This is a genomic window from Metabacillus litoralis, assembly GCF_007994985.1.
In the GTDB taxonomy this organism is placed as follows: Bacteria; Bacillota; Bacilli; order Bacillales; family Bacillaceae; genus Metabacillus; species Metabacillus litoralis.
The window spans coordinates 115,344-173,014 of record NZ_VOQF01000009.1 but is presented as its reverse complement, the minus strand read 5'-3'; the positions used below and the strand labels follow the sequence as shown (position 1 = coordinate 173,014).

General features: G+C 34.6%; 47 protein-coding genes and 1 riboswitch (2 of these 48 cut by a window edge). Of the genes, 26 read left to right on the top strand and 21 right to left on the bottom strand.

Annotation, left to right across the window (positions count from 1 at the left end):
- The 5 genes from FS935_RS17000 to solA form a co-directional block, all read right to left on the bottom strand.
- Positions 1-605 carry the 5' portion of an ABC transporter ATP-binding protein gene (locus FS935_RS17000; RefSeq protein WP_146949838.1) on the bottom strand. Its footprint begins 220 nt before the window's first position, so 605 of the gene's 825 nt are visible here — the first part of the coding sequence; its start codon is at positions 603-605; its stop codon lies off the left edge, out of view.
- Positions 605-1,636 carry a FecCD family ABC transporter permease gene (locus FS935_RS16995; protein WP_146949837.1) on the bottom strand — a complete coding sequence of 344 codons (1,032 nt, stop codon included), beginning with the start codon at positions 1,634-1,636 and terminating at the stop codon, positions 605-607. Before FS935_RS16995 ends, FS935_RS17000 begins: the two co-directional genes overlap by 1 nt.
- On the bottom strand, positions 1,633-2,667 hold the full coding sequence (locus FS935_RS16990; protein WP_193559375.1) for a FecCD family ABC transporter permease: 1,035 nt from the start codon (positions 2,665-2,667) through the stop codon (positions 1,633-1,635). Before FS935_RS16990 ends, FS935_RS16995 begins: the two co-directional genes overlap by 4 nt.
- A 1-nt stretch (position 2,668) precedes the next feature.
- Positions 2,669-3,730, bottom strand: coding sequence for an iron-siderophore ABC transporter substrate-binding protein (locus FS935_RS16985; RefSeq protein ID WP_146949836.1), 1,062 nt, complete (start codon positions 3,728-3,730; stop codon positions 2,669-2,671).
- A gap of 353 nt (positions 3,731-4,083) precedes the next feature.
- Positions 4,084-5,226, bottom strand: a complete 1,143-nt coding sequence (gene solA / locus FS935_RS16980) for an N-methyl-L-tryptophan oxidase (protein ID WP_146949835.1) — start codon at positions 5,224-5,226, stop codon at positions 4,084-4,086.
- 266 nt (positions 5,227-5,492) lie between these two features.
- A riboswitch (SAM riboswitch) is annotated at positions 5,493-5,596 on the top strand.
- Positions 5,597-5,819: 223 nt separating this feature from the next.
- Between solA and FS935_RS16975 the strand changes: the two genes are divergently transcribed.
- The 5 genes from FS935_RS16975 (at position 5,820) to purT (ending at position 10,952) form a co-directional block, all read left to right on the top strand.
- Positions 5,820-6,635 (top strand): transporter substrate-binding domain-containing protein, encoded by an 816-nt coding sequence (locus FS935_RS16975; protein ID WP_146949834.1) that lies wholly within the window; start codon positions 5,820-5,822, stop codon positions 6,633-6,635.
- A 21-nt stretch (positions 6,636-6,656) separates the two neighbouring features.
- Positions 6,657-7,379, top strand: a complete 723-nt coding sequence (locus FS935_RS16970) for an amino acid ABC transporter permease (protein ID WP_146949833.1) — start codon at positions 6,657-6,659, stop codon at positions 7,377-7,379.
- Complete coding sequence (locus FS935_RS16965; protein WP_146949832.1) at positions 7,376-8,113, top strand: amino acid ABC transporter ATP-binding protein; 738 nt, start codon at positions 7,376-7,378, stop codon at positions 8,111-8,113. Before FS935_RS16970 ends, FS935_RS16965 begins: the two co-directional genes overlap by 4 nt.
- Before the next feature lie 316 nt (positions 8,114-8,429).
- A complete protein-coding gene (gene mmuM, locus FS935_RS16960; protein WP_146949831.1) occupies positions 8,430-9,365 on the top strand; it encodes a homocysteine S-methyltransferase in 936 nt (311 codons plus the stop codon).
- Between the two features lie 405 nt (positions 9,366-9,770).
- Entirely contained in the window at positions 9,771-10,952 is a 1,182-nt protein-coding gene (purT, locus tag FS935_RS16955; RefSeq protein ID WP_146949830.1) for a formate-dependent phosphoribosylglycinamide formyltransferase, read from the top strand.
- A 450-nt stretch (positions 10,953-11,402) separates the two neighbouring features.
- Here purT and FS935_RS16950 read toward each other — a convergent pair whose 3' ends face one another.
- The 3 genes from FS935_RS16950 to ahpC all read right to left on the bottom strand — a co-directional run bounded on the left by FS935_RS16950 (position 11,403) and on the right by ahpC (position 13,948).
- Entirely contained in the window at positions 11,403-11,594 is a 192-nt protein-coding gene (locus FS935_RS16950; protein WP_146949829.1) for a hypothetical protein, read from the bottom strand.
- 249 nt (positions 11,595-11,843) lie between these two features.
- Positions 11,844-13,373, bottom strand: coding sequence for an alkyl hydroperoxide reductase subunit F (gene ahpF / locus FS935_RS16945; RefSeq protein ID WP_146949828.1), 1,530 nt, complete (start codon positions 13,371-13,373; stop codon positions 11,844-11,846).
- Positions 13,374-13,384: 11 nt separating this feature from the next.
- A complete protein-coding gene (gene ahpC / locus FS935_RS16940; RefSeq protein WP_146949827.1) occupies positions 13,385-13,948 on the bottom strand; it encodes an alkyl hydroperoxide reductase subunit C in 564 nt (187 codons plus the stop codon).
- Positions 13,949-15,318: 1,370 nt separating this feature from the next.
- Here ahpC and FS935_RS16935 point away from each other — a divergent pair.
- On the top strand, positions 15,319-16,821 hold the full coding sequence (locus FS935_RS16935) for a malate:quinone oxidoreductase (RefSeq protein ID WP_146949826.1): 1,503 nt from the start codon (positions 15,319-15,321) through the stop codon (positions 16,819-16,821).
- 293 nt (positions 16,822-17,114) lie between these two features.
- Here FS935_RS16935 and FS935_RS16930 read toward each other — a convergent pair whose 3' ends face one another.
- Positions 17,115-18,563, bottom strand: coding sequence for a L,D-transpeptidase family protein (locus FS935_RS16930; RefSeq protein ID WP_146949867.1), 1,449 nt, complete (start codon positions 18,561-18,563; stop codon positions 17,115-17,117).
- A gap of 407 nt (positions 18,564-18,970) precedes the next feature.
- Here FS935_RS16930 and FS935_RS16925 point away from each other — a divergent pair, with 407 nt between their 5' ends.
- A complete protein-coding gene (locus FS935_RS16925; RefSeq protein ID WP_146949825.1) occupies positions 18,971-19,903 on the top strand; it encodes an L-lactate dehydrogenase in 933 nt (310 codons plus the stop codon).
- Between the two features lie 292 nt (positions 19,904-20,195).
- Here FS935_RS16925 and FS935_RS16920 read toward each other — a convergent pair whose 3' ends face one another.
- Together FS935_RS16920 and FS935_RS16915 are read right to left on the bottom strand one after the other, a co-directional pair.
- Positions 20,196-21,494, bottom strand: coding sequence for a chloride channel protein (locus tag FS935_RS16920; RefSeq protein ID WP_240050938.1), 1,299 nt, complete (start codon positions 21,492-21,494; stop codon positions 20,196-20,198).
- Positions 21,495-21,505: 11 nt separating this feature from the next.
- Complete coding sequence (locus tag FS935_RS16915; protein WP_146949823.1) at positions 21,506-22,111, bottom strand: DUF421 domain-containing protein; 606 nt, start codon at positions 22,109-22,111, stop codon at positions 21,506-21,508.
- A 254-nt stretch (positions 22,112-22,365) separates the two neighbouring features.
- Between FS935_RS16915 and FS935_RS16910 the strand changes: the two genes are divergently transcribed.
- A complete protein-coding gene (locus tag FS935_RS16910; RefSeq protein ID WP_146949822.1) occupies positions 22,366-23,046 on the top strand; it encodes a phosphatase PAP2 family protein in 681 nt (226 codons plus the stop codon).
- Positions 23,047-23,420: 374 nt separating this feature from the next.
- Here FS935_RS16910 and rluF read toward each other — a convergent pair whose 3' ends face one another.
- The 3 genes from rluF to FS935_RS16895 form a co-directional block, all read right to left on the bottom strand.
- Positions 23,421-24,128 (bottom strand): 23S rRNA pseudouridine(2604) synthase RluF, encoded by a 708-nt coding sequence (gene rluF, locus FS935_RS16905; protein WP_146949821.1) that lies wholly within the window; start codon positions 24,126-24,128, stop codon positions 23,421-23,423.
- Between the two features lie 81 nt (positions 24,129-24,209).
- Positions 24,210-25,547: an MFS transporter gene (locus FS935_RS16900; RefSeq protein ID WP_146949820.1), complete on the bottom strand. Its 1,338-nt coding sequence runs from the start codon at positions 25,545-25,547 to the stop codon at positions 24,210-24,212.
- A gap of 167 nt (positions 25,548-25,714) precedes the next feature.
- The gene (locus FS935_RS16895) at positions 25,715-26,578 is read right to left on the bottom strand and encodes a dimethylarginine dimethylaminohydrolase family protein (RefSeq protein ID WP_146949819.1); all 864 of its coding nucleotides are present in this window, start codon (positions 26,576-26,578) and stop codon (positions 25,715-25,717) included.
- Between the two features lie 142 nt (positions 26,579-26,720).
- Between FS935_RS16895 and FS935_RS16890 the strand changes: the two genes are divergently transcribed.
- The 3 genes from FS935_RS16890 to FS935_RS16880 all read left to right on the top strand — a co-directional run bounded on the left by FS935_RS16890 (position 26,721) and on the right by FS935_RS16880 (position 29,592).
- Positions 26,721-27,599, top strand: a complete 879-nt coding sequence (locus tag FS935_RS16890) for a cation diffusion facilitator family transporter (RefSeq protein ID WP_146949818.1) — start codon at positions 26,721-26,723, stop codon at positions 27,597-27,599.
- An 81-nt stretch (positions 27,600-27,680) separates the two neighbouring features.
- On the top strand, positions 27,681-28,823 hold the full coding sequence (locus FS935_RS16885; protein WP_146949817.1) for an NADH-dependent flavin oxidoreductase: 1,143 nt from the start codon (positions 27,681-27,683) through the stop codon (positions 28,821-28,823).
- Positions 28,824-28,929: 106 nt separating this feature from the next.
- Entirely contained in the window at positions 28,930-29,592 is a 663-nt protein-coding gene (locus tag FS935_RS16880) for a YczE/YyaS/YitT family protein (RefSeq protein ID WP_146949816.1), read from the top strand.
- Between the two features lie 354 nt (positions 29,593-29,946).
- Here FS935_RS16880 and FS935_RS16875 read toward each other — a convergent pair whose 3' ends face one another.
- Together FS935_RS16875 and FS935_RS16870 are read right to left on the bottom strand one after the other, a co-directional pair.
- Positions 29,947-30,240 carry a Dabb family protein gene (locus FS935_RS16875; protein ID WP_146949815.1) on the bottom strand — a complete coding sequence of 98 codons (294 nt, stop codon included), beginning with the start codon at positions 30,238-30,240 and terminating at the stop codon, positions 29,947-29,949.
- Positions 30,241-30,432: 192 nt separating this feature from the next.
- Positions 30,433-31,263, bottom strand: coding sequence for a MurR/RpiR family transcriptional regulator (locus FS935_RS16870; protein WP_146949814.1), 831 nt, complete (start codon positions 31,261-31,263; stop codon positions 30,433-30,435).
- Positions 31,264-31,456: 193 nt separating this feature from the next.
- Between FS935_RS16870 and FS935_RS16865 the strand changes: the two genes are divergently transcribed.
- From FS935_RS16865 to FS935_RS16850, 4 genes are read left to right on the top strand one after another with little or no spacing between them, the layout of a single operon-like run.
- On the top strand, positions 31,457-32,344 hold the full coding sequence (locus FS935_RS16865; protein ID WP_146949813.1) for a DUF8171 family membrane protein: 888 nt from the start codon (positions 31,457-31,459) through the stop codon (positions 32,342-32,344).
- The gene (locus FS935_RS16860) at positions 32,344-34,068 is read left to right on the top strand and encodes an ABC transporter ATP-binding protein (RefSeq protein ID WP_146949812.1); all 1,725 of its coding nucleotides are present in this window, start codon (positions 32,344-32,346) and stop codon (positions 34,066-34,068) included. The genes FS935_RS16865 and FS935_RS16860 overlap by 1 nt, the downstream gene beginning before the upstream one ends.
- Positions 34,043-34,861, top strand: a complete 819-nt coding sequence (locus FS935_RS16855) for an energy-coupling factor transporter transmembrane component T family protein (protein ID WP_146949811.1) — start codon at positions 34,043-34,045, stop codon at positions 34,859-34,861. Before FS935_RS16860 ends, FS935_RS16855 begins: the two co-directional genes overlap by 26 nt.
- Before the next feature lie 18 nt (positions 34,862-34,879).
- Positions 34,880-35,647, top strand: coding sequence for a PHP domain-containing protein (locus FS935_RS16850; RefSeq protein WP_146949810.1), 768 nt, complete (start codon positions 34,880-34,882; stop codon positions 35,645-35,647).
- A 127-nt stretch (positions 35,648-35,774) separates the two neighbouring features.
- Here the strand turns inward: FS935_RS16850 and FS935_RS16845 are convergent, their stop codons facing one another.
- The gene (locus FS935_RS16845; RefSeq protein ID WP_146949809.1) at positions 35,775-36,605 is read right to left on the bottom strand and encodes an ABC transporter ATP-binding protein; all 831 of its coding nucleotides are present in this window, start codon (positions 36,603-36,605) and stop codon (positions 35,775-35,777) included.
- Between the two features lie 324 nt (positions 36,606-36,929).
- Here FS935_RS16845 and FS935_RS16840 point away from each other — a divergent pair, with 324 nt between their 5' ends.
- Positions 36,930-37,976 (top strand): NAD(P)/FAD-dependent oxidoreductase, encoded by a 1,047-nt coding sequence (locus FS935_RS16840; RefSeq protein WP_146949808.1) that lies wholly within the window; start codon positions 36,930-36,932, stop codon positions 37,974-37,976.
- Positions 37,977-38,099: 123 nt separating this feature from the next.
- Here the strand turns inward: FS935_RS16840 and FS935_RS16835 are convergent, their stop codons facing one another.
- Positions 38,100-38,696: a lytic transglycosylase gene (locus tag FS935_RS16835; RefSeq protein ID WP_146949807.1), complete on the bottom strand. Its 597-nt coding sequence runs from the start codon at positions 38,694-38,696 to the stop codon at positions 38,100-38,102.
- 393 nt (positions 38,697-39,089) lie between these two features.
- Between FS935_RS16835 and FS935_RS16830 the strand changes: the two genes are divergently transcribed.
- The 5 genes from FS935_RS16830 to yxzF all read left to right on the top strand — a co-directional run bounded on the left by FS935_RS16830 (position 39,090) and on the right by yxzF (position 45,741).
- Positions 39,090-40,301 carry a NupC/NupG family nucleoside CNT transporter gene (locus FS935_RS16830; protein ID WP_146949806.1) on the top strand — a complete coding sequence of 404 codons (1,212 nt, stop codon included), beginning with the start codon at positions 39,090-39,092 and terminating at the stop codon, positions 40,299-40,301.
- Between the two features lie 210 nt (positions 40,302-40,511).
- A complete protein-coding gene (locus tag FS935_RS16825; RefSeq protein WP_146949805.1) occupies positions 40,512-41,351 on the top strand; it encodes an oxidoreductase in 840 nt (279 codons plus the stop codon).
- Positions 41,352-41,805: 454 nt separating this feature from the next.
- Positions 41,806-43,554, top strand: coding sequence for an ABC transporter ATP-binding protein (locus tag FS935_RS16820; RefSeq protein WP_146949804.1), 1,749 nt, complete (start codon positions 41,806-41,808; stop codon positions 43,552-43,554).
- 1 nt (position 43,555) lies between these two features.
- Entirely contained in the window at positions 43,556-45,589 is a 2,034-nt protein-coding gene (locus tag FS935_RS16815; RefSeq protein ID WP_146949803.1) for an ABC transporter ATP-binding protein, read from the top strand.
- 59 nt (positions 45,590-45,648) lie between these two features.
- On the top strand, positions 45,649-45,741 hold the full coding sequence (gene yxzF, locus FS935_RS24560; RefSeq protein ID WP_240050937.1) for a small protein YxzF: 93 nt from the start codon (positions 45,649-45,651) through the stop codon (positions 45,739-45,741).
- A 313-nt stretch (positions 45,742-46,054) separates the two neighbouring features.
- Here the strand turns inward: yxzF and FS935_RS16810 are convergent, their stop codons facing one another.
- The 3 genes from FS935_RS16810 to FS935_RS16800 all read right to left on the bottom strand — a co-directional run bounded on the left by FS935_RS16810 (position 46,055) and on the right by FS935_RS16800 (position 48,728).
- Complete coding sequence (locus FS935_RS16810) at positions 46,055-46,780, bottom strand: DUF421 domain-containing protein (protein ID WP_146949802.1); 726 nt, start codon at positions 46,778-46,780, stop codon at positions 46,055-46,057.
- A gap of 146 nt (positions 46,781-46,926) precedes the next feature.
- Positions 46,927-48,177, bottom strand: coding sequence for an MFS transporter (locus tag FS935_RS16805; RefSeq protein WP_146949801.1), 1,251 nt, complete (start codon positions 48,175-48,177; stop codon positions 46,927-46,929).
- A gap of 116 nt (positions 48,178-48,293) precedes the next feature.
- Entirely contained in the window at positions 48,294-48,728 is a 435-nt protein-coding gene (locus tag FS935_RS16800; RefSeq protein ID WP_146949800.1) for a GNAT family N-acetyltransferase, read from the bottom strand.
- A gap of 448 nt (positions 48,729-49,176) precedes the next feature.
- Here FS935_RS16800 and FS935_RS16795 point away from each other — a divergent pair, with 448 nt between their 5' ends.
- The 5 genes from FS935_RS16795 to esaA form a co-directional block, all read left to right on the top strand.
- Positions 49,177-49,470 carry a WXG100 family type VII secretion target gene (locus FS935_RS16795; protein ID WP_146949799.1) on the top strand — a complete coding sequence of 98 codons (294 nt, stop codon included), beginning with the start codon at positions 49,177-49,179 and terminating at the stop codon, positions 49,468-49,470.
- Positions 49,471-49,544: 74 nt separating this feature from the next.
- On the top strand, positions 49,545-49,784 hold the full coding sequence (gene yukD / locus FS935_RS16790) for an ESX secretion system protein YukD (protein WP_146949798.1): 240 nt from the start codon (positions 49,545-49,547) through the stop codon (positions 49,782-49,784).
- A gap of 14 nt (positions 49,785-49,798) precedes the next feature.
- Positions 49,799-51,139, top strand: a complete 1,341-nt coding sequence (gene essB, locus FS935_RS16785) for a type VII secretion protein EssB (RefSeq protein ID WP_158638632.1) — start codon at positions 49,799-49,801, stop codon at positions 51,137-51,139.
- 39 nt (positions 51,140-51,178) lie between these two features.
- Complete coding sequence (essC, locus tag FS935_RS16780; protein ID WP_146949796.1) at positions 51,179-55,642, top strand: type VII secretion protein EssC; 4,464 nt, start codon at positions 51,179-51,181, stop codon at positions 55,640-55,642.
- A protein-coding gene (gene esaA / locus FS935_RS16775) for a type VII secretion protein EsaA (protein WP_146949795.1) crosses the window boundary here: on the top strand, positions 55,639-57,671 show its 5' portion. The gene runs 1,222 nt beyond the window's last position; 2,033 of the gene's 3,255 nt are visible here — the first part of the coding sequence; its start codon is at positions 55,639-55,641; its stop codon lies off the right edge, out of view. The genes essC and esaA overlap by 4 nt, the downstream gene beginning before the upstream one ends.

Below are 57,671 nucleotides of genomic sequence, written 5' to 3'. Positions count from 1 at the left end.
TCATGAAGTACCATAACAATGGTTGTTCCATATTTTCGGTTAAGATCTGTCAGCAGATCAAGAATTTCAATTTGATAAGTGATATCTAAATAGGTTGTTGGTTCATCAAGAAATAATATGTCTGTTTGTTGTGCAAGTGCCATTGCAATCCAGACACGCTGTCTTTGACCACCTGAAAGCTCATCAATGCTACGATCAGCAAATTCAGTGATGTTCATCATTTCCATAGCGTCACTAACTGCTTCATAATCCATTTTTGTCCAACCCTTTAGAAATGTTTGGTGTGGAAATCTGCCTCGTCCAACTAAATCTGCAACCGTTATTCCTTCAGGTACAATTGGTGATTGAGGTAGGAGACCCAATACACGAGCTAATTGCTTTGGAGGTATTTTATTAATTGGTTTTCCACCAAGAGTTACTTGCCCAGAGGTAGGTTTAATGAGTCTAGCCATTGTTTTAAGGAGTGTAGATTTACCACAACCGTTGGCCCCAATTATAATGCTTATTTTGTTGCTAGGAATCGTTATACTTACATCGTGTAAAATGGTTTTATTATCGTATCCAGCAGTGATTCCTTCCGTTTGAAAAGCTTGTGTCGGTTTCATTATAAATCTCCCTTTCGATTCATTCGAATTAGCAAGTAAATCAAATATGGAGCTCCAAGTATGCCTGTGATTACACCTACAGGATATCTAGCCACGAATGCGAATTGTCCGATTAGATCTGATGCTAAAACTAAAATGATGCCAATAAGACCTGCGGGAATAATGCTTGAAAATCCTACTCCAACTAATCTTTTTGCGATAGGTCCAGAAAGGAACGCGACAAAAGCGATAGGTCCTGTTGTAGCCGTTGCTAACGCAATAATAAGGACCGAACTGATAACAAGTATAAATCGTGTTTTGTCAGTATCGACTCCAAGTGAAGTTGCTGCTTGCTCTCCAAGCTCTAGCATATCTAAGTTCTTCCCAAGAACTACGATGATAGGTGTGAAGATAAGGACGGTAATTATTAAAGGATAAAGATTCTCCATTTTAGCACCATTTAGACTACCACTCAACCATCTCATTGCAGTAGGAACATCATTTTGCTGACCAATAAGTAATAGATACGAAATGACAGCGTTTAGCATTGCTTGAATGCCAATTCCTATTAAAATTAATCGACCAATTGAAAAAGAAGCACCTCTTGATAATAGAAAAATAATAATAACTGTTGCAAGTCCACCAATAATAGAAGCAATTGAAACAACGGTTGTGCTTGCTTGAAGAACGATGATACAAAACACAGCAGCTGCACTTGAACCAGCTGTGATACCGATAACATTTGGATTTGCTAAAGGATTACGAAGCATTGTTTGAAATACATGTCCAGCAACACCAAAAGCAAATCCAGCAAAAACACCTGCAACCATTCTTGGAAAACGAATTGTTTCGACGGCAAATGATGCACCTTTTATTTTCTCACCGAGTAAAACACTTATAACATCGGAAAAAGGATAAATTGTGTTTCCTAGCATTAGCATTGTGCAGCAAAGTGCTAGGGAAATGATTGCAAGTAAGAAAGTGACAAGGAAAAAACGACGTTGTCTTTTTATTCTACCTACCATAATAAAATTCATAGATTCATTCATCATAAGGCACGCATTTTCGCTTTCATAGTTATTAAGATTAAAATAGGAGCTCCAATAAATGCTGTTACTACACCAACTTCAAGCTCGCCAGGACTTCCAAGAATTCTTCCAAACACATCTGATATTGTTAAGATAATAGCACCTAATAGCGCTGACATTGGGATAATGTACCGAATATCAGGGCCAATAAGGAGTCGAATAACATGTGTTGCTAATAATCCGATAAATCCAATAGGACCTGCTAGTGCTGTTGCTACACCACATAATAGTACACCTGCAAATGCAGCTATAAGTCTAAGTGTTCCTGTACGTACTCCTAGTCCTGTTGCAACTTCATCACCTAATGCAATTGCATTTAGTGAGGGAGCGGAGAAAAGGGCTATTAGTATTCCAACAATAAGAAAAGGAATAAAGATTGAGACAGAGTTCCAATTACCTGATCCAACACTGCCTACCTGCCAATATCTAAATTGATCCATAACGTTTGAGCGAGGAATCATAATTGCCATCACGAGAGATGATAAAGCAGCGCTTGTAGCAGCACCCGCTAAAACGAGTTTAAGGGGCGTGGCACCGCCACTCCCCATCGAACCAATTCCGAATACAAAAATGGCAGTTATGATTGCTCCTGCTAATGCAAACCAAATGTATTGACTAGCGGAACCAATATTAAAGAAGGAAATTCCACAAACGACGAATAGTGCTGCCCCTGTGTTAACTCCGAGTATGCTAGGATCTGCAATAGGGTTGCGAGTGACTGACTGCATGAGAGCCCCAGAAACTCCTAATGCTGCACCACACATGATACTAAATACAGTTCTAGCCATTCTTTGGCGAACAACATTTGCTCCGTGGGTCTGTACCTCAGGATGGAATAAACCATCCATTAGTTCCTTCCATCCAACTATACGAGATCCAAAAGCAAGAGAAGCCAATACACATATACCAAGTATGACAATAGAAAGTATAAGTACTTTTATGAAATTTTTCGGTATATGCAACTGCTTATTTTCTGAAACGGAAGTATTACTCATTTTATTTAACTTTGCTTACAGCTTCTGAGAGTAAAGTTAAGTATTCATCAATTGAGTATTCAATTGAAAGTGGACTTGGAGTTCCTGATGCTGCAAGTGGTGTGTTATCTCCAATAATTACGACAGAACCTCTTTCAATTGCTGGGATTTTTCCAAGGATTGGATCAGCTTGTAAAGCTGCAAGTGTATTTTCATCACCATATGATACTAAAATTTCAGCATCATTAAGCATATCTGCATTTTCAGCACTTACTTCTATAAAGAAAGCATTAGGGTCTGTAATTTGACTTGTAACACTTTCAGGATATTCCATACCTAACTCACTAAGGAATGCACCACGTGGATCTCCAGGTGTGTAGACATAGAATTTAGATAAATCAGCAGCAGTAATACTTACGAAAGTAGCTTTTTTACCTTTAAGTTCAGGATATTCACTTGCTTTGTCAGCAATTAATTTCTCTGTATCAGCAATAAGTTGTTTCCCTTCTTCTTCAAGTCCCATACCCATTGAGTTGTATGTAACTTGTTCACGCCATGAAGCTACCCAAGGGCTAGTTTGATAAGCAACAACTGGAGCGATTTCACTTAATGTATCATATTCTTCTTGAGTAATACCAGAATATGCTGCAAGAATAACATCTGGATTAGAATCAGCAATTGCTTCAAAATCTAAACCGTCTGTATCTTGATAGATATTTGGGCTATCTTCACCAAGTTCTTTTAATTTCTCAGCAGTCCAAGGTAGCATGCCGCTATCATCTTGAACACCATAGTTTGCAGCAGAGAAACCTACAGGTACAACGCCAAGAGCAAGGGCAACGTCATGGTTTGACCATGCAATAGTAGCAACGTTTTCAGGTTTTTCTTCAATTGTTGTTTCACCAAATGCATGCTTAATCACAATCGGATATTCAGTTGTTGCTTCTTCGTTTTCAGCTTTTTCCGTTTCTTCAGTAGATGATGGCTCAGATTTTGCATTTGATTGTTGATCTGAATTTGAACAACCAACTAATGCAATCATGAGCATAGCCATTAGTAATGATGCTAATAATTTTGCGTTCATTTTATATATCATTCCTTTATATGAGTTTAGTTGATAATAATTATCACTATCAATACTGTATATGCTCTTTCATGAGTTGTCAATACAATAGTTAATACAATTAAGGAGGATAATTAGAAGAAAAGCCAATTAAGTTATTGATATATGGGAGGATTTTTACTATTAAGTTAGTATATGGAATAATATGTTTTTATATCAAACATAATATTGAACCTTACCATAATTAGAAGTAATCAGAGAGTATAAGAGTTAATTAGTAAAATAGAATAAAGGAGATTAGCAAAAAATGCTAGTCTCCTAAAATATGACAAAAAGCATATCCAAGATTATACAATAGAAAAATATTCATTTAATCAGAAACCAAATCTCTTGAGTGAGAATAAAGAAATATCAATATGACTTTCTCCTTTTATTGCGAGTTGACTCAAGACTTCGCCCATTACACTTCCAAATTTAAAGCCATGCCCAGAAAATCCACAAGCAATTATGACATGATTATTTTCTGGGTGATGATCAATGATAAAATCATTGTCCTTTGAAATTGTATATAAGCATGTTTTCCCTTTTGTTAGGGTTCCGTTAGCTTCTGGTAGGTAATTTTTAAGAAAGTAACGTAGCTCTTTTTCATCTGCATCATTTTGTCCAAAGTTCTGTGTATGTTGGTTTGGGTCAATTTCTTGTCCACCATCTGATCTTCCAATTTTAAGACCTGTACCATCTATATTAGGAAATCCATAGCACGTATGCTCTTTATCCTCCAAATAAAAGGATGGAAAATGACCAGCATCATATAGGTCTGCAGGTGTTTCAAACCAACCGAAGGCTTTTCGGGTTGGCTTAATGGGAAGGTTAAGATCTGGTAACAGTTTAGCTGCCCATGCACCTACAGTGACAATTACCTTTCTAGCCCAAAACACATTGTTTTTAGTGATGATTTTTACAGCATCTGTATTTGCCATGTTAATTTGCTGAACAGGTGTATTCATAACAAGTTCTGCTCCATTCTTTATGGCAATTTCTTTATATGCCTTAATCGCATTCTCGCTATAAATGAAACCAGATTCTGATTCAAAGCATCCGATAAAATGCTCTGGTACAGAGAAACCAGGCCATCTTGCATGGATCTCATCACTATTTAGCAGCTGTAAGGGCAAGTGATATTTCTTGGCAGCATTCATTGTTTCCTTAAGAAAGGCTGAGTCTCTTGGTCCCAGTCCAAGTACACCAGTTTTTTTGAAGATTTTGTAGCCTGTTTGCTTTTCTAATTCCTCCCATAATTGTTGTGCACGTTTTACTAATGTTACATACTGTCGGCCTTCTCCATAAGCATGTCGAATCATCCGGGTATCTCCATGATGACTTCCCTTATGATGTGGAGGATCAAAAGAATCAATTAAAAGGGTCTTTACTTGTTTCTCTGCTAAAAAGGCACCAGCTGACATCCCCATAGTACCGGCACCAATGATTGCTACGTCAAAAAAGGATTCTTTATTCAATGTGTCTTACTCCAATCTGTTTATAAAATTAAAGGCTAAGTAATATTCGCTTCTAGTGAACTGAAGTTAAGTAGTAATTTTTATAGATGAAACGCTGTTTTTCACTGAAAATTAGTTCGATTAGGAGCAAACTTTCAGAAGAGATTTCTATAAAACATAATTCGGCTGTTTGAAATGAAAAAACGAGGGGACGAATGGGATTTGAGAAAACAATTGACAATATTCATAATTTTAAATAATATCATACTATACTAAAAAAATTAAATATCTTATCACGAGAGACTGAGGGACAGGCCCGATGACGTCCAGCAACCATCATTTTATGAAAGGTGCTAATTCCTGCAGAGTGTTTCATTCTGAGAGATAAGGTTTAGATAAAAACCTCTTACTCATTGGAAGAGGTTTTTTTGTATACTTTTACAAATAACTTCAAATTTTAGGTAAAAATTTAAGTTGTTATTATAGTAAAGGTCATTCGTTATAGTTATGCACAGTAATCCTATAGTTAGTAAGAATTAATCATAGTTATCAATGTGATTTTAAATCTCTTATTAATTGATAAATACAATTTTATTAAACGAAGGAGTAAAAAAATGAAAAGAAAATCTCATTTACTTGTATCAATGATTGCATTATTAGGCTTGGCTGGAATTGTGAATGGTTGTTCTTCCAAAGAAGCAGCAAATGGAACAGAGGAAAAAGTCATTTTAGTAGGAACACAAAATGATTATCCTCCGTTTGCTTTTGCAGATGAGAAAAATGAACTCACAGGATATGATATTGAAGTTGTGAAAGAAATTGATAAAAAATTAGATGGATACACATTTGAGTTTGTTGCAACTCCTTGGGATAGTATGTTTCTAGCACTAGAATCAAATAAAATTCATGCGATTGCAGATCAGGTAGCAAAAACACCAGAACGTCAAAAGAAGTACTTATTCACTGATGAGTCATACTTTGCTGCAGAAACAGTGATTGTAGTCAAAGAGGGTCGAACAGATATTGCTACTTTAGAAGATTTAGAGGGCAAGAAAGTTGGAGCTTTAGCTGGTGATTCATATACATTATTGCTAGAAGAACATAATAAGAAAGCTGATAAAGATATCATTTTAAAATATAGTGAAAGTGGTAATCCTTCTGAAATATTACAAGATGTACAAAATGGTCGTGTTGATGCTTACGTAAATGATCCTATTATGATTTCTTCAGTTATGGAAAAGTTTGATTTAGATCTAGAGGTTGTAGGACAGCCACTAGTTAACGATGACATGGGAATAGTATTTAAAAACGAGAAACAGGGTGAGGAATTAAAGGCAATCATTGATCCAATTCTGAATCAACTTAAAGAAGACGGTACATTAGCAAAGCTTTCAAAAAAATGGACGGGTGGAGAATATATCCCTGACTAAGATGAAAGAAGGGAATATGATATGGAGAATTTATTAGATATTGGGTTTTTAATCGAAAGCTTTCCTGTGATAGTTGCAAGATTACCTATTACTATTGGTATTGCCGTAGGGTCATTGATTATCAGTTTATTTATTGGTCTAACTACAGCACTCATAAAAATATATCGAGTACCAGTATTAAAGACAATATCTTCTTGCTATGTATCTTTTATTAGGGGGACACCCTTGTTAGTACAGATATATCTGGTATTCTATGGAATACCAAAGGTTATTTACTATTTTCAAACAGAGTACGGATGGCTTCAAAATGTAGATGTAAACATTATTCCTCCGGAAATATACGCACTATTAGCCTTCTCTATTAATTTAGGTGCCTATTTATCTGAAACCATTAGATCGGCAATTGAATCTGTTGATCGAGGCCAATTTGAAGCAGCTAAAGCTATAGGGATGAGTCCAACCCAAATGATGCTCAAAATCATTTTTCCACAGGCATTAGCAGTAGCGATACCAAATCTAGGAAACATGTTTATTAGTACGATTAAGGACACGTCACTTGTATTTATCATAGGAGTTATTGATATTATGGGACAAGCAAAAATTCTCGGTTCACGTGGTTTAGCTTTTTTTGAAGTCTATATAGCTGTTTCTATTGTTTATTGGATTGTCTGCATTGTTGTCGAGCGATTACTTGTTATAGTTGAGAAGCGTGCCCGGAGATATGAAAGAGGGTTTGTTTCATGATTAAAGTTGAGAATATCCATAAATATTTTGATCAACAGCATGTATTAAAAGGGATTAATCTTTCTGTCAAAAAAGGTGAGGTTGTTTCTATATTAGGACCAAGTGGTTCAGGAAAATCAACTTTACTACGCTGTATAAATTTTTTGGAAAGTCCTACTAGTGGAATCGTAGAGATTAACGGAAAAAAAGTAAATAGTGAATCAGCAAGTAAGAAAGATATTCTTGATGTAAGAACACTAACAGGGATGGTCTTTCAGCAATATAATTTATTTAAAAACTTAACTGTGCTTCAAAATGTCATGATTGGATTAACAAGTGTTAAGCGTATAAATCCAGTTGAAGCAAAAAAGAAAAGTATAGAAATTCTTGAGAAGGTTGGCTTGCAAAATAGATTGAATCATTATCCAGTTCAGCTTTCTGGAGGTCAACAACAAAGGGTTGGAATTGCTCGAGCACTGGCACTAAACCCAGAAGTACTATTATTTGACGAACCAACTTCCTCTCTTGATCCAGAGTTAGTGGATGAAGTCTTAACAGTTATCAAAGATGTAGCAAATGAAGGAAACACAATGTTGATTGTTACACATGAACTTAATTTTGCACGTGAGATTTCTGACCGCATTATTTTTATGGAAGATGGACTTATCCTTGAAGAAGGATCTGCTGAGCAAATTTTTAGCAATCCGAGCGTTGAAAGAACAAAGAAATTTTTAAGTAAAGTATTAAGGAAGTAGAGAATTTCCCTTAATACTTTACTATAGGATGATTTCATCAAGTGTAACAACACGAAGAAACAGCTCTCTATAAAGTTGAGTGAAATCTTTTCTGCAATTAGCAACAATCCTCCAGAAAAGAATCTTACTAAAAGGCTCTTTTCTTAAAGATTGTTGCTAATAGCCCTAACTATCTGTTAAAAACTGTGTGTTTAACGCTAAAAGGTATTTAAAGGAGAAAAGATGCCACTAGACTGCATAAAGTGAGGTTTCCTTTAGGTTATTAAAAGCAACGAAGTTTACGAAAACAGCCTATTAAAAAGAGGGAGTGAGATAAATGAATCCGATAGACCAGATTTTAAACAACTTCCAGATTATGATTCTTGATGGAGCTATGGCTACAGAGCTTGAGAATCATGGATGTAATTTAAATGATCGTTTATGGTCAGCAAAAGTATTAATGGAAAATCCAGAATTAATAAAGCAGGTTCACACAGATTATTTCAGAGCAGGTGCAGATTGCGCCATAACAGCTAGTTATCAGGCCTCTCTTGAAGGCTATAAGGAAAGAGGTTTAACTGAGAAAGAAGCAATCGAGTTAATTAAGAAATCTGTTGAAATAGCAACTAGGGCACGTGATGAATTTTGGAGTGATAGTAATAATCAGTTTAATCGACCAAAGCCATTAGTGGCTGCTTCTATCGGACCATATGGAGCCTTTCTTGCAGATGGCTCTGAATATAAAGGCGATTATTTATTAAATGAAGATGAATTAGTAGTTTTTCATAGAGAACGAATAAGATTATTAATAGAAGCTGGTGCCGATATCTTAGCCTGTGAAACAATACCGTGTCTTTTAGAAGCTAAAGCAATCACAAAAGTATTAAAGGAATTTCACGGGGTTTATGCTTGGATAAGTTTTAGTGCAAAAGATGAACGTCACATTAGCAATGGAGAAACAATTGCAAGCTGTGCAAAATGGTTAGATGGTGAAGAACAAATCGCTGCAATTGGCATAAATTGTTCATCTCCAAAATTTATTACTTCTTTGATAAATGAAATAAAGGTTCAAACAACAAAACCGATTATTGTGTATCCTAATTCTGGTGAAGAATATGATGCAGGAAGTAAGACGTGGAATGCCATGTCTTCTTCAGAACATTTTACAACAAGTACTAAAGATTGGTTTAAAGCAGGTGCAAAGATTATCGGAGGTTGTTGTAGGACGACACCTAATGACATTGAGGCTCTTACCGCCTGGGCACGTAAATGATTAAAATTAGGTATAATTGGTAATTGGTTATAAAAGTAGGTTTATCCTACATTTATTTTATAGCTGTCAACATACATAATGTTACTAAAAACAGCTTGGGTCCCTACTTTAACCCAAGCTGTTTTCTTTTTATCAACTACGACAGCTTAAATTAACTTTCATGTTTAAATCTTCTGCTAAGTTAGCCATATCTTGAATTTGATGAGAGATGGTTACCCATAGCTTAAAAGTATCTTAAAAATCTGTAAGGATTGAAAAATGGTCAGTTAAGTGAAAAAAGGCTATTTATTGAACAATTAATATATTTTTTGTGATTTTGTTCGGGAAAATAACAAAAATATATTGAAATAACCCCTTTATTAACGATATTATAAGCGTAAATACAAACATTCGGGAGGTCTTGAAATGTACGGAGCACCAAATTATACACACGCTAAAAAGCTATTATTATTAGGATCAGGAGAATTAGGTAAAGAGGTGATTATTGAAGCGCAGAGGCTGGGAGTAGAAACGATAGCAGTCGACCGTTATGAAGGTGCACCTGCTATGCAGGTTGCACATCGTTTTCATGTTGTTGATATGTTGGACGGTCAACAGCTTCGTGCAGTAATTGAACAGGAGAAACCAGATTATATTGTTCCAGAAATTGAGGCAATAGCAACAGCAACGCTTGTAGAATTGGAAAAAGAGGGCTATAACGTCATCCCAACAGCATATGCTGCACAACTAACAATGGATCGTGAAGGTATTCGCCGTTTAGCAAGTGAAAAATTGGGACTACCAACAGCTAAATACGAATTTGCTAACTCTTTAGATGAATTAAAGAAAGCTGTAAGTATAATTGGCACACCTTGTGTGATTAAACCACTTATGAGCTCTTCTGGAAAAGGTCAAACAGTATGCCGTACAGAAGATGATATAGAAAACTCTTGGCAGGAAGCACTAAACAGTGGAAGAGGTAAAAGTACAAGAGTCATAGTTGAAGAATTTATTAAATTCGATTCAGAAATCACCTTACTAACAGTACGCTCTGTATCAGGAACGGTTTTTTGTCCACCAATAGGTCATGTGCAACAAGATGGAGATTATATTGAATCATGGCAGCCACATGTAATGAGTGAGGATCTAATTAAAGAAGCAGAAGAAATTTCAAGAAAAGTTACTGACGAGCTTGGAGGGTACGGTCTATTCGGTGTAGAACTATTCATCACTTCTAACGGTATTTATTTTAGTGAAGTATCACCAAGACCACATGATACAGGTATGGTGACTTTAGCTACTCAGGATCTATCAGAATTTGCTCTTCATGTACGAGCAATATTAGGACTACCTGTTTCAGAAGTTCACATCACATCTCCAGGTGCAAGTCGCGCTATTAAGGCAACAAAGGAAAGTAAAACATATCAAATTTCTGGCATGGACCAAGCATTAGCTGTAGAAGATACCCAAATAAGAATATTCGGAAAGCCAGATACTAAAATTGGCCGCCGCATGGCAGTTATTCTTAGCAAAGGAAAAGACGTAGAAATTGCCCGTCAACGTGCTGAAGAAGCAGCAGGAAAGATTGTTATTTCTACTGAGGAATAAAACAAAATATTTTCTTTAACATCAGAATTTGCTGTATGTTTGTTAAATTAGATCTATTAAATAAGTATTTAGCTAATGATAAGGCAATAATATTAGATGATGGTTCAATTATTCTTTTGTCTAATTGTTCGGGTTTTATTTGTCTTCAAACGATTCTTTGTTTTTTGCATACTAAATCTAAGCACTAGTGGAATGGAGCGGAAGACAATCGACTCCTACGGGAATAGAGGAAAGGCTGAGACCCCACAGGCGCTTGTGCCGAGGAGGCTCAGCTTCCTCCCCGTGGAAAGCGAGTGTCTGCAGCGAAATGGAACGGAACTTATTTATTTCAACTTAACTGAAGTTAAATTTATTCGTCTTTTTGTATAACATCTTTAATTATGTCCCAGCCTCATCATCTTGATTGAAGTTTTTTTATAGATTGAGTAGGATTTTCCATAATTAAAATATTTAATCTCCAGCGATATGAACTGATGATACTTTTGAGCTCGAGATTTTAGAGATAAATTTTTGGTAGTCATTTTGGTTATGATTTGGTATGTTGCTTTGATATTGTTTTAAGTCCAAAATTAACTGACTTAACTTGTTGCCTGAAAAAGTTTCATTTGTTAAATAATAATCACTTAATTTTCTAAGCTCCAAGTAACTTCTCCATAGCATACTTTGAGAAAAAATTACATTATGCAGACTCTCGGAGAGCTCAAAAATCTCAACTCTCTGTCCACTATGGTTATATATAACAACATCAAAACCCATAAATTCACACCTTCTCAGTCTTCACTTACTCAATCTTATTACACTGTTTAAAATCTAAAGGCTGAAGCTATTAGCAATATTAACAAAAAAGTCGCTACACTATCATTTCGATAGCATAGCGACTTTTTTAGATCATCAATTTCGAATAAGATAATCAAACGCACCTAATGCTGCATTTGCTCCAGATCCCATTGAAATAATAATTTGGTTATATGGATTATCTGTACAGTCACCTGCTGCAAATAGTCCAGGAATTGTTGTTCCATTGTGTTTGTCTACAATGATTTCACCAATACGGTTACGTTCTACGATTCCTTCTAACCAATCTGTGTTAGGTACAAGACCAATTTGCACAAACACACCTTGTAATTCGATATGTTTTACTTCTTCTGTATCACGATCAATGTAAGAGATTCCGTTTACAGTATCTGTACCGGTGATTTCTTTTGTTTGAACATTCTTTAAGACTGTGACGTTTGGAAGGCTATATAGACGTTTTTGCAAGACATCATCAGCTTTTAACTCAGGATTAAATTCAAGTACTGTTACATGTTTGACAATACCTGCAAGGTCAATAGCTGCCTCGATACCTGAATTACCTCCACCAATAACAGCTACATCTTTACCTTCGAACAATGGTCCATCACAATGTGGGCAGTATGCAACACCTTTGTTTTTGAATTCTTGTTCACCAGGAACGCCAACATTTCTCCAACGAGCACCTGTTGAAACAATAACAGACTTACTCTTTAAAATAGCGCCATTTTCAAGCTCAAGCTCAAAAAGATCTTTCTTTTCGATTCCTTTTGCTCGCTGTAAATTCATCACATCGATATTGTATTCTTTCACATGTTCTTCAAGACTTGCAACAAGCTTAGGTCCTTCAGTTTGCTTTATGCTAATGAAGTTCTCAATGCTCATTGTGTCTAGAACTTGACCACCAAAGCGTTCTGCAACAATTCCAGTACGAATACCTTTACGAGCTGCATAGATTGCTGCACTTGATCCAGCAGGACCGCCTCCAACTACAAGAACATCATATGGATCTTTATCAGATAGCTCAGATGCATCTACACCACTGCCTACTTTTGCTAAGATTTCATCTAATGTCATACGGCCACTACCAAACGGTTCTGCATTTAAGTAAACAGTCGGAACAGCCATAATATTCTTGCTTTCTACTTCATCCTTGAATGCTGCTCCATCAATCATTGTGTGTGTAATGTTCGGGTTTAGTACGCTCATTACATTTAATGCTTGTACAACATCAGGACAGTTATGACAAGTTAAGCTAACATATGATTCAAAGTGATATTCACCTTTTATCTTTTTAATTTGCTCGATAACCTTTTGATCAACCTTTGGAGCTCTTCCACTTACCTGTAGTAATGCTAATACTAATGAAGTGAATTCATGACCTAAAGGAATACCTGCGAATGTAACACCAGTGTCTTCACCAATACGATTCACGCTGAAGCTAGGAGTTCTCGTTAATTCAGCTTTTTCGAATGTGATTTTAGAAGACATAGAAGCTAGCTCTTCAACAAGAGCAAGCATGTCCTTTGATGTTTCATCTGAACCAACACTAACTTTAAGAACAATATCGCTTTCTAATAAATCAAGATATTGATTAAGCTGTGCTTTAATATCTGCTTCAAGTACCATTATTTCACTCCTTAAATCTTCCCTACAAGATCAAGGCTTGGTTTTAAAGTTTCTGAACCTTCTTGCCATTTAGCTGGGCAAACTTCACCTGGGTTGTTACGAACATATTGTGCAGCTTTAATTTTGTTTACAAGAACACTTGCATCACGGCCAATTCCACCTGCATTAATTTCAACAGTTTGAATGATTCCGTCTGGATCGATAATAAATGTTCCGCGATCAGCAAGACCTTCTTCTTCGTTTAAAACTTCGAAGTTACGAGAAATCGTTTGTGATGGATCACCAATCATAGCATATGTAATTTTTCCAATTGTTGCTGAGCTATCATGCCAGCCTTTATGTGTGAAATGAGTATCAGTTGAAACAGAATACACTTCAACTCCTAATTCTTTTAAAGAAGCATATTCGTTTTGAAGATCTTCAAGTTCAGTTGGGCATACGAATGTGAAATCTGCAGGGTAGAAACAGAATACACTCCATTGTCCTTTTAGGCTTTCATTTGTAACATCGATAAACTCACCATTTTTATAAGCTTTTGCGTTAAAAGGTTTTACTTCAGATCCGATTAAAGACATAATTTATTTCCTCCTAGTATGTTTTTGGAATGCAAATAGTTAGCTTATGCCATATAAGCTAATCTAAAAAACAAATAATGAAAATTAACCTTAATTTTTATTATTTGATGATAATAACTTTAATTACATATTAATTATTGTATAAATTCCATTCTATGTCAAGGATAACAGCTAGTTTATATAGTATGGTTCTCTGGTGAGAAAGTTATCCTTTTGAAGAAGTAAAAAGTACGTCTTTTTAACGGTTCTTGTTAATAAAATTATCAATTACTATCAATAATCTCAATTACCAGCTGATATTAGTTTGCCCTTGAAATACTTAAATGAAACATAGATTATGAATAAAGTATTAACTAATATGTAAACGTTTATTTTTTTTACTTAAAAAGATTTAACAGCTCCTGATTACTTAGAATAAATAGAGTCTGGGATATATATACCCTGTACATTTTGGAATATGTAGCGATGCCTCACTTTTCTTCAGCTTATATCAAACCTTTAGGATTTGTAGAGTAAGGATAAATCGGCATGTGAAACCATTTCTTAATCTGAAATTCAAAATTGATTTCATTTCCAGTTTCAACAGAAAAAGCAGTAACATATGATGGTTGATTTAATTGGCTACCTGCCTTGGGTAATTTGATATCGCATTTTACTACAGGTGAAATGTAAAAGCGTGATGGAATGATTTATTGATCGAAAATGGTTCAATGAAGCGATATAAGAAGAATTCATTCCACCGGTAAAAAAAGGTTTGTTTTTTATATAAAGGTCCAAGAAGTTAACTAAATTCTTCTATATAATAAGAAGTGTTCTTGGACAGTAACATTCTATATAAAATAATTGATGCTTATTGAATTTAATACATGAGAAATTCAGTGAACGAATTGAAAAGTAATGGTAAAATTAAAAATGTAACTGTTTTCTTATAAACCAAAAGCTTGAATTTGACTCTCCACATTAAGTGAACAATTGAACTTAGTTAACTGTGTCCTAAAGCTATGTGGAAGGACTTCACACTTTTTTAAACACTCTAAATAGTTTATAATAATCAGATAATACTAGAAACTAATTCAGGCTTATGTCTGAAAGATTGCTACTATTAAACCTAATAATCTAGTTGAAACTGTATATTTAGCGCTGAAAAGTACTATTTAATGAAGAAAAGATGCAATAAGACTTTAACTAGTGTGATTTGCATAAAGTATCTTAAAGCGATAATTTTATGAAAATAGTCTTAATTTATGTATAACTATGATAAGGCCTTTGGGTTAATTTTTAGACAGAAAAGGTGTTTTCTTAGGTCGCTTCTTACATCTATGAAACCTAAGCAGGAGCACCTGCAAATATAGGGGATAAGGAAGGTTATAATGGGGAACGTACAGAATAGAACAGACGTTATCTTAATTGGTGCTGGGGTCATGAGTGCGACCTTGGGAACACTTTTGAAGGAATTAGTACCAGAATGGAAAATTACAGTTTTTGAAAAACTCTCCAAAGCTGGAGATGAAAGCTCTAATGAATGGAATAATGCAGGAACAGGTCACGCAGCACTATGTGAACTTAATTATACAAGTGAGCGCCCAGATGGGTCTGTAGATATTAGCAAAGCGATAAAAGTTAATGAGCAGTTTCAGGTTTCAATGCAATTCTGGTCTCATCTTGTGAACAGCAATTTAATAAAAAATCCTCAGGACTTTATTATGCCGCTACCACACATGAGTATGGTTCAAGGAGCAGAAAATGTAGAATTTTTAAGAAACCGTTTTGAAGCAATGACAAATAACCCGTTGTTCCACGGAATGGAATTTTCAGATGATTCGAAGAAATTAATGGAGTGGATTCCACTTATTATGCAAAATCGATCATCTAATGAAGCAATAGCAGCAACAAAAATTGACTCTGGAACTGATGTTAATTTTGGTGCGTTAACTCGCATGCTGTTTGATCATTTAAAGAGCAAGGATGTAAATATAAAATACAATCGAAGTGTTGAAAATATGAACCGCACTAGTGATGGTTCATGGGAATTAAAAGTTAAGAACGTTGAGAGCGGTAACATCGAAAATCATACTGCTAAATTTGTATTTATTGGAGGTGGGGGCGGAAGTCTTCATCTATTGCAAAAGTCTGGTATTCCTGAAGGAAGACAAATTGGCGGTTTCCCGGTAAGTGGGATCTTTATGGTGTGTAATAATCCAGAAATAGTAGCTCAGCATCATGCGAAAGTATACGGAAAAGCTAAAGTTGGTGCTCCGCCAATGTCTGTCCCACATCTTGATACACGATTTATTGATAATAAAAAATCGTTATTATTTGGACCTTTTGCTGGATTTTCACCAAAGTTCTTAAAAACAGGTTCAATATTTGATTTAATCACTTCGGTAAAACCAGATAATCTAATTACTATGTTAGCAGCAGGTGCGAAAAACATGTCGTTGACAAAGTATCTGATTCAGCAGGTTATGTTATCAAAAGAAAAGCGTATGGATGAGCTACGTGAGTTTATACCTAATGCAGTAAGTGAGGATTGGGATTTTGTCGTGGCAGGACAGCGTGTACAGGTTATTAAGGATACTGAAGATGGAGGGAGAGGAACTCTTCAATTTGGTACAGAGGTAATCAGTAGTTCTGATGGATCAATAGCTGCATTATTGGGCGCTTCGCCTGGTGCGTCAACAGCAGTTCACGTTATGCTTGATGTGCTTACTAAATGCTTCCCAGAGCATATCGATGAGTGGGAACCGAAAATTAAACAAATGATTCCTTCTTATGGTCTTTCATTAATGGAGAACCCAGAGCTTCTTGAAGAAATTCATGCTTCAACCGCAGAGACACTTGGCTTAATTGAAAAAAAAACAGTATTTAGTTGATTTTTTAACAATATAAGTAATTAATCTTTATAAAATGTTTGCCTTTGATCTGCTTTAGATTGAAGGTTTTTTTTCTATAGTTTTTTAAGAATTTAAGATAAAAATAAATGAAAATGGTTGGAACACCGAGTATTTGAGCTAAAGATAAACCCGAATTATTAGGAGAAATTTCAATTAATCTCTTTCTTAATAATTCGGGTCTTTGTTTGCTATTTTCAATAGGAATTTTTGTTATTGCATACTATTTTTAAGAACTAGTGGAAAGTGAGTATACCTACACCACAACAGATCACCTAATAAACAACAACAGGATCATAAATACTAAGAGCATCATACACAGATTTCATCACACTTGGTGATACATTGACACAACCACCAGATCCTGCCGTAAGATAAGCGTTACTTGACCAGTTTGATCGCCAGCTGGCATCATGAAATCCTTGTCCACTGTTTGTAAATGGTGCCCAATAATCTACCTTTATTGAATAATTCGGATTGCCTGCTGAACTACCTGACAGAGTATAAGGCGAGCGTTTGTAAAGGATATACCAAACTCCTGGCGATGTATCTTCTTGTGTACTATGTTTGCCAGTGACAACATTTGTTGTTACTGCTAATTTACCATCTTTATAAATCCAAATACGTTGCTCCTTAATGGACACCTCCGCATAAGTATCTCCAATGCCATTGTTTGTTAGCGTGTCATAACCATAGCCCTCATTGCTCCAACCATTTCCATGTATATTAGATGCAGAAACTGATTTTTCTCCTTTTTCGAAAGCACTTTGAATAAGTGCTGTTTCTTTTTCTACATCAAGTGCCCAGCCATACCCTTGACCTTTTACAGATATAACTGAACCTGAATGAGTCTTAAACGTGAAATTCTTCCCAAGAGTTGATTGAGATTCATTTATTTGACTAATTTTCTTTTTTATTTCCTCAGAGTTTATAGTAAGCTTCAAATCTTGTGATACAGTAGCATGTTTAATAAGCTCGCTTGCTTTCAAAGAATGAACTTTATCCTGTACCTTGTAATCAACTATTTGTTGAAGTAGTTCTTTTAGCCTTTTTTCTTCATTTAGCACAGTTTGACTATCTTCCTTAATTGGTTGTAGAAAAGCAGGATTAAGATGAATATTACTTGTATATTCATGTTTTTCGTACTCTTTTAGTAAATTAGCTACATTATATTGAGTTCCATCAATACTTTTAGATATTGATATTTTTCCTTGCTCAAGAATGGCTTTGGCATCTTTAGGAGCTTTAAGGTTCTTATTCCTTGAAAGTAGTGCTTCTTCAAGCTCTTTCTTGAGTACTTCTTCTCGATATTGATCTTTGTTAATCGGTATCAACAAATAATCATGTTCATTGGACGAAGGAAAAAATGTCCATTGTTTCTTTAACACATTCTTCACTTCTGGTAGATCTTCATCTGTAAAATTCATCTGAGTATCTTTGCCATCAATAATTTTTTGTTGATCAATATAAACTTCATTTTCTAAAACAGTTGCTTGTAATTTTATTATTGCTTCGTCCGCAGTTAACCCACCAACTTTTACGCCATTCATCATTATATTTCTATTAAAATAGTTTGCTTGATAATAGCTAATGACTCCAAGTATGAGTGCAAGGATAATAACAACTATCGTGGAAATGTATTTCCAATTTTTATACCACTTAACTGATTTATATCGTAATTGATAGGATTCTTCAACTGAAGCTTCTACAGCATTTCCCACAATGTTCCCTCCAAATAACTTCGACAATTAAGTTTGCGCTCATGACCGAGGTTGTTTACCAAAATAATACTTTCATTATCATTCTACTAGATAGTATAGCGTAAACTTTGTCGTTATTTGTATATTAACAGAATTTATTCTTGAAAATAATTATTTAAAATTGTTTGGGGTTTTAAAAACTTCTACCATTAGAATCATGATGAAATCTTAAAGGTTATTATATTGTCTGCAGATATAGATAATTATGTGACATTTATTACATACCATTATTTTTGCCGATGTTAAGATTTGTTTAATACTTACAATTAGTTCACAAAAGCAGCTGAGAAATCTTTTACCACTAAAAAGAAATGAATGAATGGATAAATTATATTTATTAAAGTTTTTATAATAATTGGAGGAAATATACGATGAATTTTACTCATGGAAATAAAGTTGTGCTAGTTGGAACTGGTGCAGTTGGATCAAGCTATGCCTATGCTTTGATGAATCAAGGAATATGTGATGAATTAGTGCTTATTGATTTAAATGAGGAAAAAGCAAAAGGCGATGTAATGGATTTAGATCACGGAATTGTCTATGCTCCTAGTGCGATGAATATAACGTTTGGAACTTATGCAGATTGTCAGGACGCTGCAATTGTTGTTATTTGCGCTGGTGCGGCACAAAAGCCTGGAGAAACTAGATTAGATCTTGTTAGTAAAAATGTAAAGATTTTTGAATCCATCGTGGGAAGTATTATGGAATCTGGTTTTAATGGTATTTTCCTAGTGGCAACTAACCCTGTTGATATTTTAGCGTACGCTACGTGGAAAATATCTGGTCTGCCAAAGGAACGAGTCATTGGTTCTGGAACGGTTTTAGATTCTGCAAGATTTCGTTATTTACTAGGAGTCGAATTCGATACTGCACCTACAAGTGTGCATGGATATATTATTGGGGAACATGGTGATTCACAGCTTCCTGTATGGAGTTTAGCGAATATTTCTGGCACTCCAATTGCAAAGAAGTTATCAGAAAAACGTAAGGAAGAGATTTCAATACAGGTTCGTGATGCAGCTTACAAAATTATTGAATCTAAAGGTGCAACATATTACGGAATTGCGATGGGATTAGCAAGAATAACAAGAGCTATTTTAAGAAATGAAAATGTTGTTTTACCAGTAGGTGCACTATTAGAAGGCGAAAACGGACATAGTGATGTTTATATTGGTATCCCATCCGTTATTAACCGTACAGGAATTAAAAAGGTTGTTGAGCTTACATTGAATGAAAATGAACAAGAAAAGCTAGCAAATTCTGTTAGAACACTTAAGGGTATCCAAGCGCAAATTTGGAAGTGAGATTAATATTTTGGTATCGTGTTAATTAAATTTAAGTTTCTCAGAAAAATTACTGATAAATTAATAATTAAAAACCCTAGACTGAACCGGGTTTGTTTAGACGAAAAAACAAAGGCAAAAGTACAAACAATAATGGAGCAGCAAAGAACAGGCACGATTACACGGGAAGAAGCGTAAGTTCAATTAGCGGAATTATTAGGTGTTGAGTTATTTAGAGATAAAGGAGTAAGCCCATAAAATATACTAAAAAGCCATTTGAGGTAAAACTCAAACGGCTTTTATTTGTTTCATATCACTTTTGCTTTTCCGCACTTTTTATCTTTTCTCCGTTATTAACATTATATAATCTACTTTTTGGTTCATAGATCTTTTGAGAAGGCCATAAACCATGGTGACCAGAAAATATGTAACTAACAAAGCAAGCAATAAAAAAGTACTCTAATCCTTTTCCATTAAACATTTCCATAGCTAATAAAAATGCTGCTATTGGTGTATTTGTACCACCACTAAAAACCGCTATTAAGCCTAAAGCAGCAAGAAATGATAAAGGTAAATCAATGAATGTATGTAGAGTATTACCAAATGTTGCTCCTATGAAAAACAAGGGGATTGCTTCTCCACCAACAAATCCTGTACCTAGGGTGACTGCTGTGAAGATAAGCTTAGCTACAAAGGCAAAAGGAGGAACTTCTTCTTGAAAAGATTGCTCCAGCATTTCTAAGCCCCGACCATTGTAATCTTGTGAACCTATCATTAAAGTGAAAATCACAATAAGAATACCACCAAAAAAAGCTCTTTTCATATGATTCTTCTTAAATAATTTCTCAGAATACTGTTGGATTCCATGTCTTAATTGACAATATAAAACACTCAATAAGCCAAATATAACAGATACAACAATAACTTTTATAAATATCATCATTGATTGCTCTGGCACACTTTGAAGGATTAATTTCTCATGTTTATGCCCTAGTACTGCTGTTGTCATAAAGTGACCAGCAAAGCTTGCGGTAATACAAGGTATTAACGCTTCAAACTTTAATTTTCCTAAGGCAGCCATTTCCATTCCAAAAACTGCTCCAGTAATAGGTGTACCAAAAGCTGCACCAAATCCGGCACTAATTCCACTCATTATTAAAACTTTAGTGTCTAGTACATTTACTTTAAATAATTTATTAACCGCTTCAGCAACACTGCCACCCATTTGAACAGCTGCTCCTTCTCTTCCTGTTGATCCACCCAAAATAACAGTTATAAAAGTTCCTAAGTAAACGATGGGACCCATTCTTTTAAGAACCTTTTTGTTTCCATGAACAGCTTCTATCACTAAATTATTAAGATCTGCCGCATTATGTAGGGTGTTATTTAAATAAACCTTCCCATAGTTGGTATAGATGTACCCAATAAGAATTCCTCCTATTGGCAGAAGGAATATCAGCCAATCTCTTTTCTCTCTCACTTCTCCAATATAATCATTTGTTTCTAAAAGGAAGGTTGTTAATGTACCAACAACAGTACCAATAATACCTCCAAAAAATATCCATTGTATAAGTAGAAAAAAGAAGTTTTTGTATTTTAACTTTATGTTCAAATTGGCTTGCCTCATTTCAAATGCTTGGGAATTTCTTTTAGATGTTTGTTCTTTTTAACTTCAGTAAAAATAGTATCTGAATTGCTTGAATCTGTTACGGTTTTACTAAATTTCGTTTGATTTTGCTCTATTAAGTCTTTCAACATTAGAATATCCTCTTTTGTTGCATATTGTTTATCAGGTTTTACCATATATCCAAGTTGACCGTTTGTTTCTATTGTGGCCCATTTTAAATCACTAAAATTATGGATACTTTGTTGTCTCAATCTTACTTCTAGCATGTCTACTGTTAAGCGCAATTTCTTGAGGTTTCTTTCATTAATTCTCCCATCTTCTACTACTAATAGGGATTTTCCATAAATAAAAGATTCTAAGGAGTCGAATTTCATTACAATATACTCAATCAAAAGCAGAGTAGATACCATTAAAAATGTCACAACCATCGTAATCCAAATATTGCGGTCATTAACAGGTTGAATGATTAACGAACCCACTGCGATCATCATGACAGTTTGAGCTACTGTTAGTTGAGAAATTGACTTTCTTCCTGCTAAACGTAAAATTAATACGCCTCCAATAACAATGACGACAGCTTTCCATATAAAATTAAAATCCACTTTTATTCCTCCGTAAACAACACCATGATATGTATAGAATGGCAAAGAATGCTTGGGATTATTCGTGTTTTGGAAGGTGTACATGGATATAAATTGATGTTTATTAGAATCGAATCGTTCTATTGATCGTTTAAGATTTATCTAAAAAAAGAAAATTATTTCCCAGTAAATGATCTTATTAATATGTTTTAAGGAGAAATTTTAAGGTTAAGGGTAAAGATAGGCATGTAAAAAGAAAGGGTGACAGTTATGCAATGAAAGATACTGGTTTTTCCATTTGGCTTCTACTAGTAGGAGTTATATTGGTTACTGTATTCACCTATTCTTTCTTTGAGATTACAGAGGGGTTTTTAGAGAGTGAGATAAACAGCTTCGATACAATTATATTAGAAGTTCTAGATCCAATCGGAGGCTATATAAGAATTAAGTGGATGATGTTCATTACAGAATTAGGCTCAGTCTGGTTTTTAACTACAATGTCGGTAATATGTATCTTAATCATTTGGTTAGGAAAAAGAGATATATGGGCAATTTCTTTTTTCATTATTGCAGTAGGTGGTGGAGGACTTCTCATAAGGATGTTAAAGTATATCTATCAAAGAGAAAGACCTTCTATTAATTCAGAAATCGATGCAATAGGTTATAGCTTTCCAAGTGGTCATGGAATGGGCTCGCTAATTTTTTATGGATTTCTTACATATATCATCTTAGGAAATATAAAATCAAAAGCTATTAAATGGAGTACAGTTATCCTGGTAAGTATTTTATTGTTATTAATAGGACTTAGTCGTGTTTACTTAGGAGCACATTACCCAAGTGATGTGGTTGCAGGATATTTAGCTGGGGCGGTTTGTTTGATGATTAATATTATCGCACTTGAATGGCTCAAAATTCAAAGTCAAAATAAAAACAGCACAAAATCAATGAACATTTAGTCAAAGAGTAGTTTGCAAAAAAAGAGGATGTGACATAAGTATTTAAGCTAATGAAAAAACCGAATTATAAGGTGATATTTCAATTATTCATTCTCCTAATAGTTTGGGTTTTTATTTGCTGTCATCAATAGATTATTTGAGTTTGCATACTAATTCTAAGAACTAGTGGAATGGAGCGGAAGACACTCGACTCCTACGGGAATTGAGGAAAGGCTGAGACCCCGCAGGCATGCCGAGGAGGCTCAGCTTCCTCCCCGTGGAAAGCGAGTGTCTGCAGCGCAATGGAACGAACTTGTTTTTTCAGCTTAACTGAATTTAGATTTATATATCTTTTTGTATGACTTCTTTAATTATGTCCCAGCATCTATTCTATTTTACCATTGCTTTGGTTCATAATTTAATTCACTAAACAAACGAGTGCGTTCTTTTTTTGATAAATCTCGCCATTGTCCAGGCGGAAGATTACCTAGATGAATATTCATAATTCTTGTTCTTTGTAATCTGAATACCTCATAACCTAATTCTGCACACATTCGTCGAATTTGTCTGTTTAATCCTTGGGTAAGGATAATTTGAAAATCAAATTTTGATAGCTGTCTTACTTCACAAGGAAGTGTAACAGTATCCAATATCTTAACTCCCTCTGACATTTTTTTCAGGAACTCAGGTGTAATAGGTTTATCTACTGAAACTATATATTCCTTTTCGTGTTTGTTTTCAGCTCGTAAAATTTCATTAACAATATCCCCATCATTTGTGAGCAGAATTAAACCATCAGAATCTTTATCAAGTCTTCCTATATTAAAAATTCGTAACGGGTGATTAACCAAATCAACAATATTTCCTTTAACACCTTTTTCTGTCGTACTTGTAATACCAACTGGTTTATTTAAGGCAATATAAACATAGTTCGGAGCTAGTCTAACAGGAGCACCATTAACTAGAACATCATCACCAGGCTCAACTTGGCTTCCTATTTTAGCTGGTTTCCCATTAATCGTGACTCTTCCTTCACTAATTAATTTATCTGCACCTCGTCTAGAAGTTTTTCCAGACTCACTTATATATTTATTAATTCGCATGTTCACACATCCTAAGCAAAAGGGTTGTTCTTATGATAGACAACTATACTTTATTTTTGGAAAATAATCAAAATGGTGGGGTCAGACCCCAGCTTTAGTTGGAACCTTTTTACTATCATTAGATTTTCTATAGTAAATAATAATGAAGATAAGCACTAATGAAAGTGCACCACCTGCAAGGGAGAGAGCTGGATAACTTGTATAGGCAACAATAACACCAGATAAGATTCCGCCAGCTGCACCAGCTAAAGCAATGAATACATCAACAGCTCCTTGTATTTTTGCACGGTTAGTAGAATTTGTTGCATCTACAAGAAGTGCAGTACCACTAATTAGGCCAAAGTTCCATCCTAGTCCTAATAATGCAAGAGAGATTGTGAGGATTAACATAGAATCAGTCGGTGCTGTTGCTGCTAAAATACCAGCAGTAAGTAATGTGATTCCTGCTACAATGCTCATTGGAATCCGTCCAATCTTGTCAACAAGTATTCCCGTAAATAAAGAAGGGAGGTACATTGCACCAATATGAATACCAATGATCATGCCAACCTCATCCAAACCATGTCCATGATGTCCCATATGGACAGGTGTCATCGTCATAATAGCAACCATTACAACCTGCGTTAAAATCATCACGGAAGCACCAACAAGAATGCCGTTTTTATTTATCGATTCTTCCTCAATACTAACATCTGAATGATTCCTTGTATTTTCTTTCTCTGTAGCTGCAACAGCAATAGCTTTAGCCACAACTATCGGATCGGGTCTTAACAAAATGAGAAGCACAAAACCTGCAAGAAAATATGCAGCAGCAGCCAATATAAAGGGTCCTGCTAATGAAGGGATTCCAATAGTTGAAGCAAATTCCCCCATAATACCTACTAGATTTGGACCTGCAACAGCACCAAATGTAGTTGAAACCATTGCAATACTAATTGCGGTAGCCCGCTGAGTTGAATGGGCCAAGTCAGTACCTGCATAGCGTGCTTGTAAGTTTGTAGCAGTACCAGCTCCGTAGATTAATAGTGATATAAAAAGGAAAATAATATTATTGGTTATAGCAGAGATTACTACACCAATTGCTCCTATTCCACCAGCAAAAAAACCAAATGTTAAGCCAGGACGTCGCCCATAACGCTGTGATAATTTCCCTACAAGCAAAGCTGCCCCTGCTGAGCCTAAAGTGAACAATGCAATAGGTACCCCTGAAAAGCTATCAGTACCAAGCATTTCCTTAGCTAAAAGTGCTCCTACAGTAATTCCTGCAGCAAGTCCTGCACCTCCAAATATTTGTGCAATTACAATAATGATTAACGTTTTTCGATATAGCTTGCGTTGCCTTTGCGGGCTGTTAACATAGCTTTGTATATCCGTTTCGTTACTAGTTAACACTTCAGCATCATTGGTACTATTGGTCATAATGTATCCACCTTCATAAATTAATAGATATAATTTAATTGTATGTTAATAAGGTACCATAATGGTAGGAAATGTATAAAAAAATCTACATATTAAAGAAGAAATACACTCGTACTGATTATTGAGTTAACAATAGTACGAGTGTATCGGATGTCAGTTTCAAATAATTAATTTCCTGCCTTTTCACGAACAATTGGTAGAGTACAGCAACGGAAAGAACCACCGGATTTAATGATTTCAGTAATATCGACCTCAATAACCTCAAAACCTTTATTACGCAGCTTTTTGTTGATTTCTTGATTTACTGGAAGACTTAAGATTTTATTATTTCCAATTGACAGGACATTGGTACCGAGTGTAAATTGCTCTTCCTCTGAAACCTCTAATAATTCATATCGAGAAGATAAAAAATCAATTTGTTCTTGTTCAAAAGCATCTTTAAAAATAATTGCGACATTAGGAGAAACGATATTAAATACACAATCTAAATGTAGAAAATTCTCTTGAAATGGTAGAATTTCTACCTCATATTGTGTTAAGAGGCTTTTAAGATGATCAGCGGCGAACTGGGTAGTACGATTACTTAATCCAATAAATATAACATGACCATCAATCATCACATCTCCGCCTTCTATACGATCTTCAGCTAAGTTAAAATATGAAAGACCCTCATCATCAAGCCATTGCTTTAAAACATCTTCTTCACCAATTCTTACATCACTTGCCATTTGTGCGACGAATATTGTTTGACCGAGTGTTACGCCAATATCACGAGTAAAAACCTGTTCAGGGAATTTCTGGTGATATGGTAGTAAAATAACTTCAATGTCTTGCTCTCTTAATGTTTTAACAAATTCTCCATGCTGTTTGACAGCACGATCAATATGAATACCTTCATCTTTAAATTCCTTTTGTGTTTCATTTATCACATCTCGAATTGTCATATAATGTGGCTCACAAAGAATAACTCTTTTTAATACATCGTATTCATTATGACAAACGGTTATCTTTTTATCGTGATCAAGCTCCATTTTGCTCCTCCTAAAAATCACATAATTTATTAATAGGATTTACCCTGTTTGAGAATAATATTTATCTGGTATCAATTTAAATATATTTATTGATCAATCGATATAAATTTAATGTGTAAAACAGTTTCGTGGAGGTGAGTTTATGGATGATAAAAAGTACTCTGATTTGAAATTAGGTGAAAGAGGAGCAATTGTTAGCATTATCGCATACATATGTCTTTCAGCTTTAAAGTTATTTGTAGGAACTATTAGTAATTCAGAAGCATTACGTGCAGATGGACTAAATAATGCAACTGATATTTTAGCTTCTGTAGCAGTATTAATAGGGTTGAGGTTATCACAAAAACCAGCAGATAAGGATCACCCTTATGGACACTGGAAAGCAGAAATGGTGGCATCATTAATTGCCTCATTTATTATGATGGTTGTAGGAATTCAAGTTTTAGTCGGGGCAGCAACATCAATTTTTAAAGGTGTTAGTCAAACTCCTGATTTGATTGCAGCATGGACTGGGATTTTTTCTGCATTTGTTATGTATTTTGTTTATCGTTTTAATAAAAAGCTTTCTTTAAAAATAAAAAGTCAAAGTGTTATGGCAGCTGCGAAAGATAATTTATCAGATGCACTTGTTAGTATAGGAACAGCGGTGGGAATTATAGGTTCCCAATTTAACTTACCTTGGATGGATCCATTAACAGCAACAGTTGTAGGACTTATCATTTGTAAAACAGCGTGGGAGGTTTTTAGAGGTGCTTCTCATCAGCTTACTGATGGATTTGATGAAGAGCTACTTAATCAATATAAAGAAACAATTTCACAAGTAGAAGAAGTAAAGGAAATAAAGGACATAAAGGCAAGAAGCTATGGAAACAATGTTGTGGTAGATATCGTGATCGCGGTAGATTCATCTTTAGACTTTAATTCTGCTCATGATATTTCGTCAACGGTTGAGAATAAGCTTATGGATAACCATGAAATATATACAGTACATGCTCACGTTGAGCCTTATGTAAAATCATGAGCACATCCTAGTAAGCATTAAAATGTACATCAGAAGATTATTTTATTAAGATAACACTATCTTAAAGGAGGAGGTAACAAAATGAATAAAAATAATGAAGGTTTATTATCATCATTTACATTTTCAAATGGAATTGAACTAAAAAATCGACTTGTTATGGCACCTATGACTAACTTTTCTTCTAATCAAGATGGTACTGTAACAGAAGAAGAAGTGAAATATTATGCACGCCGTTCAAATGGTGTAAGCATGGTCATTACTGCATGTACATATGTAACAGCAAATGGTAAAGGATTTCATGGAGAGTTTGGAGCAGACAGTGATGAAATGATTCCAAGCTTAAAGAAGTTAGCACAAGGTATAAAAGATCAAGGTGCTAAGGCTGTTTTGCAAATTTTTCATGGAGGAAGAATGTGTCCACCAGAATTAGTCCCTAATGGAGAAATTGTTAGTGCTAGTGATATCCCTGCAGAACAAGGTGGCGTTTCGACTGAAGAGCCAGATGTGAAACCAAGAGCTTTAACAGAAGAAGAAGTGGAAGGAATCATAGACGCATTTGGTGAAACAACACGTCGTGCAATTGAAGCCGGTTTTGATGGGGTAGAAATTCACGGAGCTAATGGTTATTTAATTCAACAATTCTTTTCTCCTCATTCAAATCGACGTGAAGATCGTTTTGGAGGAAGCTTAGAAAAAAGAATGACATTCCCTCTAGCTGTAGTCGATAAAGTGAAAAGTGTTGTAAAAGAGCATGCTACATCACCTTTTATCGTGGGCTATCGCTTTTCACCAGAAGAGCCTGAAACACCAGGAATTACAATGGATGAAACATTGAGCTTAGTGGATGCATTAGCTGATAAAAACTTAGATTATTTACATGTATCACTTTTTGAATTCTTCTCAAAACCTAAAAGAGGTGTAGAAGATTTAGAGAAGTCACGAATCGCTTATTTACAAGAAACAATCAATAATCGTGTCCCTCTTATTGGTGTAGGATCTATTTATTCTGCGCAAGATGCTCGTGAAGCATTTGAATCAGGTGTTCCTTTATTAGCCCTAGGTCGAGAATTAATTATAGATCCTGATTGGGTTCAAAAGCTTGAAGAAGATAAAGAGGATGAAATTGTTACTAAGCTTGATAAAGATAAGCAGGAGCAATTAGTGATCCCAGATCCATTATGGAACGCAATTGTGAACACACCAGGTTGGTTCCCAGGAGTATAATATTTCAGAAAACATAGATTACAGCTACTGCCCTAATCTCATGTTATATTGAAATAGAGTTATTTTGTATATTAGCTCAAATATAACATGAGATAAAGGAGCAGTTATGAGAAAGAAATGGTTTCTTCGCTGGTCTTTTTTTATTTTTGGAATACTAGTTTTAGCATTAGGCATTTCATTAACAATAAAAGGTGAGCAATTAGGGATAGGACCGTGGGATGTTTTCCATTATGGTTTGTTTATTCAAATGGGATTAACAATTGGTTCATGGTCAATTATCATCGGGTTTTTACTGTTATTTATAAGTTCAATTGTCAATAAAGCCTGGCCGAAAGTCGGGGCTTTTATTAATATGTTATTTCTAGGTATATTCATTGACTTCTTTAACTGGATTTTACCTACTATAGAAAGCCTCACAGGTGCAATTTTAGCATTTATTATCGGTGTTCTTTTTGTAGGGTTAGGAATAGGACTCTATGTTTCAGCTGATTTTGGAGCTGGTCCAAGGGACAGTATTATGCTTGTGATTGTTGATAAAACTGGATGGAGTATTCAATGGGTAAGAAACGGGATTGAAGTACTGGTATTTGTACTAGGCTGGATGTTAGGTGGTCCTGTGGGAATCGGTACCCTTATTATTGCATTTGGTTTAGGACCAATAGTAGGATTTTCAATTCCACAGTGTAAAAGGTTGATCAACTTTTATATGGAGAAAATGGATTCGGATTCAAAGGATATTCTGATCGAACAAAATAGGGCTGGGATATAATTGAAGAAGCCTTACAAAAAGACGAATAAATCTAAATTAAGTTAAGTTGAAAGAAACAAGTTCGTTCCATTGCGCTGCAGACATTTGCTTTCCGCGGGGAGGAAGCTAAGCCTCCTCGGCGCAAGCGCCTGTGGGGTCTCAGCCTTTCCTCTGCACCCGCAGGAGTCAAATGTCTTCCGCTCCATTCCACTAGTTCTTAAAAATATTATGCAAAATCAAAAATCTATTGAAGACAGCAAATAAAAACCCGAAATATTAGGCGATTAATCAATTGAAAAATCTCCTAATATTTCGGGTTTATCATTAGCTTAAATACTTATGTCCCAGCCTCTTCTTTATTTATAGATACGGTTATTATAATTCGATATCTACACCAATACTATCAACTCTACCTACTTCGCGAATGAAAGCAGCAACAGCTTGGTGATCTTCATTTGCTGTATATGCATCTAAAGCAGCTTGATTTTCAAAACGAACCATAAGGATAACTTGAAATTCCTTACTTTTTTCAGCTAGGTTAAAACCAGCATGAATTTCATTGATTCCTGTTAGCACATTTTTTAATGCTGTAAAACTGCTCACAACTTCCTGTAGTTGTTCCTGAGTAGTTGTTTCAGCAAATTTTAGAAGTACTGTACGTTGGATCATATTAATTCCCTCACTTTTTTATCTTCTTTATCTTCTTCATTTTACAGACTGGCTTCACTGATAGCAATTTTTTCATTCTCAGAAATATCAGGTTGATTAATAAAAAATAGTAGTATCTATTGGATAGTACAGAGTGATTTAGATTTCTTTGTCTTTATAGACGATTTCTTTAATTATGTCCAAAATCGATCTTTATCTTGGTAAATCAGTCGAATACCTTTTTCTTAACATACCTAATGTGTTAAGGCGCTTTACGTTGTCTTCCTTAGCCTTCATTCCTAATGCAATAATCAAATTTTCAATAAGATAAGTTGGAGCAATCATCGAATGAAAATCTCTCATTTCCCCTCTACTTGCAAACAATACCACATCAGCTTCTCTTGTGAAATCAGAAACTAGTTGATCTGTAATCAATATCGTTTTAGTTCCTATTTCCTTTGAATAATCTAATAGGACCTTTGCTTCTGGCAGTAATCGAATAAATCCAAATAAAACGAAAACATCATCATCTCTTAAATGCATAATACTTTCAAATAACTCACTGCCTCCTTTATTTATTAACCTAATATCTATACCGAATCTCGCCATTCGATAGGTCATCAATTCCCCTAAACCAATTGACGGACCAGGGCAATGTATATAAACCTTGTTTGCATTTGATAACAATTCTATTGTTTGCTGAAAGGAGTTTTCGGATAGCTCTTCAATTGTTTTATATAAATGATTAATCGAGAGAGAAAGTGTGTGATGCTGTAATTCCTGATCTTCAACTTTTCTCATCACATTTTTAAATTTACCTGCGGGTGATACCTCTAGCTGTGAACTTAGATGAACTTTAAAATCCTTTAAGTTTTTAAAACCTACTATTCTCCAAAAACGCGAAACAGAAGCAATACTAACCTTCACTGCTTCAGCAATCTCTTGTTCTGTTGAAAGTAATACACGATGTGTATTTTTCTGGATATAATCGGCAATTTTATATTGTTTTGGTGACATGGTTTCTATATTCCAATTAAACTCCATTTATATAAAAGCTCCTTTTTTGGTATTTCCCACGTATCATAGCACAACATATAGTAGATATTTTGGTAATGATAGTTTTTTTACATAATGTTAAAAAAAGATAATAAATTTACAAGTATTTTACAACAGAATTATATTGTATTAATATCCAAGATTTAGAATAAAGGTAATCGAATTAAAGGAGGTAATAAAAATGAATCAAATCAGTGAAAGATATGTTCTTACCCAGTCACAGAAAATGATGGTGTTTATTTTATCAATGTCTTTATACGGTTTATCTAATATGATTACTGAGTTAGTACCCTCTGTGAATTTAGGTCCTATTGAATTTTCTATTGAGTATTTTGCATTTATTCCTTTAACTCTATGTATCTTATTTCATCCCTTATATGCAGCAATAGGGGCAGCTCTCGGGGAAGTTATTTTTGGTGAAATTATGCTAGGGCAGTTTGGAGGATTTGGTGAATTAGAAAAATTCATTAGCTTTTCTCTGGCGATGTTCATTGCAGGCTCACTTGTGAATGATCCGAAAAATAGAATACAGGTGGGAATTGCAGCCATAACAGGTGTGATCATTCATCAAGCAATCAGTTCTATGGTCGACATTGGAAAAGTGTGGATTGGTGTAGAAGAGCTAGAAGCAGTACCAGGATTAGCAGAAAGTGTAATTGTCATTGAAGGTTTTGCCTTTTTAAATGATGTTCTATTTTCAGGTATTTTATTTGCCTTATTACCAACTTTGTATTTAGTACCACGATTATATGGAAAAATTGAACCTTTATTAGGAATGAAGCCAAGAGATATAACGGTTAAGTATTCGATGAAACAAGTACTTGCTCCAAGATTAATTGTTGTAGGTGTCATGTTAGCTTGCTCAGCATTTTTATTCGAATATCTATCAGAAGCAGGATTTAATGTAGAGTGGGAAGCTGATTTTGTTGAAACATATGGAGATTGGTTTATTTGGTTAAGCTTAGGTGTTGCTGGAATTATTGCTTTTATCACTGTGCTTATTCTCCTTAAAAATAAAAATAGAAATCAATCAAACATGGATGATCCATTAAAAAAGAGGATTTCTTGATGACACCACAAATTATGATCGATTCTGTATCGTTTCAATATCCTGGTGGAGATGAACCAGTTCTGAAAAATATATCATTAACAATAAATAAAGGAGAGTTCGTAGCCATTATGGGGAGTAATGGTAGTGGAAAGTCAACTCTCTGTAAACTAATCAATGGACTAATTCCTCATTATTATGTTGGAGACTATTCTGGAGAGGTCATGGTAAATGGAAAGCTTACAACTGATCATAAAGTGACCGAATTATCTAAGCATGTAGGGTATGTTTATCAAGATTTTGAAAACCAGCTTGTCTGCCCACGGGTACTTGAGGATGCTAGCTTTGCTCCATTAAACTATGGTGATCCAAACTTCAAAGAAAAAGGAAAGAGAGCCTTAGATCTTGTCGGCTTGCAGAATCATGATGATGAATTTATATGGCAGCTTAGTGGTGGTCAAAAGCATCTTCTTGCTTTAGCAGGAGCGCTATCTCTTGATCCAGAGATCTTAATTATTGATGAACCAGTTGCACAGCTAGATCCTTTTCATGCTGAAGAGGTTTACAGAATTTTAGAAAAGCTTAATAAGGAATATGGGAAAACAATCATCGTGATTGAGCATCATACTGAATTTATTGCTGAATATTGTAAGCAAGCTATTTTAATGGATAAAGGACAAGTGATTTGGAAAAAAGCGACAAAAGCTGCTTTGCGAGAAGTTGATCAGCTGATGAAAAGCAATATCTTTCCTCCTCAAGTGACACAAGCTGCCTATCGAATTGGAGAGCTACAAGATAGAGAGATACCTGTAACACTTGAAGAAGCAGTTACTTTCTTCTCAAACAAGGCATTGTCTTCTAATGAAAATTTTTTAAAAACCAATCATAAATCTGAAATAAAAAAAACGACTGTTTCATTGGAAAATGTCTATTTTTCATATAAGACAATTAATCGTTCTAGAAAACAAGTGTTAAACAATATTAATTTGGAGCTTCATAGTGGAGATTTAGTGGCTCTTGTTGGTACAAATGGTGCAGGTAAATCCTCTCTAATGAGATTGTTAACAGGACTTGTGAAGCCCGAAAAAGGTGATGTTTTTGTCAAAGATATGAATACTCATAAACACTCACCGGAAAAAATGGCTGATATTGTGACATATATCTATCAAAACCCTGAAGAGATGTTTATAGAAGATTCTGTTAGAAAAGATGTAGAGTTTTTCTTGAAATCACGAAAAGTTGCAGAGTATAAAGCACTGGTCGATACGATACTTAATCAATTCGAATTAAGTGAGCTACAAGATAAAGATAGCCGTTTAATGAGTGGGGGGCAGCAGCGAAGAGCATCATTGGCAATTGGAGTTGCAATGAATCCTTCTATTATTTTATTGGATGAACCAACAGCAAATCTTGATATTGCCACCCGGAAACATATTACGAAATTAATCGCTGCATTACAGGATAAAGTTGATACTGTCTTAATTGCTACGCATGATATGCAGCTTGTGGCAGAATGGGCGAATCGAATTATTGTTTTACATGACGGGAGAGTTATTCATGATGGAGATCGAGAATCGGTTTTTACTAATGAGGAGCTGCTTACTTTAGCAGGACTAAACCCGCCACAAATTTTAGAGTTAAGTAGGAAACTAAACATATCTCCACTTGCCTATACCGTAGAAGAATTTGTTTTAGCTATGGAGAGAAAGGAGAATGTAAGTGGAATTTACACGACAGCTTTCTGATAAACTCTCAGTTGAACAAGTGAAGATTGAGCTTTTAAATACAGCATATGGAAATAACAGTACATTTCTTGCAAAATTAGATCCTCGTACACTTTTTATCTGGTATCTATATTTTGGTATTTTTCCATGGTTTATTCATAATCAAGCCGTTTTAGTAGGCATGTTTGTCTTTATGATTATCACGACCTTTATGGCAAAAGTGAGTCCTTTAATTATCTTAATCTTAGTATTAGGGTTATTGGGTCAGGGAGGTTATTTATTAATCGCTTCATGGTTTTTTGGTGGTGATTTCACTGTTATATTGCCACTAATTATTCTTACGTTAAAGCTTTCAATTATTTCACTAGCAAGTATCACTGTCTTTTGTTCGATGGATCCTGAAAAGTTGAGTAATGGATTGCTTTCAATTGGAGTGCCAGGTCAGGTTTCATTTTGTATTGCCTATGGCTATCGTATGCTACCTAGCCTTTTAGAAGAATATCATCATATTTTTCTATCATTTCGGTTGAGAGGAAAAGCTCCTGATAAGAAAGGTATTTTTTATTGGCGATTGATTATTTATTTTTCGAAGATTGCTGTTTTATCTTTCTATCCATTACTTTTGAGTACATCAAAAAGAGCTAGAACAACAGTGGAGGCTTTGGAGACAAAAGGAAGCTTTTATGCCTTTAACCATCCTGAAGTAAAAAGAATCAAGCTTGCACACATGTCTTTTCGTACTCAAGATTATATGTTTTTACTATTTTCAACCCTGTATGTTGCTAGCTTGTTTATAGTGGGCTACTACAATTAAAATGTCGAGGAGGATATGATGATAATCGATTTTCATACCCATGTAAAAATTTCAAAAAAATCAATGTTTATGCCAGATTATTTTAAAGAAATGATGAAAGAAGCAAAAGCTAGTGGATTAACGGCATTAGCGATGACTGAACATTTTAACACATCGCGATTTAATGATATTTATGAGTATCTTGATCAGCATTACGAATATAAGCAGGATTATTATGATATAGAGGGTTTAAAACTATTTCCCGGAATTGAAGTAGATATCAAAGAGGTTGGTCATATACTGTTAGTGGGTAATAGACATGATATAGTATCAATACGTGGAGAATTAGAGGATCATACAAAGGAAGATTGCTTTATGCCGTTTAATCAATTGATAGACTTGGCTGAACAATTTAATGTATTAAAAATTGGTGCGCACCCATTTAGAGAAAGCACACCTCTATATCATCTTGATAAAAAGCAAATCCAACGCTTAGATGCTCTAGATCTAAATGGTAAAGATCTTTATGCCCAGGGAGTTGGTGCTTATCGAAATAAGTTAAGCCAATTTGCAGAACAGATAGATCTTCCTATTGTTGGTGGTAGTGATACTCATCAGTTTTTTCAATATGGAAGTGTGTATAATCGATTTGAGAGAGAATGTAGTACAGTTGATGAGCTTAAGCGTAGTATTGATTTAGGAAGTTATGAAGTTGAAATATCTGAAAATCTTCAACTGAAAATAAAAGCAGCAATACTTGTAAAAAAGCTTTTGAAGAAAGTGTTAGAGAAAAAAGAGCTTGTTTGATATAGGTTGTTCTTAGAATTCACAAAACCATCAGGGCTGTTTTTCGTAAATATAGTTGCTATTAGTAACTTAAAGGAAACAGCCCTGTATCAAGTCTAGTGACATTATTTCAATCAGAAAAACAGCTCTAAATACCAACAGTAGAATAGATCGTTTCTTTATTTTGTGTTTCTCCCTGTAGTAAATTATAAGTAATGCACATCGGTTTTGTCGTCCGAGGATCTCTTCCTATTTTAGCATCAATATGAAAAACCTCTTTAAGTACTTCGTGAGTAATAACCTCTTCACAATCACCAGCTTTTACAATATGACCATCCTTTAGAGCGATAATGTAATCAGCAAAGCGTGCAGCTTGGTTTAAATCGTGAAGGACCATTACAATTGTTCGTTCTTGTTCAACATTTAACTTTTGTAATAGCTCGAGAACCTCTAGTTGATGGGCCATATCTAAGTATGTTGTTGGTTCATCAAGGAAAATGATATCTGTTTCTTGGGCAAGTGCCATCGCAATCCAAACCCGTTGCCTTTGACCACCTGAAAGGTCATCAACAGAGCGAAATTTAAAATCCTTCGTCCCAGTCACTTCAAGTGCCCAGTCAATTACATCATAATCTTTTTTAGTTAATCGACCAAATCCCTTTTGATATGGAAAACGCCCATATGATACAAGCTCACCAACAGTTAACCCGCTAGCACTTTCAGGTGTTTGCGGAAGAATAGCCATTTTTTTTGCAAGTATTTTTGTGTTTTCTCTCGTAATGTTTTGGCCATCTAAAAGAACAGAGCCAGCTTGATGTGGAATAATACGCGTAATGGCTTTTAGCAACGTAGATTTTCCACAACCATTTGACCCAATTATCGTCGTTATTTTCTTATCGGGAATTTCTACACTTAAATCTTTTATAATAAGTTGCTCTCCATAGCCTATTTGTAATTGATTTGTATATAGGCGAACCATTATGTACCTCCAATTTTATTCATTAATTGAAAATGATTATCATTACTGATAATTAAATACTATAATTTCTTTTTTGTGTTGTCAACTTTATAATGGATTTATTTGGGAATTAAAAGCGATTTTCAGAGGAAATCTTTATAAATCTAGATCATATAAGTTACTTACAAAAGTAAGGGACAACTAGAGAAAATGAAAGAATAGTGGGAGAGTTATGCACCTAAAATAATAATCATTATGAAAACAATCGTTGTAATATATAAGGAATCGTTGTATATTTTAATGAGAATGATAATCATTAGCTGTATAAATGAGGAGTGGAATGATATGGAGCATGAACTATTCGATGTTACAGTTATAGGTGGAGGCCCCGCAGGTCTTTATTCAGCCTTTTATAGTGGACTTAGAGAAATGAAAACAAAAATAATAGAATATCAACCACAATTAGGTGGTAAGGTTCATGTATATCCTGAGAAAATGATTTGGGATATTGGGGGTCAGACCCCAATTTTAGGCTCAAATTTAATTAAACAGCTTGTTGATCAAGGTTTAACCTTTGATCCTACTGTTGTATTAAATGAGAAGATTGAGTCAATTTCTCAAAATGAAGATGGAACTTTTGTATTATTAGCTTCTTCTGGTATGAAGCATTATTCTAAAACCATTATTGTTGCTGTTGGTGGCGGGATTTTAAATCCTCAAAAGCTTGAAATTGAGGGTGCTGAGAAATATGAAGTTGCTAATTTGCATTACACAGTGAAATCATTACAACGTTTTAAAGATAAAACGGTTATTATTTCTGGTGGAGGTAATTCAGCTATAGATTGGGCCAATGAACTAGAGCCAATTGCGAAAAAGGTCTATTTAACGCATAGAAAACCAGCACTGTCTGGCCATGAAGCTCAAGTCACACAGCTTTTAAATAGTTCGGCACATTGTTTTTTACAAACTTCCATTACAAAATTAATGGCTTCTGATAATCATGAGGAAATCGAACAAGTTGAATTAACAAATCTTGAAACTGGGGACATTACCTACTTGCCAATCGATGAAGTTATCATTAATCATGGCTATGAACGTGATGCCTCACTTTTAGAGAATAGTGAAGTGAAATTAGATTTAACGGATAACTTTTATATTACAGGCACTACAACAAGTGAATCCTCTGTAGAGGGAATATATGCTGCTGGAGATATCTTAAAGCATGATGGAAAACTTAATTTGATTGCGGGGGCTTTTCAGGATGCAGCAAATGCTGTTAATAAAGCAAAATTGTTTATTCAACCTGAAGCTACAGCGATAGGAATGGTTTCTTCTCATAATGAAATTTTTAAAGACAGAAATCGTAAATTAATTAGAGAAATGGTTAAATGAGAATATCAAAAATATTTAAACAATAAAAACGTGAATTCAAAGTGAATTCACGTTTTTATTTGATTTATTTATTACATTCCGAATTGGAACTCTAGCAATGAAAAGTACTCTTTTTTCAATAGATTAGTCTAAAGGAATGGCAATTTGTGAACCAATTGTTAATGCTCTAGGATCAACATTTGGGTTAGCATCCATTATTTCATCTACTGTTACCCCATCATACACACTTGCTATTCCATATAACGTATTTCCTGGTTGGACAGTATGATGTACATAGTTTGCATGTTCGTTACTATTGTTATTGCTATTTGAACTTTCACCAACAACAGTTACCTCTGATCCAATTGTTAGATTATAAGGATCAATACCTTCATTCATTTGATGTAAGTCATCTACCGAAACCCCGTCATACGTTTGTGCAATTCCATAGAGTGTATTTCCTGGTTGAACGGTGTGCGTAACGATTTCTCCATTTTGTGAACTATCTGAATGATTATTCGAGCCTAATTGAACCTCAGTGCCGACCGGGAGTGCATATGGATCTAAGTTACTATTATAATCCATTAAATGCTCAACACTAACATTGTTTTCTTGAGCGATGCCCCAAAGAGTATCACCGGGCTCAATTGTTTCCGTTGCTGCATTTGCTGACAATCCACTTGCTCCGAACGCCATACCTAATGCTAAAGTTGGTACTAATACTTTTGAAGTTTTCTTCATGATCAATTCCTCCTTTAGTAGTATATTAGTTCATTACCTTAAATAGAATGACACTAAACGTGGAATTTCGACATTTATAAAATTCTTCTATTTCTAATGGATTTCATTCACCAGTACCTAGATTGTTTTTTTGCTTCTAGAAAGTAATTCTTTACATTTAAAATAGGTTAATTGAAAGATTTCAATTCTACATATGTAAGAGAATTTGTACGTTGTATGAAGAATGACAATGAAGCAAATGCTAGAAGGAGTAATATTATAATCGATTTTAGAGGTAGTGAAAATTTATCCATTTACATAACCGAAACTATTTGTTAATATCAAATGGTTGTCTGACGACTGACAATTAGTAAGCGTTTTCTTATTCAAAAAAACTTCTAAGAGGTGACATTCATGAACGTATTATGGGGAATCTTTGGTATATTAACTATTTTAGGTATTGGATTTTTATTATCTAGTAAAAAGAAAATGATAAATTATCGCACAATCTTTGGAGGCTTAGCCATTCAAATTACCTTTGCATTTATTGTATTAAAATGGGAAGCGGGAAGAGAATTACTTAAATGGATGACAACGGTCGTACAAAATATTATAAATTATGCTAATGAAGGGATTTCCTTCGTGTTTGGACCAGCTGCAAATGTTGAAGAATTTGGATTTGTATTTGCTTTTCAAATTCTTACGATTATTATCTTCTTTTCTTCATTAATCTCTGTTTTATATTATCTTGGCATCATGCAATTGTTTATCAAATTTGTAGGTGGAGGCTTATCTAAACTATTAGGAACTAGTAAGCCGGAATCTATGTCAGCTGCAGCAAATATTTTCGTTGGACAAACTGAGGCACCACTTGTTGTGCGTCCATATCTAGAAAAAATGACAAAATCAGAATTATTCGCAGTCATGACAGGTGGACTTGCATCTGTGGCAGGCTCAGTGCTTGTTGGATACGCTTTATTAGGTGTTCCACTCGAATATTTATTAGCAGCAAGCTTTATGGCCGCACCAGCCGGGTTAGTTATGGCCAAGCTTTTAATACCAGAAACAGAAGAAGTGAAAGCGCAAGAATTTAAGATGGAAAAGGATACAGAAACAGTAAATGTAATTGACGCTGCTGCAAAAGGGGCATCTGATGGGTTAAAATTAGCACTAAATGTAGGGGCAATGTTATTAGCGTTTATTGCATTAATTGCTTTAGTAAATGGTATCTTAGGCTTATTTGGTAGCATCTTTGGTTATAGTGATCTTTCTCTTCAAGCAATTTTGGGTATTTTATTTTCTCCACTTGCTTTTGCAATAGGTGTACCATGGGCAGAGGCTGTAACTGCAGGCAGCTTTATTGGTCAAAAACTAGTATTAAATGAGTTTGTCGCATATTCTGCTTTTGCACCAGAAATTGGTCAGTTATCTGAGAAAACTGTTATTGTTGTAAGCTTTGCTTTATGTGGTTTTGCCAATTTAAGCTCTATGGCTATTCTACTAGGAGGATTAGGTGGACTTGCACCAAGTCGCAGAGCTGATATAGCAAAACTAGGGATCCGTGCTGTAGCTGCTGGAACACTAGCATCATTATTAAGCGCAGCCATTGCTGGAATGTTTCTTTAATTAAATTTACAGTATGAAAGATAAGGAATATAGAAAAGAGCAACCGAGGATTATTTTTCGAATCCATATGGTTCGCTCTTTTTATTTGTTTCTTTTTTCTAATGAAGCATTCAGTAATCTGCTTGTATTATTAAAGGCTGTAAATTTGATTTACTATCTGATGCAAGGGTGTTAAGGTCAGTTTAAATAGTTGTGATAAAAGGAGGAAAAATGAGAAATAAAATGGCGGTTGTAACAGGTGCTTCTAGTGGTTTTGGATTAGTAACTTCTATTGAGTTAGCAAAGAAAGGCTACACAGTCATTGCGACAATGCGAAATCTCAATAGTAGTACAAATTTACTTAATGAGGCAACCTCTGTTGGTGTTAGAGATTTAATACATATAAAAGAGTTAGATGTGACAGTCAATCAATCGATTCAAAATCTTATGGGTTATATAGAGTCTTTAGGTTGTATTGATGTTCTTGTGAATAATGCAGGCTATGCAGGAGCTGGATTTGTTGAGGAAATTCCGATTGATGAATTTAGAAAACAGTTTGAAACAAATGTGTTTGGAGCAATCAATTTGACTCAAGCAGTATTACCAATAATGCGTCAGCAGCAAAGTGGGAAAATCATCAATGTAAGTAGTATCAGTGGAAAAGTTGGTTTTCCAGGACTATCACCATATGTTTCTTCTAAGTATGCATTAGAGGGCTGGAGTGAGTCATTGCGTCTAGAAATGATACCATTTGGCATTGATGTTGTATTAATTGAACCTGGCTCATTTCAAACAAATATTTGGAGTTCTGGAAAGCAAATAACAGAAAAATCATTAAAAAGAGAATCTCCTTATTATAAAACGATGCAAAGTCTTGAAAGCCATATTAATAAAGAAGCTTCAAACTATGGTGATCCTCGGGATGTTGCAAAGCTAATTAGTATGATATGTGATAAAAAATCACCATCATTACGTTATCCTATTGGCAAGGGAGTAAAGCTTACCATTTTACTAAAAACAATATTACCATGGAAAATTTGGGAAAGGTTAGTGCTTAAACAAATAAAATAATTCGTTGACAATGTATACTGGAAAATAATACAATTAGTTCAGAGGAAAAAAATTCAAAAAATTGGAGGGTTATGAAATGAGAATTCGAATGAAATTACCTAATCAAATTTCATATGATGATGTGACCCCCAACCTATTACGTTAGAAGAGTAACGCTTTTATAAAGCATGTAAAATTTTAATGCTAACGCAGGTCACTATGTTCATGACGTGCGTTTTTATTTTGTCTTTTTTTATAGGCATTATGCGATGTAACGCATAATGCCTTTTTGTGCTTTAAAAAATGATTAATTAAAGACAAATGGTTGTTATGAGCTTTGCTCGTTTCAATAAATACACCGAATTTGAAAGGAGTTTTTAAGATGATTAATCAAACTGTAAGGCGTATCGATCTAGATTGGATAAAAGGTGGCTAATCATTTAGTTTATGTATTTAATAAAGGGAGGAATAGTATATGTTTTCAGTTTTAATGAAGTTAAGCTGGTTTTTTAAACAGTATTGGCGACGGTATACAGTTGCTATTACATTACTAATTATTGTTAGTTTTCTTGATATCATTCCGCCCAAGTTAATTGGAATCGCAATTGATGATATTCAGTTTGGACAAATGACAGCAAGCCGATTAAGTGAGCTATTGATATTTTTTGGTGTTCTTTTAGTTGTTAGTTATCTGATCACATATGTGTGGATGTACCAGCTGTTTGGGGGAGCACACTTAATTGAAAGAACGTTAAGATATCGATTTATGAAACACTTGTTATCGATGACACCGAGCTTTTATGAAAAAAGTCGTACAGGCGATTTAATGGCCCGCGCAACTAACGATTTAAAGGCAATATCCTTAACAGCTGGTTTTGGGATTTTAACGTTAGTGGATTCAACGATCTTTATGATCATGATCGTCTTTGTTATGGGCTTTACTATTAGCTGGCAGCTAACATTAGCGGCGTTAATTCCTTTACCACTTATGGCAATTGCTATCAGTTATTTCGGAAAGCTTATTCATAAACGGTTTACCATTGCACAGGATGCATTCGGTGATATAAATGATCGAGTTTTAGAATCTGTTTCTGGTGTAAGAGTAATACGTGCCTATGTACAGGAAAAAGCTGATGAAAAACGATTTAACGATATGACTGAGGATGTTTATGAAAAAAATATCTCTGTAGCTAAAATTGACGCTTTATTTGAACCTACTATAAAGATACTTGTAGGTTTAAGCTATTGTATAGGACTTGGTTACGGGGCATATCTAGTTTTTAATCAATCTATCACTTTAGGAGAGTTAGTCAGCTTTAATATATATTTAGGTATGCTAATTTGGCCTATGTTTGCTGTAGGTGAGCTTATTAATATTCTTCAACGTGGAAATGCATCACTTGATCGTGTTAATTCAACACTTGCTTATCAGCAGGATGTTAAGGATGTTAGTAATCCAATAGATGTTCACATACCAAGTTCAATTGAGTTTGATAATGTATTCTTTCGCTATCCATCTTCAACAGTAGATAACTTGAAAAATATTAGCTTAGAAGTACAAAGAGGGCAAACAGTTGGGATTGTTGGAAAAACTGGGTCTGGAAAAACAACGTTGCTTAAACAATTTCTAAGAGAATATCCATTAGGATCTGGAGAAATAAGTATTTCGGGAGTGAAGCTTGAATCAATTTCGATAGATACTGTTCATTCCTGGGTCGGTTATGTTCCACAAGAGCAAATCTTGTTTTCGAGAACAATCCGGGAAAATCTTAAATTTGGTAAAGAGCATGTAACAGAGGATGAAATTGAACGGTCATTATTATTAGCAGCTTTTGATAATGACTTAGCTGTGTTACCAAAAGGTTTAGACACATTAGTAGGAGAAAAGGGTGTGGCTTTATCAGGAGGGCAAAAGCAACGTATCTCTATTGCTAGAGCGCTTATTAAGGATCCTGAAATACTTTTACTGGATGATGCTATGTCTGCAGTTGATGGGAAAACAGAAGCGAAAATAATAGAAAATATTCGAAAAGAGCGTGCACAAAAAACAACCTTTATAACAGCACATCGTCTGTCTGCAGTACAGCATGCAGATTGGATTATTGTCATGGATGAAGGGAAGATTGTTGAAGAAGGAACACATGAACAGCTTCTTAGTTTAGGAAAATGGTATAAGGAACAATTTGATCGACAGCAGACAGCTTCTTATGGAGAGGTGGGATAACATGACACAGCCATCAACAGGAAAACGTCTTGTTCAATATGCTCTTCACTATAAGAAAATAATTATATTAGCATTGGTTATGTTAACCTTTGCAGTTGCAGCAGAATTAACAGGACCATTTATTGCAAAAAAGATGATTGATGACCATATGATGGGAATTCAAAGCCCGTGGGTTGAAGTAACGAATAAAGACGATTCAGCAGTTACTTATAATGATCGGTATTATAAAAGGGAAGACTACATTTCACAGGAAGACACATTAGGTGAAAGAGAAATGGAGATCATTCAAGTAGGGCGTTCCTTTTATACAACTGAAAAACACCTTACATTCACCGGTGAGGCTTCAATATCAGGTAATACACTAACAATCTCAAGTGGAGAAAGAGCTGAAACTTACCAAGTAGATAAATTAAACCAAAAGGAACTTTTAGCATTTTATCAGCCTGAAATATCACCAATCATTCTTCTATTAAGTTTGTATGTTGGTTTGTTATTTATTGCAGCTATCTTTCAATACGGAAAGTCATTATTACTTCAAAAAGCTGCAAATAGAATCATTCAAAAAATGAGAACCGATGTTTTTGAACATATTCAAAGAGTACCAATTACGTATTTTGATAACAGACCAGCGGGTAAAATTGTTTCACGTGTAACAAATGATACAGAAGCAATACGTGAATTATATGTTAAGGTACTAGCAAGCTTTTTTACAAGTGGAATTTATATGACAGGAATATTTGTTGCTTTATTTTTCCTTCATGTAAAATTGGCACTTATCACAATGCTGCTTATACCCATTATTTTTATATGGATTATTGTTTATCGAAAAATGGCTTCTAAGTATAATCATTTAATCCGAACTAGAGTAAGTGATATAAATGGAATGATCAATGAATCGATTCAAGGAATGACAATTATTCGTGCATTCAGACGTAAAAAAGAAACGTTAAATGAATTTGAAGCGTTAAATGAAGAGCATTTCACATACCAGAATAAGCTACTTAGTTTGAACTCATTAACTTCACATAATTTAGTTGCAGTTCTTCGGAATATCGCATTTGTTGTGTTAATTTGGTACTTTGGAGGTCAATCTATTTCTGGGAGTGGAATCATTTCAGTAGGCTTACTTTATGCATTTGTTGATTACCTGAACCGCTTATTCCAGCCTGTTACAGATATTGTAAATCAGTTAGCACAGCTTGAACAGGCGAGGGTTTCATCAGAACGAGTTTTCCAGCTTCTTGATGAAAAGGGCGAAGAAGTTGAAGTGAAGGAAATTCCTAGATATGAAGGAAATGTTAAGTTTGATGATGTATCTTTTTCCTATAATGGTGAAAATGATGTATTGAAAAATATTTCCTTTGAAGCAAGAAAAGGTGAAACAGTAGCTTTAGTTGGTCATACAGGATCAGGGAAAAGCTCAATTATTAACTTATTGTTTCGTTATTATGATATTAATAGAGGAAAAATCACAATTGATGATAATGATATCACAAAGCTGCCACGTCAGCAGTTAAGACAACATATGGGAATTGTGCTTCAAGATCCCTTTTTATTCACTGGTACAATTGAATCAAATGTTAGCCTAGAAAATCAAGAGATAACCAAGGAGAAGGTTCATAAAGCTTTGCAGGATGTAGGAGCAGAGAAATTTATCAAACAGCTCCCAAATCAATATGAAGAGCCAGTACTCGAAAAAGGTAGTACATTATCATCAGGAGAAAGACAGCTCATATCTTTTGCGCGTGCACTTGCGTATGATCCTGCTATTTTAATTTTAGATGAAGCAACAGCAAATATTGATACTGAAACAGAAGCAATGATTCAGAAGGCATTGAACATCGTGAAAAAAGGAAGAACAACATTTATTATTGCCCATCGATTATCGACAATCCGTGAAGCTGATCAAATTTTGGTTTTAGATCATGGCGAAATTGTTGAAAGAGGCAGTCATGAACAACTACTGAATCAAAAGGGTAAATATTATCAAATGTATCAATTACAAACAGGGAAGAATACAGTACAAGTAGGATAAAATAATGTTTACCTTCTACTTTTAAAGGGGAAGATACTTTAAAAGTAGGAGGTATTTTAATGAAGAAAATCATAAAAAAATTAATGAAGTGGGCACCAATTATTTATCCTATTGCGAAAAAAATCTTAAATCAACGAAAAGGAAAAAGATGAATAAAATGTTTACCAATTGAGGCTGGGACATAATTAAAGAAGTCATACAAAAAGACGAATAAATACTAAATTAAGTTAAGCTAAAAGAAACAAGTTCATTCCATTGCGCTCCAGACACTCGCTTTCCTCTATTCCTGTAGGTGCCCTTGTGTCTTCCGCTCCATTCAACTAGTTCTTAAAAATAGTATGCAAAATCAAAAAATCTATTGAAGATAGCAAATAAAGACCCGAACTATTAGGCAAGTGATTAATTGATATATCACCTAATAATTCGGGTTTTTCATTAGCTTAAATACTTATGTCGCAGCCTCTTTTAATGATATATAGGCGGAATTTTTATTTGTGTTTCATCCTTTAATGAAATATGTAGATTATGATTTTCATTTATCGCTGCAAAAAATACGTGTTGAGATGACAGGATTCCTTGCTGAGACAGCTGTTGTTTCAACCATTTTTCATCCAAATCAAAATACTGTAGAACATTGTGATAAATTTTCCCGTCCAATATCAATGGATAGGAAATGGATGGAACACTTCGTTTGATACCCATATCCTCCAATGTTAAAAATTGCTTTTGCTCTCTTTTTAAAACACTAAGCGAGCCATTTGCTTCTATAATGGCTGTTTTAACATCGCTTATATCAAACACATCTTTTTCTCTCAGCATTTGAAGAATATTGTCAATTGAATAGCGTATCGATTTTATATTTTGTTTTAGCAGAATTCCATCTTGAACAACGATCGTTGGTTCAAAGGTAAGAAGCTTACCAATTTTACGATTAGAAATCTTCCAATTCGCAACTAGCCTTTGTAGTAAGCCAACAACAACTATAGTAAAAGCAGTAGGAATATGTTGGATACTTGGGTCAGCGATATCAGCCCCAACAACTGCTCCTAAAGTAATAATAATTAAAAAATCAAATATCGGTAATTCTCCAATTGCTCTTTTACCCATAAAAATTGTTATGAATAGTAATAAAGGTAAAATTGTTATAATTCGCCCAAACACAATTAGAATATCTTTTAGAGTTTCTTCCATTTATATGCCTCCAGATAAGATTCAATAGAAAAAGGCTCTCCTAAATGAGTGGGATCAATACCTCTTAATGAATTTGATTATTAATAATCAAATATATAATAAACTAAAAAAAGAGACGAATATAATCGCCTCTTTAAAAAGAATAATTAAGATACTTTAGGTTCAGGTACTCTAGATAAAATCACTAAACCTATAATGAATAACAGGACTAAACTAAATACACCACTACTGGAGTTTCCAGTTGCTTGTGCTGTTACTGCTACTAAAAGTGGACCCATTATAGAAGCAAATTTACCAAAGATATTGTAAAAGCCAAAGAACTCATTAGCTTTTTCTTTAGGTATGAGTTTAGCGAAATATGAGCGGCTTAATGCTTGGATACCGCCCTGTGAAGTAGCAACTAACATAGCTAATATCCAAAAGTCTAATGTTGTTTCTAAGAAATAAGAGTAAATACAAACGATTATATAGATAAAAATTCCGACATACAGCATTTTTTTGCCAGTGAATTTTTCAGAAAGCCGGCCAAATAAAATAGCAAAGGGTGCTGCTACAACCTGGGTTACAAACAAAACAATCAATAAATTTGTTGAGTCTATTCCAAGATCTGTTCCATATGCAGTTGACATCGTAATGATGGTGCCGACACCATCAATGTAAAAGAAATAAGCTAGTAAAAATAAGAATAATGCCTTGTATTTCTTAATTTCCTTGAGTGTATTACCTAATCGTTTAAAGCTATTGAAAACAGGATTTGGCTCACGTTCTATGTAATATCTTTGATGAACATTTTTGAATAAAGGAATAGAAAATAAACCCCACCATAATGCAGTAATGATAAAAGCGATTTTACTTGCTAATGTTACAGATAATGGAATCACTTCGTTTTGTGCTAAAACTATTATTGCAATACTGATTATGAATGGAATTGTACTCCCGATATAGCCTAAACCAAAGCCACGTGAGGAAATACGATTCATCCTTTCTTCTGTTGTCACATCAACTAGAAAAGCATCATAAAAGACATTTGCTCCAGCTGAGCCAACAGCAGCTAAGGTGTAACAAATTAATAATAGCCACCACTTATCAGTAGGGATAAATGCAAGAAGTCCTGTAAATACAATTCCGATTGAGAAAAAGAAGGTGAAAAAGCGTTTCTTAAAGCCTCGGTAATCTGCAATTGTTCCTAAAATAGGTCCTAGCAAGGCTAAAATGAAGGTAGCAATTGCTATGGTATATCCTAAATATGCAGTTGAATCTGAAGGGCTAACTCCTGCATCTGTCGCAGCAGCTTTATAATATATTGGAAAAACAGCAGTGGAAATAATGATTGAATACGCAGAGTTGGCCCAGTCATAAAAAATCCAACTATTTTCTTCTTTAGAAAAACGCTTCATCGCTTTGTCCTCCATAGTGAATTTCTTTTTCATTGTACATGAAATTTCACATAGAAATACAAATGTTGAAAAATTTAACATTTATTTAACATGGATTTAATACTTGGTGAATTTTCCTACAAGTTCATTCCCATCACTGTTGATAAATCAGTAAAGCCGAGATCATCATATAATGATTTAGCCGGATTTCCTGTATAAACATTTAACAATACCTTTGCATATCTTTCTTTTCTTAACTCTTCTATAGCACTATTCATTAATTGCCGACCGATACCTAGCTTACGAAAAGCTGGGAAAACATAAACAGATGTTATTGTACCAGTTCTTACCTCATTTATTGGATTAAAGTCTGGTCCTATAAGTATCCATCCTGCAATTTGATTATGCTCGATTGCGATTATATAGTAAGCCCCACTATTTAATAATGGTACAAACATATTTAATCCTCTTTGTAGATCATTTTTTACTAACCCCATCGAACTTTCATTCATTGCTTGAATTGTCATATGAAGAAGAGTGTTTGTTTCTTGGCTTGTTGCTTTTCTAATCATTTTTAATTACACCCCATTTTTATACATATGAACATATCTTATGCTAACTGACCAAAATAGTGATTTCCTATATGTTTGAAAATAGGTATCTACTTAATATGTAATCTATGATTATCAGCCTAAAATATATGACATGTATAAGTACCTATTCACTTACTTTTTGTAAGAGTTTTTATCAGTCTAAAGTATGAAGTGAAGGTAGGTTGTTTTTGTGTATATCATACTGTAGACATTTGGGTTTAATAGGAAAATAGTTTCCTTTTTGTTTACATTTAAGTTTATATATGTAAATTAATGGTTATATGTGGTATTGGTATAGATAGGGAATTTCGTGGGATCAAACATTATCACGGGACTTCTTAGGTTATTATGTTTTGACAGTAAAAGGGTATTCTTAAATCAAAATAGATTAGATGCCAAAATAAATAAGTGTTAGGAGAGGAAGTAAATGTCAGGAATTATTCGCGTTACCCCAGCAGAACTAATGGATATGTCAAATCGTTATTCAGGTGAAAGCAGCCAGGTGGAGGACCAAATTGGTCGTCTGGACACAATGATAAGAGATCTTGAAAGCATGTGGGAAGGTGAATCTAGTAGAGCCTTCAATGAACAATACCAAACATTAAGACCTTCATTTGTTCAAATGCAGCAGCTTCTTCAAGATATCTCTGAGCAATTAAATAGCACTGCTCAAGCTCTTGAAAATGCTGATCAGCAAATTGCAAGCCAAATCAGAGGCTAATAAAGCATATGTAAGTAATGAAGGAGTGCCGTATTTATACATAGGTGGTGCTCCTTCTTTATGGGGTGAGGATTATGTACATAGAAATTACCGTAGATTTAAAAAATTACCAAAGAGAAAGCTTTGATATTAGATTATCCAACTACCATTCTATAAAAAAAGTTATCAATATTGTTTGGCAGGCTAAAAAGATATCTGAAAATCCAAAAGACGGTTCTTGGATAAGAGTTGTTAATAAACAAAAAGTGATACAAGGAAATACAAGATTACTTGATGCAGGCATTATGACAGGAGACAGAATTGAAATATTATGAAGGAGACAATGGGAATGTCACAGAACGATATCTCATATTTACAGCAGCAGCTAGAAGCAGATATTAAACGCGAAGAAAATATAATCACCTTTACGTTTCAAAAGGAAAAAATAAAGTTAGACGATTCTACAGAAATATCCTTTATAACAAACATCAATCCTACGATTAAGAAAGAAGTTAGTATGATGGATGATGCGTTATCGATTCATTTTACCATTCCAAAAACATACTCTTTTCTTCCTCCTCAACTTAAGCAATTAGATGAGAGAGAGCGGTTATTTCTTACATATAAGGTTGTACAACAGGTGAATCAACATGCTTTATCAAGAATACATCTACTTGTTTGTCCAGAAAATATTGCCCTAGATAAAGGATTAAATCCATACTTTCTACATCATGGAGTAAAGGAGAGTTTACCTCCTTATGAAAGAGATCAAGAACAATTATTAAAAGAAGTGAAGGCAACCATTATCTCAATTGTCGATTCACAATATACATTTGAGCAATATGTTTCTTACTCTCAAACATTAAAGCTATCTACATTTGCTAAAAAGATAGTTGAGTCAAGCTCATATAATGAGCTCCTTGAAATTCTTGAGGATAGAATTCAAGGGTTAAATGAACAAAAGCCATTAATCATGATGGTGAATAAAAAATCATGGAAACTTAATCGCTATGTTTTATATGGAGTTACTTTGTTGTTGATTCCTTCACTTATTTATTGCTTTTATTCTTTATTTTCCTTACAACCAAAACAAGAAAGCTTTATTTCAGCTCAGGAAATGTTTCTGCAAAATAATTACAGTGAAGTAGTAACAGAGCTGCAGCCTTATGATGTTAATGAGATGCCAAAGGTTACACAATATGAACTTGCTCTATCGTATATCATCAATGAGTCATTAACAGAAAATCAAAAGGAAACAGTGCGTAACACTATTACATTACAATCTGATCCACAATATTATAAATATTGGATTTTAATTGGTCGTGGTGAAGCTGAAGAAGCCCTAGATATTGCTAGATATATGGAGGATCGCGATTTAATTTTATTTGGATTATTAAAACATAAAGAGCTAGTCAAATCAGATGATGAATTGAAACGAGAAGAAAGACAGCAATTATTAGCTGATATTGAAGATGAAATAAAAGAATATCAGCGTGAAGTAGAGGAAGAGCTTGTAGAGGAAAATAATCCTGATCAGCCTGTCTCAAATTCAGTACAACATGAATCAGCACCTGAAGAAGAGAAGGAAATGAAAAATGACGAAGATAATACTGAGACAAAGGTAGAACAAGAAGACTCTTCAGCAGAAGAAAAACAAGATGACCCAGCCATTGAGCAAGGATCTCAGTAATAGATTAGCTAAAACGATAGAAATACAGGTGGTGAACATATGTCTGTGCTTTGGATTTTTAACAAAACGAACTATCAGCATTTACAACTTAAATCAAATAGTCATGAGGTAACAATTGGAGCTAGCGACAAGCATACAATGACACTTCAATCATTAACATCGTCATATAAAATGATCAATAAAAATGGAACTTATTATATGGATCAAGGTGTTGAGCAAGAACGGGAAATTGATAAGGATACCTTTCTTTCACTAGCTGTTGGAGAAGAGGAACTATCCATGTATTTATCCTCTAAAGACTTTGAAGGTAAATCCTATTACATAGGACATTTAGATGAATGTATCTTTTCGTCAATTGATGAGAGTGCTACTTTTTTTAAAAAATCAGCTGAGCTGTTAAATCAGGAATCGTTTTCATTAAATCGCCTTCAGGGTCAAATGGAGGTGTCACTTCTAGCAGGAGTACCTGTGTATATAAATGGCCATTTAATCAAGGAATCAACAAAGCTAGAAGTTGGTGATGTAATATGTTGGCCATTTATGATTGTTACCTTAATTGAAAAAGATGTTATACGGGTAGATAGTTTGTCAGATTATAAAACAAGTCTTCCAGAAATGATTGAGCCTCAATCAGAAATGCAAAAAAAGTATCCTTCATATCGACGAACACCACGGATGGTATATGACTTACCAAAAGAGAAGGTTCAGCTCTCATTTCCAACTCAGGATACAGAAGGATCAAATCGTAGTTTATGGCTCATCATTATGCCACCACTAGTCATGTTATTAGTTATGGGACTTGTTGCGATCCTTGTTCCCAGAGGAATCTTTATTATTGTTTCCCTCGTGATGTTCCTGACAACTTTAGTAACCTCTACTGTTCAGTATTTTAAGGATAGAGGAACACAAAAGAGAGCAAAAGAACGCCGTAAACGTATATATACAAATTATCTTCATGCAAAAAGACAAGAGCTACAAGAGCTTGCTGATAAACAAAAGGATGTACTCACATTCCATTTTCCTTCGTATGAACGAATGAAATATCTAACAAATCAGGTATCAGATCGATTATGGGAAAGAACGCTCGAAAGTCCAGATTTCCTGCAATTCAGGCTGGGTACAGGTACTGTGCCTGCTAGTTATACGATTTCTTCTACATCCTCAGACATGTCAAACCGGGAAATGGATGAACTATTAGAGGAATCACAAACTCTTGAAAAAGCTTATAAGAATTTAAGGAATTTACCAATTACAGCAAATTTATCTGATGGCGCAATAGGATTAATTGGTAAAGATGCTGTATTGAAGAATGAATTACACCAACTGATTGGACAGCTGGCTTTTTTTCATAGCTACCATGACTTGCGATTGGTGTTTATTTTTGATGAGCATGAGTATAAAGACTGGGAATGGATGAAGTGGCTTCCTCATTTTCAGTTAGCAAATTCCTTTGCAAAAGGCTTTATTTATAATGAAAAAACTCGTGATCAATTGCTTTATTCTCTTTATGAAATGATAAGAGAACGAGATCTTGAAGAAGATAAGGAAAAAATGAGGTTTTCACCACATTATGCATTTATTATTACAAACCATCAGTTAATATCAGATCACGTGATTTTGGAATATCTAGAAGGAGAACACGCTCATTTAGGGATTTCTGTTATTTTTGCTGCAGAAGCAAAAGAAAGCTTAACAGATAATATCCACACACTTATAAGGTACATTAATGATCAGCAGGGTGATATTTTAATTCAACAGAAAAAGGCAGTTCGTATTCCATTTGATCTTGATGAACACAAACGAGAAGGTAATGAAAGCTTTGCAAGAATGCTGCGAACTCTTGATCATCAAATTGGAATGACAAATTCCATCCCAACAAGTGTCTCCTTCTTGGAGATGATGAATGCCAAAAACATAGATGAACTACCAATAAAGAATAACTGGCTAACAAGAGAATCCTCAAAATCCTTAGCTGTACCAGTAGGTTTAAAAGGAAAAGAAGAAACTGTGGAGCTTAATTTACATGAAAAGGCTCATGGACCACATGGATTGTTAGCAGGTACAACAGGATCAGGAAAAAGTGAATTTTTACAAACATATATCCTTTCCTTAGCTGTACACTTTCACCCACATGAGGTTGCCTTTTTATTGATAGATTATAAAGGTGGTGGAATGGCACAGCCATTTAAAAATATCCCACATCTACTAGGGACAATTACAAATATTGAAGGAAGTAAGAACTTCAGCTTACGAGCACTTGCTTCGATAAAAAGCGAACTAAAAAGACGTCAACGCTTATTTGATCAGCATACTGTTACACATATCAATGATTATACGAAGCTTCATAAACAGGGAAAAGCTAAGCAACCTTTACCTCATTTATTTTTAATATCTGATGAATTTGCCGAGTTGAAAAATGAAGAACCAGAGTTTATTCGTGAGTTAGTTAGTGCCGCTCGTATTGGTAGAAGCCTAGGAGTTCACTTGATTCTTGCTACTCAGAAGCCAGGGGGAGTTATTGATAACCAAATTTGGAGTAATGCTCGCTTCCGGGTAGCTCTTAAGGTGCAAAATACAGAGGATAGCCGGGAAATTTTAAAAAATGGAGATGCGGCTTCCATTACAGTTACAGGGCGAGGGTATTTACAGGTTGGAAATAACGAGGTATATGAGTTGTTTCAATCAGCTTGGAGTGGTGCCCCGTACTATGAGGAGGAATCCTTTGATTTAGAAGATGAGATTGCAATTGTAACTGATCTTGGTTTGGTACCTTTATCAGATGTATCATCACAAGAGCAAAAACAAAAGGAAACGTTAAGTGAGATTGCTGCAGTTGTAGATCGAATTGAACAGCTTCAAGAGGAGATGGAGCTTGAGAGAATTCCAAGTCCATGGTTACCACCACTATCACCAAGAATCTATCCAGTGGATGAGGACTATGATGAACAAACAAAAGAAAAAATAGTGTTTGCTATGATCGATGAGCCTGAAAAGCAGAGTCAATCAAATTATACGTATGATGTAATTGATGATGGAAATATCGGTATTTTTGGATCAGCAGGCTATGGCAAAACAAATACAATGCTCACTTTATTACTTGGGATGGCAAGGAGCTTCACTTCTAAAGAGGTTCATTATTATTTAATGGATTTTGGTAATGGAGGGTTATTACCATTAAAACAGCTGCCACATACTGCTGACTACTTTTTACTAGATCAAGAGCGCAAAATAGAAAAGTTTATGAATATTTTGCGTGAAGAGGTTGCAAGAAGAAAGCAGTTATTCCAAAAACAAGAAGTTAGTTCAATTAAAATGTATAACACATTAAGTGATGAACAGCTGCCTTTATTGTTTTTAGTGGTTGATAATTTTGATGTTATTAAAGAAGAAATGATGGATCTTGAACAACAATTGAATTCATTTGCTCGTGATGGTCAATCTCTAGGAATTTATATGATGTTAACAGCTACACGTATTAATTCGGTTCGCCAATCACTTATGAATAACCTAAAAACAAAGGTTGTTCACTATTTAATGGATACATCTGAAGGTTTTTCAGTTCTTGGAAGATTACCTTTTTCACCGGAAGCTATTCCAGGTAGAGCAACGGTCAAGAAGGAAACAGCTTATTTCTCTCAAATTTATCTTCCAGCAGAAGGAAAAGATGATTTTGAACAAATGTCCAATATAAAAGCTCAAGTACAGAAAATGCAAGAGCTTTATTCCGATATAGAGAAGCCAAAGCCTGTTCCTATGCTTCCAACTGAGCTTACAATCACTAATTTTGCTTCATATGTGGAAAAGAAAAACGGTCTACTTCCTATAGGATTAAATGAAGAGCATGTTACACCAGTGTATGTGAATTTCTTAAAGGTTAAGCATTGTCTAGTTCTGGGGCAAGCACAAAAAGGAAAAACAAATGCTTTGAAGGCTCTTATTTCTTCAGCTCTTGAACAAGATGTTGAGACTCTAGGGATTTTCGATGCAATTGACCGAGGCTTATCTACTTTCATTGGTGAAGATAAGCTTGTCTATCTAGAAAGCAAAGATCATATAAACTCATGGTTAGATAAGGTAGAAGAACGATTGATCAAGAGAGAGGAAGAATATCAGAAAAATATTCTTGTTGGGAAAACAGCACAAGTATATTCACCTATTTTATTGGTTATAGATGGCTATGCTCGTTTCCTTCAAAATCTTGATAATCCTTTACAAGATAGAATTGTAAGATTCATGAAAAACTATAGTCATATCGGCTTTAATGTCATCATTTCAGGAAGCAATAATGAATTATCAAAGGGTTATGATCCATTAACATCAGAGATAAAGCAGATTCGTCAAGCAATCGTTTTAATGAAAAAGTCAGAGCAAACAATGTTCACCCTCACTTATGATCGCAAAGAAAAAGATGTTCAACCAGGATTTGGATATTATGTAGAAAATGGAAAAGAGCAAAGTATTCAAATACCGTTTGTTAATGTGGAGAGGAAGGTGCACGTATGAAACAATCTGCAACCATCATAAAATTACTTGTTGTTATTGCATTAATCGTCATTACCCCTCTTCTCTTCTTTCAATTTATTGGTGATAATCCGTTTAAGGTAGAAAAGGTAAGTGCTGCACAAACAATTGCCATTATAAATGAAGATATAGGAACCGAAGAAGAGGGAGAGCAAATACAGTTTGGCCAGGATATAGCAACAATTCTAAAAGAAAATTCAAATTTTGAATGGACAGTTGTAGGAAGAAGCGCAGGAGAAAATGGGCTAAAAAGCCAGAAGTACGATGCAATTATTTATCTGCCTTCTAACTTTTCAGAAAATGTAATGTCTTATAATGAAGCAAATCCAGTCAAAACAAACTTTCAATACAAAGTGCAAAGTCAGTTAAATGCAGTAAATAAAGAAAAGGTATTGTTAGAATTAGAAAAATCAACAAAAAAAGTAAATCAAAAAATTTCAACGCTTTATTGGAATTATGTATCAGCAGATATGGAAAATATCCGTCAGGAATTTGATGAAATTCTTGAGAAAGAAGTAGCTTTTCAGGAGGCAATGAGTGCCTTCTATCAACCTAGCTCAAAAGATCTTGCAGGTCAAATAGAAGAACAAAAAGCAATGCTATCAAGTATTCAATCTTCCATTCAAGATGCTGGAAAAAGAACACCTGATCAGCAATCAATGCTAGAAGGCTATGAACAAAATTTAACGAGCTTTGTAGAATATGTTGAACAATATAAAGAATACCAAGATAAACAACAGCAAATATTAGCTGAAATTCAAAAAGAAGCCATTCAATCCGTAACAGATGCAACAACGAACCAACAGCCTTTATTTCTTCAGTCAAAGGATCTGTTTGAAGAAAAAGGCGGAAGCTTTATCGAGACAATGAAAGTGATTGATTCTCAGATGGTTGGCTCGCAACAGGTTTTTGGCCAACTAGAGGAACAGCGTTATAGTCAAGTAGCTAGACAAATTAGTGATTATTATAATTTGCAAAAGAAGCTATTAGACTTTTATCAGCAGCTAAAAGATACAACAGAGCTTAATGCTGTTGAGGTTGAGCTTGCGATGTATAGTGATAGCTTAAATGAAGAACCAGAAGAGCCAGAAGAGCCAGAAGAGCCAGAAGAGCCAGAAGAGCCAGAAGAGCCAGAAGAGGATACACCTGATAAACCTGAGGAGCCAGGGAAACCTGATGATGAGAATCCAGAAGATGAAAAACCTGATGAATCAGAAAGCAGTAACTCAACACTATTAGCAGCAAGCACTGAACCAAATGAAGATCCGCTTCCATCTGATGGAGAAGATGAAGATAATACGGAACAGCCTCCTGTAGAAGAAGAGCCTGAAATTCCGTCAGAACCAACAGATCCATCAGAACCAACGGAACCAACAAATCCTCCAGATACAGAAACACCAGAGGAGAAATTTGTTGATTTAGGTGCTGAAAAAGCTGAGATTATGAGTATCGCTAATGAAATGACTAGTTTAAAAGAAACTCTATTAGCTCTTTTAGATCCTACTGCAGAGGATTTAAAAGATGCATTAGTAGGATTAGAAGGATTAAGTGGAAGGTTAGCGGATGTAAATGTTTCTTTAAGTGATAAAGAAAACGGAGAAAATCCGTTACAAAGTAAACTAGACGAGTTACAGAATACTCTTGCTGAAACCATTCGAACAACAAGTGAAAGAATTAAGGATCTTGAAGGTGAAATTGGTGGTCTTGAAGCAGATAAGAAAAAACTTGAAGAGGCAAGGGATAAGTTGATTGGAGATATCCTGATTCTTGAGACAGAGAAAGAAGAACTACAACAGAAATATGATGATCTTATTACTAATTTCAATAAATTAGAAGCTGAGCTTAATTTATATAAAGATTATGAAACTAGTATTAAGGATGAAATAGCGAAAAAAGAACAATCAATTTTATCGTCAAAAGCATTATCTGAAACAAGAAAAGAAAAGCTTAATAAGATCTTTTCCAAGGAAATAAACAGCAAAGATCTTCTGGAAATGATGTTTTATTATTC

Excerpts from the sequence above, each read along its gene's own strand:
- FS935_RS16995 (WP_146949837.1), bottom strand. The coding sequence starts at position 1,636 with ATGATGAATGAATCTATGAATTTTATTATGGTAGGTAGAATAAAAAGA.
- FS935_RS16990 (WP_193559375.1), bottom strand. The coding sequence starts at position 2,667 with ATGAGTAATACTTCCGTTTCAGAAAATAAGCAGTTGCATATACCGAAA.
- FS935_RS16985 (WP_146949836.1), bottom strand. The coding sequence starts at position 3,730 with ATGAACGCAAAATTATTAGCATCATTACTAATGGCTATGCTCATGATT.
- FS935_RS16975 (WP_146949834.1), top strand. The coding sequence starts at position 5,820 with ATGAAAAGAAAATCTCATTTACTTGTATCAATGATTGCATTATTAGGC.
- FS935_RS16970 (WP_146949833.1), top strand. The coding sequence starts at position 6,657 with ATGGAGAATTTATTAGATATTGGGTTTTTAATCGAAAGCTTTCCTGTG.
- FS935_RS16965 (WP_146949832.1), top strand. The coding sequence starts at position 7,376 with ATGATTAAAGTTGAGAATATCCATAAATATTTTGATCAACAGCATGTA.
- mmuM (WP_146949831.1), top strand. The coding sequence starts at position 8,430 with ATGAATCCGATAGACCAGATTTTAAACAACTTCCAGATTATGATTCTT.
- purT (WP_146949830.1), top strand. The coding sequence starts at position 9,771 with ATGTACGGAGCACCAAATTATACACACGCTAAAAAGCTATTATTATTA.
- ahpF (WP_146949828.1), bottom strand. The coding sequence starts at position 13,373 with ATGGTACTTGAAGCAGATATTAAAGCACAGCTTAATCAATATCTTGAT.
- ahpC (WP_146949827.1), bottom strand. The coding sequence starts at position 13,948 with ATGTCTTTAATCGGATCTGAAGTAAAACCTTTTAACGCAAAAGCTTAT.
- FS935_RS16935 (WP_146949826.1), top strand. The coding sequence starts at position 15,319 with ATGGGGAACGTACAGAATAGAACAGACGTTATCTTAATTGGTGCTGGG.
- FS935_RS16925 (WP_146949825.1), top strand. The coding sequence starts at position 18,971 with ATGAATTTTACTCATGGAAATAAAGTTGTGCTAGTTGGAACTGGTGCA.
- FS935_RS16910 (WP_146949822.1), top strand. The coding sequence starts at position 22,366 with ATGAAAGATACTGGTTTTTCCATTTGGCTTCTACTAGTAGGAGTTATA.
- rluF (WP_146949821.1), bottom strand. The coding sequence starts at position 24,128 with ATGCGAATTAATAAATATATAAGTGAGTCTGGAAAAACTTCTAGACGA.
- FS935_RS16900 (WP_146949820.1), bottom strand. The coding sequence starts at position 25,547 with ATGACCAATAGTACCAATGATGCTGAAGTGTTAACTAGTAACGAAACG.
- FS935_RS16895 (WP_146949819.1), bottom strand. The coding sequence starts at position 26,578 with ATGGAGCTTGATCACGATAAAAAGATAACCGTTTGTCATAATGAATAC.
- FS935_RS16890 (WP_146949818.1), top strand. The coding sequence starts at position 26,721 with ATGGATGATAAAAAGTACTCTGATTTGAAATTAGGTGAAAGAGGAGCA.
- FS935_RS16885 (WP_146949817.1), top strand. The coding sequence starts at position 27,681 with ATGAATAAAAATAATGAAGGTTTATTATCATCATTTACATTTTCAAAT.
- FS935_RS16880 (WP_146949816.1), top strand. The coding sequence starts at position 28,930 with ATGAGAAAGAAATGGTTTCTTCGCTGGTCTTTTTTTATTTTTGGAATA.
- FS935_RS16875 (WP_146949815.1), bottom strand. The coding sequence starts at position 30,240 with ATGATCCAACGTACAGTACTTCTAAAATTTGCTGAAACAACTACTCAG.
- FS935_RS16870 (WP_146949814.1), bottom strand. The coding sequence starts at position 31,263 with ATGGAGTTTAATTGGAATATAGAAACCATGTCACCAAAACAATATAAA.
- FS935_RS16865 (WP_146949813.1), top strand. The coding sequence starts at position 31,457 with ATGAATCAAATCAGTGAAAGATATGTTCTTACCCAGTCACAGAAAATG.
- FS935_RS16860 (WP_146949812.1), top strand. The coding sequence starts at position 32,344 with ATGACACCACAAATTATGATCGATTCTGTATCGTTTCAATATCCTGGT.
- FS935_RS16850 (WP_146949810.1), top strand. The coding sequence starts at position 34,880 with ATGATAATCGATTTTCATACCCATGTAAAAATTTCAAAAAAATCAATG.
- FS935_RS16845 (WP_146949809.1), bottom strand. The coding sequence starts at position 36,605 with ATGGTTCGCCTATATACAAATCAATTACAAATAGGCTATGGAGAGCAA.
- FS935_RS16840 (WP_146949808.1), top strand. The coding sequence starts at position 36,930 with ATGGAGCATGAACTATTCGATGTTACAGTTATAGGTGGAGGCCCCGCA.
- FS935_RS16835 (WP_146949807.1), bottom strand. The coding sequence starts at position 38,696 with ATGAAGAAAACTTCAAAAGTATTAGTACCAACTTTAGCATTAGGTATG.
- FS935_RS16830 (WP_146949806.1), top strand. The coding sequence starts at position 39,090 with ATGAACGTATTATGGGGAATCTTTGGTATATTAACTATTTTAGGTATT.
- FS935_RS16825 (WP_146949805.1), top strand. The coding sequence starts at position 40,512 with ATGAGAAATAAAATGGCGGTTGTAACAGGTGCTTCTAGTGGTTTTGGA.
- FS935_RS16820 (WP_146949804.1), top strand. The coding sequence starts at position 41,806 with ATGTTTTCAGTTTTAATGAAGTTAAGCTGGTTTTTTAAACAGTATTGG.
- FS935_RS16815 (WP_146949803.1), top strand. The coding sequence starts at position 43,556 with ATGACACAGCCATCAACAGGAAAACGTCTTGTTCAATATGCTCTTCAC.
- yxzF (WP_240050937.1), top strand. The coding sequence starts at position 45,649 with ATGAAGAAAATCATAAAAAAATTAATGAAGTGGGCACCAATTATTTAT.
- FS935_RS16810 (WP_146949802.1), bottom strand. The coding sequence starts at position 46,780 with ATGGAAGAAACTCTAAAAGATATTCTAATTGTGTTTGGGCGAATTATA.
- FS935_RS16805 (WP_146949801.1), bottom strand. The coding sequence starts at position 48,177 with ATGAAGCGTTTTTCTAAAGAAGAAAATAGTTGGATTTTTTATGACTGG.
- FS935_RS16800 (WP_146949800.1), bottom strand. The coding sequence starts at position 48,728 with ATGATTAGAAAAGCAACAAGCCAAGAAACAAACACTCTTCTTCATATG.
- FS935_RS16795 (WP_146949799.1), top strand. The coding sequence starts at position 49,177 with ATGTCAGGAATTATTCGCGTTACCCCAGCAGAACTAATGGATATGTCA.
- yukD (WP_146949798.1), top strand. The coding sequence starts at position 49,545 with ATGTACATAGAAATTACCGTAGATTTAAAAAATTACCAAAGAGAAAGC.
- essB (WP_158638632.1), top strand. The coding sequence starts at position 49,799 with ATGTCACAGAACGATATCTCATATTTACAGCAGCAGCTAGAAGCAGAT.
- essC (WP_146949796.1), top strand. The coding sequence starts at position 51,179 with ATGTCTGTGCTTTGGATTTTTAACAAAACGAACTATCAGCATTTACAA.